The sequence below is a fragment of the uncultured Phycicoccus sp. genome (assembly GCF_947495705.1).
Classification (GTDB): Bacteria; Actinomycetota; Actinomycetes; order Actinomycetales; family Dermatophilaceae; genus Phycicoccus.
Genome location: NZ_CANLZR010000016.1, coordinates 1 through 48,165, shown reverse-complemented (window position 1 = coordinate 48,165; position 48,165 = coordinate 1). Strand labels below are relative to the sequence as shown.

The window sequence follows — 48,165 nt, the reverse complement described above, 5'->3', positions numbered from 1 at the left end:
TCGTCACCACCCGCGACGGCACCTGCCGGATGTGGGGCTGCACCCGAGCCGCCGACCACACCGACCTCGACCACACCAGACCCTGGCCCACCGGCACCACCACACCCAAGAACCTCATGGCGCTCTGCCGGCGACACCACCGGATGAAACAACAGGGCCGCTGGCGCCCCACCCTCACCGACGACGGCACCGTCACCTGGACCAGCCGCACCGGCACCGTCCGCACCACCGAACCCACCCACCGCGAGGTACTGACCGGGCCCGTGTGACGCCACAATGCACCCGGGTCGGCTTGCCCACTCTTCGCTCGTGTGCCCTCATGCCAAGAGCCGGGTGGGCGGCGCGCGACCGAGGCGGGAGGTGAGCGCTCCCGCCGGGGCATCCTCGCAAACGTGGCCCGCTGCGGTGCTGCCGTCGCTAGCATCACCGTTCGTGCTCCCCATGCCGGACCCCGAGCGTCAGCGACGCCTGCAACAGGCGATGACGACGTTTTCGGTCCAAGGCCAGATCACCCCGCTGGGCCCCTACCAGTTTCAACTGCACATCCCCGGATCGCAGGTCCCGCATGTGCTTTACCTGCTGTTGTCGGTCCTCACGCTCGGGCTCTGGCTTCCGGTCTGGCTCTTCCATGTGATGATCGCTAAGGGCGACCGGCTCCACGTCATCGCGGTCGATGAGTATGGCGGGGTCTGGCATGACCGCACCGTGTGGTGGCCGCCTCCAGCCGTCAGGCCCTGAGTGGCCCCGGGGTGTGCAGATACCCCCGCGTCACCGTCTGGCTCGGGGCGTGCAGTCACACCCGCGCGGCCGTCGGGCTCTGAACGCGGTGGGCGCCGTGGCGGCAGGACACGTCGGGGACGAGCGCGGGCACGGGGTGTCGGCGGGCCGGGCCCCGGGGCCCTAACGAGCGCACCGCGTTCCCCCGCCGCGTCGGTCTCTGACGGCTCCCCCACCCGTCAAGGATCCTCTACGCAGCTAAGCGCCCTTGACCGGCTCCCCCGCCGCTCAACGACCGCCGCTATGGGTCGACGCCCACCCCTGCCCGTCCCGGACGAGTTGTGTTGCTAGTTCAAGTGAAGTCGTGCTCATGTCTCGGTGGGCCCTTCCGACCTGGGCAGGTCCGGCAGTTGCGGCAGCGCTACATTGGCAAGTCGGGGAATTTCGTCTTCCGCAAATGGGCGGGCAGAAATGACAAACTCGCGCGGGGTCATCCCCGGGACTCCCTGCGCCCAACCGTACAACTCGAATCCAGCTACGGTCGGGGCCACCATGAGTAAGGTCTCGTACGGACTGTCGTTGACCCCACTCTGCGTCCCGAGAGTCTCTTTCGTGCCGTATGCGTGGTTGTCCTCAAGGAGACCGCTGCGGATCAGCCCAGTGATGCTGTGGTTCAGCGCTTCGGGGAACTCGACCCCATGCCCGAACACAAGCGCTGAGACGAATTCCTGCAGATGCACGAACATCTTGACCTTCCGCCGCTCCGTGTCGAGCCCCAGTTTCAGGTCTGTCCGGCCCTCCAGACGACAGGCCCACTCACGGTACAAGAGAAAGTGGGCCCGGATTTGAAGGCTGCTCATTGTTGCCAGCAAACTAGACCAAACGACAGCACGGTCATCTTTGCCTCCAGGCGTGCTTCCTGCAGCGAGGACCCCGCCCAGGTATTCCACCATCAGTTCATCGTCGCTGTAAGACCCGTCATCCAGAATGCTCCGCGCTACCCGTGGCGGAACGGAACGTCCCTCTTCCCCGCCCCCCTTACTCGCCGCATTCTCAGCGATCTTTTGAACGTTGCCCACCCGATAGGCAGTGAACCTCCGGAGCGCCTCGCCGATTTCGTCCGCCGAAGGCCCAAGCACTCGCGATATGAGGCGCCCTGCTTCCTTGGCCCCTTCTTCACCGCCCGTCGCGATCGCCTTTGCGATGGCTGCCCCGGTGATTGGTTCCACTCCGTCTTCCCCTTCTACGTTCCCCATCGCGCCACGCTAGCAGTGGGGATATTGGGAGTTGGTGGGGTTGCCGGGCTAGGTGCGCTGCGCCCTCAACGCCCGTCGAACAGCACAACGCCGTCACGCAGCGTCAGCAGACACGTCGGCAGCGGCAGGCCACCGCCGAGCACCGGCAGCCCGGACGGCTCCGGCTCGGCCACGGACCAGGCGGCGAACGAGGCCGGGGCCCCGACCCGCAGCACTCCCCCGTCGTCCTCGGCCGCCAGGGACCAGCCGCCGCGGGTGTGCGCGTCGACCGCCGTGGCGGAGTCGAGCCGCTGGGACTCGTCGCGGTGCTCCACGGCCGCGCGGATCGCGGCCCACGGGCCGAACGGCGTGACGGGAGAGTCCGACCCGAAGCCGAGGCGGACCCCGCCGGCGGAGAAGCCCACCAACGGGTTCGTCGCCACGCCGCGGTCGGGCCCGAGCCGTTCGGCGTACATGCCCTCGCGCCCACCCCAGTAGGCGTCGAACGCGGGCTGGACGCTCGCGCCGACACCGAGCCGCGCCATGACCGCGATGCCGGCCGCGTCGACCATCTCGGCGTGCTCCAGCCGTGGCCGCGACGCCCGTACGGCCTCCGCACCGACCAGCTCGGCGGCCTGCGCATACCCCTCGAGCACCAGGTCCATCCCGGCGTCCCCGATGACGTGGAACCCGCTCTGCACCCCCGCGGCGGCGCAGGCGGCCACGTGGTCGCGAACCGCGGCGACATCCCGGTAGGCGGTGCCACGGCTGCCCGGTGCATCCGCGTAGTCCTCACGCAGCAGGCAGGTGTGCGACCCGATGGACCCGTCGATGTTGAGGTCGCCACCGAGGCCGTGGGCGCCGTGCAGCGCCGCGAGCGCCCGTGCCTGCTCGGGGTCGGTGACCTCCTCGGCCCAGTAGCCGACCGTCGCGGGGAGGTCGGGGCGGCGACCGAGGTCGAGCACGTCCGCGAAGTCCTCGGCGGAGGTCAACAGCGGGCCGCCGCACTCGTGGACGGCGACGATGCCGGCGGCGGCCGCGGCCCGCAGCGCGGCCTCGATGTCCGAGCGCCGGTCCGCAGGAGCCCGGGAGGCGTCGAAGGCCGCCCGCGCCGCGTTCTTCGCGGCCCGGACGAGGAACCCCGACGACGACCACCCGTCGAGGTCCGCCGCGCCGGACAGGTCCACGAGGGCCGAGGACACGACGGCCGAGTGGCCGTCGATCCGCGAGGCGTAGACGACCGCGCCGCCGCTCGCGCGATCCAGCTCGACCGAGGTCATCGCCCGTTCGCGGGTCCAGTCCTGCTCCTGCCAGCCGTGGGCGAAGACCGGGCGGCCGGGAGCCACGCGCGCGGCCTCGGCGACGAGGTCGAGCGCCTCGGTGACCGTCCGGGTCCCGGCGAGGTCCACGCTGCGCATCCCGAGCCCGGTGTGCGACAGGTGCGCGTGGGCGTCGACGAAGCCCGGCAGGACCAGGGCGCCGTCGAGGTCGACCACGCCGTCGACCGCGCCGAGGTGCCGGTCCGCGTCGATCTCGGCGCCGAGCCAGGCGATGCGGCCGTCGTCGCCGACGACGAGGGCCGTGGCGCGGGGGTGTTCGGGGGTCCGGACGCGTCCGCGTCGGTAGAGGGTGGTCGGCACGCCGGTCACTCTAGGTCGAGCGGCGTACCGTCGTTGGCATGCCGTTGCCTCGCGCCGTCACGCGGTTCAACAAGGCCGTGCTCAACAAGGGGATGATCCACGTCGCGGGCCATGGCCCCTTCGTCGAGCTCGAGCACGTGGGCCGCCGCACCGGGCGGCACTACCGCGTCCCGCTCAACGCGTTCAGGTCCGGCGACTCGCTGGCGTTCGCGCTGACGTACGGGTCCGGTGTCGACTGGCTCCGCAACGTCCGCGCCGCCGGTGGCTGCCGCGTCCGAATGCGCGGCGAGGTCCTCGAGCTCGGGGCGCCACGGCGGCTGCCGACCGACGTCGGCCTCGCCAGGATGCCGGCACCGGCCCGGGTCGTGCTCCGGCTGGCCCACGTCGAGGACTTCGTCGAGATGCCCGTGCTGCGGTCGCACGGGCGGTAGCCGTCAGCCGTCGGCGAGCCGGGACTCGAAGAGGGCTCGCACGGCGGGGGTCCGGCGTAGCAGGCCCACGGCGTACTCGGCGTGCCCGGGCACGTAGCCGTTGCCGACGAGCATCCGCACGTCGGCGGCCAGGCCCTCGGCCCCCAGCGCCGCCGCGGCGAAGCTCGTCGCCATCGAGAAGTAGATGATCGTGCCGCCCTGTGCCGTCGCGAGGACGGCCGGCTGCTCGCAGCCCGGGACGTCGACGCACACGACGGTGATGTCGGCCGGGCCCCCGGCCGCGGCCACCGCCTCCGAGAGGCCCAGCGGGGACCGGGCGTCGGCGACGACGACCTCGTCGGCCAGCCCGGTGGGCCGCAGCAGCGCGGCCTCGGCCTCCGTAGGGACGACTCCGATCCGTCGACCGGCGCCCGACGCGGCGGCGGCGGCCAGCGACAGAGAGCCCGACTTGCCGGCCGCGCCGAGGACGGCGACGCTGGGCGCACTCCCCCGCTCCAGGTACTCGGTGACGACACGGGCCACGAGCGCGGGGGCACCGCAGACGTCCATGACCATGAGGGCGAGGTCGGCCGACAGGTCCTCCGGCAGCCGGGCGGCGATCGAGCGGCCGAAGAGCACGGCCGTCCCCGCGGCGGGGACCCGCTCGGAGCGCCCGTCCCACCGGGCGAGCGCGTCGGTGATCGTCAGGGGGGTCAGCGACAGCGACACCAGGGTGGCGACCCGGTCCCCCTCCGCGAGACCGAGCGGCGACTCGGGCCCCACCTCGGCCACGGTCCCGACGAGCATCCCACCGGAGCCCGTCACGGGGTTCTGCATCTTCCCGCGGGCGGAGACGATGTCGAGCACCTCCGCGCGGACGGCCGCGCCGTCGCCGTCGTGCTTCTCGATGAGCTGGCGGAAGGACGCCGCGTCGAGGTTGAGGGTCTCGACGTCGATCCGCACCTCGTCCGGCCAGAGCTCGGGCCCCGCGTCCAGGACCCGGGCGGCCTGGGGCAGCGACGCACCGGCCGGGTCCAGCACCCGGTGGATGCCGACAGGTGAGCTGGGGGTCGAGCGCACGAAATCCTCCTTGTCGAGCGACACGCCGCCGCAGGACTTGCGGCCCAAAGGTGTCACGGGCGTCATCCATCCCGTATCCTGCCACGCATGGCACCGAGCATCGAGCAGCCCTATGCCTACCAGCGGCAGGAGCTCGTCGAACCCGACTGGACCAGGATCCCCGGCTGGCGTGACGTCACGTCCGCCCAGTGGGAGAGCGCGCAGTGGCAGCGCGCCCACTGCGTGAAGAACGTGGGACAGCTGCGCGACGTCATGGGCGACCTCCTCGAGGACCGCTTCTACGCCGACCTCGAGCGCGACCAGGCCGAGCGCGCCACGATGTCGATGCTCGTGCCCCCGCAGATGCTCAACACGATGGTGCCGAGCACCGGCACCCCGGCGCCGGCGGCCGGCGCCGCCTACACCGAGGCCTTCTACGCCGACCCGGTACGCCGGTACATGCTCCCGGTCTTCTCCGACCGCCGCACCGACTGGGCCAGCCACCCGTTCGCCACCCGCGACAGCCTGCACGAGCACGACATGTGGGCGGTCGAGGGCCTCACCCACCGCTACCCGACCAAGGTCCTCGCCGAGATGCTCCCGACGTGCCCGCAGTACTGCGGCCACTGCACCCGGATGGACCTCGTCGGCAACTCGACCCCACAGTTCGCCAAGCTCAAGCTGGCCGGCAAGCCGGTCGACCGGTACGCCGCGATGCTCGACTACCTCCAGCGCACCCCGGGCGTGCGCGACGTCGTCGTCTCCGGCGGTGACGTCGCGAACATGCCGTGGAAGAACCTCGAGGGCTTCCTCGACAAGCTCCTCGACGTCGAGACCATCCGCGACATCCGGCTCGCCACCAAGGCGCTCATGGGGCTGCCGCAGCACTGGCTCCAGCCCGACGTCGTCGAGGGCGTCGCGCGGGTCAGCGCCAAGGCCCGCTCGCGGGGGGTGTCGCTGGCCATCCACACCCACGTCAACAGCGCCGGCTCGGTCACCCCGCTCGTCGCGGCGGCCGCTCGGGCGATGCTCGACGCCGGGGTGCGCGACGTGCGCAACCAGGGCGTCCTCATGCGCGGGGTCAACGACTCCTCCAGCCAGCTGCTCGACCTGTGCTTCGCGCTCCAGGACGAGGCGAGCATCACCCCGTACTACTTCTACATGTGCGACATGATCCCGTTCTCGGAGCACTGGCGGCTCTCGCTGGCCGAGGCCCAGGAGCTGCAGCACCACATCATGGGCTACCTGCCCGGGTTCGCGACGCCGCGCATCGTCTGCGACGTCCCCTTCGTCGGCAAGCGCTGGGTGCACCAGGTGCACAGCTACGACACCGAGAAGGGCATGTCGTACTGGCAGAAGAACTACCGGACCTCGATCGAGGGCGACGACGCCGAGGCGCTCTCGCGTGAGTACGTCTACTACGACCCGATCTACACCCTGCCCGAGAGCGGGCAGGAGTGGTGGCGGCGCAACACCGACGTGGAGGGCGCCCACAAGGCGGCCCTGGCCGGTGCGGTCGCCAGCCGCGAGGCCTCCGCGGCCGACCTCGGCTGACCGCCGGTCGTAGGCTCGCGGTCATGGCCCGCCGAGCCCCCTCCGGGACGCCCGCCACCGTGGCCCTCACGGCGGCGGGTGTCGCGTTCACCCAGCACCCGTACGAGCACGACCCCGCCGCGCCCTCCTACGGGCTCGAGGCCGCCGAGGTGCTCGGTCAGCCTCCTGAGCAGGTCTTCAAGACCCTCCTCGTCGACACCGGGGCCGGGCTCGCCGTCGGCATCGTGCCGGTGGCCGGCCAGCTCGACCTCAAGGCGATGGCCGCCGCCCTCGGGGTCAAGAAGGTGACGATGGCGGACCCCGCCGCCGCCGAACGCTCGACCGGCTACGTCGTCGGCGGCATCTCCCCCGTGGGCCAGAAGCGTGCGCTGCCGACGGTGCTCGACGAGACCGCCGCGCTCTTCGACGTGGTCTACGTCTCCGGCGGCCGGCGGGGTCTGGACCTCGGCCTCTCCCCCGCCGACCTGCTCCGGGTCACGGGCGGCACGCTCGCCGACATCGCCCGGTAGCGCGCGGTCAGCGGTGGGTGTCGGCGGCGGCCTGGATGACGGCGACGTAGCCCGCCCAGTACGCGTCGTCGCCCATGTCGGCGCGGTCAGGGCCTGCCTGGCCGTCGATGAGCTCGCGGATGATCTCGGCGTGACCGGCGTGCTGGGCGGTCTCGGCGGTCACCCGCACCACGAGGTGCCCGAACGTCGTCTGCCGGGTCTCCGCCGGCCACCACGCGGGGGCGGCAGGAGCATCGAGCGGGAGCTCGGCGAGGGCCGCATCCGACCGGCGCCAGGCGTCCCGGTACAGGTCGAGGACCCACTCCCGGCTCTCGTCGGCCCGGGCCCACATGTCGCCCCCTTCCCACACCGAGCCGTCCTCGTTCCACGGCAGGGCCGGAGCGGGAAGGCCGACCGACTCGCTGAGGTAGCCGAGCTCGACGCCGGCGAGGTGCTTGACGAGCCCGAGCAGGTTGGTGCCGGTCGGGGTCATCGGCCGGCGGACGTCGTACTCGGACAGGCCGTCGAGCGTCCGCAGCATCGCCTCGCGGGCGTCCTGCAGGTAGCGGTGCAGGTCGGTGGCGAGCCCTGCCGGGATGCTCACTCCCACGGGGTCGACAGGACGACCGTGGTCCGGGTGGAGACGTTGGCGGCGCCACGGATGCGGCCGATGAGCTCCTCGAGGTCGGTGGGGGCGGCGACCCGGACCTTGAGGATGTAGTTCTCGTCCCCGGCCACCGAGTGGCACTCCTCGATCTCGGAGATGTCCTGGAGGCGCTGCGGGATGTCGTCCGGGGCGGCCGGGTCCAGGGGCGTCACCGACATGAACGCGGTGAGCTCGCGCCCCAGCTCGCGGTGGTCGACCTTGGCCGTGTAGCCCTTGACCACCCCGCGCTCCTCGAGGCGCCGAACCCGCTGGTGCACGGCGGACGTCGACATGCCGAGGGCCTTCCCGAGGTCGGTGTAGCTGATCCGTCCGTCCTCCGTCAGAAGGTCGACGATCCGCCGGTCCAGGTCTTCCACGCTCGTGAGCCTAGTGGGTGGCTCCCGTCCGGTCAGCGCCACGCCGGTAGAGGCGGTGCGCCCACTCGGGCGCGACCCGCAGCACCGAGCGGCGCACCTCCACGGGGACGGTGCGGCGGACGAGGTCCCGCAGGTCCCGGGGCCGCCGCGGAGCGTGGGTCGGGGGGAGCGCCACGCGAGGGACCCGGGCGGTCGAGCCGACCACCGGCGTGACCGGACCGGCCGGCTTGCGGCCGAAACCCCACTTCCCCACCTCGTGGCACTGCTCGTAGCCGCCGCCCTGCATGAGCAGCTCGAAGACGAGGCGGACCTGCCCGCTGTCCCGTTCCTCGGGGCTGAGCCGCTTGACCCAGGTCTTCTCGCGCATCGAGTCGCTGCCGCCGAGGGTCCAGTCGAGGTCGTCCAGGACCATCCAGCCGCCGGGCACGAGCAGCCGGTCGGCGAGGTGGAACGCGAAGCCGGTGGTGTCCCAGGTGTGGCCGCCGTCGATGTACACGAGGTCGAACCGTGGCGTGGGGTCCTCCCGGAGCAGCTTCATCATCTCCCAGGTGAAGCTCGTGTGCGCCATGACGGGCGTGATGCGCTCGCTCAGGCCGGTGCGTCGACCGAGCTCCCAGATGTTCGGGTCGCGCCGCTCGGCGTCGGTGCGGTCGATGGTCGTGACGTGGCCGCGCTCGGGGTCGACCTCCTCGACCGCTGCCGCGAGGTAGCAGGACGACTTGCCGTGGGCGAAGCCGAGCTCGAGCACCCGGGCGAGCCGGTGCTCCACGACGAAGTCGTACATGACCCTGGCCTGCGCGCTCGTCATGAAGCGCGTCCCCGTCAGGGCCGAGTCGACGGTGCTGAAGTCCACGTGTTCCTCCCGGTCGTATCGGACCGAGCAAACCACGTCCGCCGGCGTCACGGCGGTTTGCGCGCCGCGAGTCGCCACCGAGCCACGACGGCATAGGCTCACGGCATGCCGCTGGACCCCGGTCGCCCGACGAAGCTGCTGCTCCTGGACTCCGCGTCGCTGTACTTCCGAGCGTTCTACGGGGTGCCGGACCAGCGCAAGAGCCCCGACGAGACGCCGACGAACGCGCTGCGCGGGTTCCTCGACATGATCGCGACGCTCGTCACCGCGCACCGGCCGACGCACCTCGTCGCGTGCTGGGACGACGACTGGCGGCCGCAGTGGCGGGTCGACCTCGTGCCGACGTACAAGACGCACCGGCTGACGACGGGCTCGGCGACCGCCGAGGAGAGCCCCGACGACCTCACCCCCCAGGTGCCCCTGATCCGCGACGCCCTCGCCGCCGTCGGCATCCCCCGCCTGGGCCTGGCGCATCACGAGGCGGACGACGTGATCGGGACGCTCGTCGTGCGCCACCTCGGCGTCATGCCGGTGGACGTCGTCACCGGGGACCGCGACCTCCTCCAGCTCGTCGACGACGCCCACGGCGTCCGCGTCCTATACACGGGCAAGGGCGGGGTCCGCGACCCCGACATCGTCACCCAGGCCTACCTGGCTGAGAAGTACGGCGTGGGCAGCGGGGAGGCCTACCTCGAGATGTCCGTGCTGCGTGGCGACACCAGCGACGGGCTTCCCGGCGTCAAGGGCATCGGCGACAAGACGGCCGCGGCGCTCATCGCCCAGTACGGCTCGATCGCCGGTCTGCGCGCCGCCGTCGACGCGGGAGACCCGGCGATCAAGGGGGCCAGACGCACCAACCTCGAGGCGGCGGCCGCCTACCTCGACGTCGCCCCGCAGGTGGTCCGGGTCGTGCGCGACGCCGGCGTCCCGGACGTCGACCTGGCGCTGCCGGCGGAGGTCGCCGACCGGCTGGCCCTCGACGAGCTCGCCGCACGCCACGGACTGGAGAACCCCGTGGCCCGGCTGCTCACCGCGCTCGGGCTCGGCTGACCCGGAATCGCGCGTCAGTCCCAGAGGCAGGCCGCGGGCTCCCGGCACTCCGAGACGACCAGCCCCCCGTCCTGCGCCACCACGTACACGGTCAGGCGCCGGGCAGGGGCCGCCGAGCCGCGCGTCTCCGGTTGTGGGGGTGACAGCACGGCGGTCAGCGACCCCGGGCCGGAGGCCGTCGCGGCGATGGGCGCGACGAGCCCCTCCTCCCCCGACCACTGGACCGCCGTGTCCGGCGGTACCGCCACCCCGCCGTCGCCGTGCACGGTGAAGACCATCGGGTCGGCCGGCGGTGACGAGGCCCCGGACACCAGGCCGCACAGGACCACGACGACCCGCCCGTCCTCCACCGGCTGACGCCAGTCACGGACGGCGAGGGCGGCCGGCCAGTGGTGCTCCCACTCGACGACGGGGCGCGTCCGCAGGCACTCCGTGGCGTTGGTGGGCGGCCACGTCTCCGGGTGCTGGGGCCGTGGGGGCCCGCCGTGGGTCGCGCAGCCGGACACGGCCACCAGCAGCGCGACGGCTCCGGCGACCCCGGTGCGTGGGGACGACCCGCAGGCCATGGAACAAGTCTCAGCCCGTCCGTCGACAGGGGTCAAGCAGGGGCCCTCAGTCGAGGCGGTCCGCGGCGACGACGCCGCGCATGACCGCCCGGACGGCCTGCCGGGCCGTGCGGCGCAGCTCGGTGTCGGTCGCGGCGTCCCCGATCTGGTCGAGCAGGTCGACGAGCTGCTTGCACCGCCGGACGAAGTCGCCGGCGGCGATGTCCTGGCCGCGCAGCACGTCGTCGAGCCGGCCGCCCGAGGCCCAGCGGTGCACCATCCACGCCATGCCGCCGTCGGGCATCGACGTCGTCGGCAGGTCGTGCTCGGCCTCGAGGTCCTCGATCTCGGACCACAGCCGCTCCATGGTCTTCACCGCATCCGCGACGTCGTCGGTGGGCATCCGCGGGGCGACGTCGGCCTCCTCGTGGCGCGGCTCGTGCACGAGGGAGGACACGGCGGCGGCCAGCCCGGCGGCGTCGAGCCGCTTCCACACGTCGTGTCGCAGGCACTCCGCGGCGAGCAGGTCCTTCTCGGTGTAGAGGCGGCGGAGCCGCTCACCCCGCTCGGTGACGACGGTTCCGCCGTCGGCGAGGTAGCCGAGCCGCTCGAGCGCGTCGCAGATCCGGTCGAAGGTCCGGGCCACCGTGTTGGTGCGGCCCTCGACCCGCCGCTGCAGGCCGGTCGTCTCCCGCTTCAGCCGCCACCAGCGCTCGGCCCAGCGGGCGTGCTCCTCGCGCCGGGGGCACTCGTGGCACGGGTGGTCCTTCAGCTGCCGCCGCAGGTGCTCCACCCGGGCGGTCTCGGCGGCGGTCACGTCGGCCCGGCCCCTGCGCGAGGGGGCATCCTCGATGCCACGTGGCGTCGCGATCCGCAGCGACGTCGCGAGGTCACGCCGGGCCTTCGGTGACTTCGGGTTGAAGTGCGGCGGCACCTTGACCTGGGCCACCGCCTCGACCGGCTCCGGGACGTCGACGAGGGTGAGGCGACGGAACTGCTTGTCCTCGGTCACGACGCCCGGACCCATCGGGGTGCCCTTGGCGGCGCGCGCCGGCTGGACGACGACGGCCCACCCGGCACGGCGGCCTGCCGGGATGCGGATGACGTCGCCGATCCGCAGCCTCTCCATCGAGACCGCCGCCTCGGCGCGCCGGGAGGCGGCCCGCGACTTGCGGCCGTCCTTCTCGGCGTCGGCCAGCTCGCGCCGGATCCGGGCGTACTCGCGGAAGTCGCCGTAGTCGCAGTGCATCGCCTCCGCGTACCCGTCGAGGCCGTCCTCGTTCTTTCGCAGCTGGGTCGCGATCCCGACGACGGCCCGGTCGGCCTGGAACTGGGCGAAGGAGGTCTCCAGCACCTCGCGGGCGACCTCACGCCCCACCTGCCCGACGAGGTTGACGGCCATGTTGTACGTGGGGCGGAAGCTCGAGCGCAGCGGGTAGGTGCGGGTCGAGGCGAGACCGCCGACGGCCATCGGGTCCATCCCGCGGGTCCACTGGACGACCGCGTGCCCTTCGACGTCGATGCCGCGGCGCCCGGCGCGGCCCGTGAGCTGGGTGTACTCCGCCGGGGTGATGTCGACGTGCGCCTCGCCGTTGTACTTGACGAGCTTCTCGAGCACGACGGTGCGGGCCGGCATGTTGATCCCGAGCGCCAGGGTCTCGGTGGCGAACACGGCCCGGATCCGGCCGTCGGTGAACAGCTCCTCGACGATCTCGCGGAACAGCGGCAGCATCCCGGCGTGGTGAGCGGCGAACCCCCGGCTCAGCCCCTCGACGAAGTCCCAGTACCCGAGGATGCCGAGGTCCTCGTCCTCGAGGGACCCGACGCGCTCCTCGACGTGGCGGCGGATGCGGTCGCCGTCGCGCTCCGACACGAGCCGGGTCCCCGCGGCGAGCAGCTGCCCCACGGCGGCCTCGCAGCCGACCCGGCTGAAGATGAAGGTGATGGCGGGCAGCAGCCCCTCGCGCTCGAGGTCCTCGACGACCTCGGCCCGGGTCGCTCCCCCGGCCGGCCGGCTCCCCCGTGCGAAACCTCGCCCACCCGGCCCGCCGCCGGGGCCGCGAGGTGGCGTGCGGTCGCGACGGTTGCGTCCGCCCCGCCCCGCCGCGGCACCGCCGAGCCGGCGCGCGTCGTCGGTGAAGCGGCCCAGCTGTTCGGCGCCCCGGATCGCGTGCAGCAGATCGGGGTTGACCCGGTTGCCGGCGAACAGGTCGAACATCGTCGTGCCCACGAGCATGTGCTGGAAGAGCGGGACCGGACGGTGCTCGGAGACGACGACCTCGTGGTTGCCGCGGACCTCCGCCAGCCACGCGCCGAACTCCTCGGCGTTGCTCACCGTCGCGGACAGCGACACGACCTGCACGGACTCCGGCAGGTGGATGATGACCTCCTCCCAGACGGCTCCCCGGAAGCGGTCGGCGAGGTAGTGGACCTCGTCCATGACGACGAACCCCAGGCCGGTGAGGGTGCGCGAGCCGGCGTACATCATGTTCCGGAGGACCTCGGTCGTCATGACGACCACCGGGGCTTCGCCGTTGACCGAGGAGTCGCCCGTCAGCAGGCCGACGTTCGCGGCGCCGTGGGTGCGGACGAGGTCGTGGTACTTCTGGTTCGACAGGGCCTTGATCGGCGTCGTGTAGAACGCCTTGCGCCCCGTCGCGAGCGCGAGGTGCACGGCGAACTCGCCGACGATCGTCTTGCCGGCGCCGGTGGGCGCCGCGACGAGCACGCCCTTGCCCTCCTCGACCGCCTCGCAGGCCCGGAGCTGGAACTCGTCGAGCGGGAAGTCGAGGGCGGCGGTGAAGCGCCCGAGCTCTGCGCGTTCCCGTGGGTTCCGGGCCGCGGCTGCGGCATACCGCTCAGCGGGACTGGGCATGGGCTCAGGCTACGTCAGGGGTCACGCCAGGACCGACAGCGCGCCCGGGACGACCTCGAGGTCGACCGGGAGCGGCGCGAACCGCTCGCCGTCGGCGTAGGCCACGATGCCGCGCGCCTCGAGCCGGACCGTCCGGGCCCGGACGATCTCGACGGCCGGGTGACCCGTGTGCGCCCCGGTGAAGACCTTCGGGAAGACCCGGAGGAACTCGTGGACCGGGATCCGGTGCAGGACGAGCACGTCGAACAGCCCGTCGTCGAAGGCCGCGTCCGGGGTCACCCGCATGCCGCCGCCGTAGGCGGGCCCGTTGCCGACCGCGACGAGCATCGCGTCGGTGTCCATCCGCTGCCCGTCGAGGGTGAGGACGTACGGGAGGGGACGGAACACCGGCAGCTCGCGCATGATCGCGAGGTTGTAGCGCATCGGCCCCTTCGGCCACCGCCACTGGTTCGCCCGCTCGTTGACGACGGCGTCGAACCCGGCAGCCAGCACCCCGGCGAACCAGCGCTCCTCCCCCGCCGCCGTGACGAGCCGTCCCGCGTCGACGGGGCGGGTCCGGCCGTGCAGGATGCGCTCGACTGCCTTCGCGGCGTCGCGCACCGGCAGCCCCAGCTCACGGGCGATGTCGTTGCCGGTCCCGGCGGCGATCACCCCGAGCGGGACGTCGGTGCCGGCGCACAGGTTCGCCCCCAGGTGGACCATCCCGTCGCCGCCGGCCACGACGATCGCGTCCACCGCCCGGTCGGCGATGGCGGCGCGGCCGTGCTCCAGGGCGCCGCGCGCGTCGGCGGCGGACAGGTCGAGGACCTCGGTGCCCGCCGCCCGGAGCAGCGTCAGCGCCTCCAGTCCGATCCGGCGGCCACTGTTCCTCCCCGACGTCGGGTTGACGATGAGCCCGAGCCGGGTCACAGCTCCGAGGCTTCGGTGTCGTCGACGTCGAGCCACTCGGGACGCTTGGCCGCCTTGCGCTTGTCGAGCCAGCGGCAGAGCAGCCAGGCGCCGAAGTACAGGAGGGTCAGCGGCGCGGCGAAGACGAACATCGTGAACGGGTCGGCGGTCGGGGTCGCGACGGCGGCGAAGACGAAGATGAGGACGACAGCGACGCGCCACCCCTTGATGAGCCGCGCGGCCGGCATCACGCCGATGACGTTGAGGCCGACGAGCACGACGGGGAAGAGGAAGCCGATGCCGAAGACGAGGATGAAGCGGGTGACGAACGCGAAGTACATCGACACCTGCTGGATGTTCGAGGTCCCCGCGGGGCTCAGCCCGTAGAGGATCGACAGGCTCTGCGGCAGGATCGCGTACGCCAGCGCGCACCCGGCGAGGAACAGCGGGATCGTCGCGGCGAGGAAGGCGAGCGAGACCCGCTTCTCCTTGCGGGTCAGGCCCGGGACGATGAACGCCCACACCTGGTAGAGCACGACCGGGCTCGCGACGATGAACCCGACGAAGATCGACAGGCTGATGAGGTTGGACAGCGCGGACGTGGCCTCGCCGAAGTTCAGGCTGATGTCGTTGTCGGGGTTGGCCCGGGCGTACTCGTAGAACGGGTCGGTGAGGAACTCGAAGACCCGGTCGTAGAAGACACCGGCGACGACCGCCGCCACGAAGATCGCGGCCGCCGCGAAGACGAGCCGGCGACGGAACTCACGGAAGTGCTCCGAGAGGGTCATCCTGCCTTCGGGGTCGCGAGGACGACGACGCGGTCGGGCCATGGAGGGGGGTGTCGGTGGAGGCGTCAGGCGACGGGGCCGGACTGGTTGTCCGTCTTCGGCGACTTCTCGTGGACGGCGTTACCGGTCTCGTCCGGAGTGACGACGTCCTCGACGGCGCGGTCCTGGGTGATGGACTCACCACGGACGGTCTCGGTGGACGCGGCCGACTTGTTGGCCTCGTTGTCCTTCTTCATCTCGTCGACCTCGGACTTGAACACCCGGGCGGAGCGGCCCAGGCTGCGAGCCGCGTCGGGCAGGCGCTTCCAGCCGAAGATGAGGATGATCAGCACCGCGATGATGATGATCTCGGTAGGTCCGATGCGGCCCATGGGTGTCCATCTCCTTCAGAGATCGATGTCGGTGGTCAGTCTACGCGGGCCCAGCGCGGCATCCGCGCTGCCCGGCGTGCGGAGCGGGTCGCGACCTGGTCGGCGCGACGTCGCCGATACTCCTCGCGGAGGCTGTGCGGGTCCTGCGTGACGGCTGTGCGCGACTCGGCTGCGTCGCGGAGACGCTCGGCGTGGGTGTCGAGCTCCGCGAGCACAGCCCCGGCCCGGGACACCTCGGCGCCCAGCGCCTTCGCGCTCCGCCAGGCCGTGCGCGCCCGGAGGCCGACGAGCAGCGCGCCCCCGAGGACGAGGACGCCCCACAGGGCCACCCAGCCCCACCACGGCAGCACGCTCAGCGCTCCCCGGTGCGGCCGTAGGTGGCCAGGGCGGCGTGAGCGCCCTCGCGCACTTCGGCGACGACGTCGGCGGGCTCGATGACGTGCCCCCGTCCGCCGAGACGCCAGAGGAGCCGCCGCAGCCACGCGGTGTCGGCGGTCCGCAGGGTGACCACCTGCCCGCCACCGTCGGCGGCAGGCACCTCCTGGACCGAGTCGACCGGGTAGTAGTCGGACACCCACGTGGCGCCGGGCAGGAGCCGCAACGTGACGACGACGTCGTCCGGCGCCGGGCGGAAGGTGCCTTCGGACAGGTCGCGTTCGCTGGCCTCGGGGGGCGGCGTGCCGTCGACGTCGAGGACGGTGAGCTGCTCCACGCGGTCCATCCGGAACAGCCGGGTGTCCTCGGCCCGGTGGCACCAGCCCTCGAGGTACCACTGACCGTCGATCCCCACGACGCGCATCGGGTCGACGTCACGCTCGGTGGCCTCGTCGCGGGCGGGCACGACGTAGCGCAGGTGGATGCGGCGCCGGTCGGCGATGGCCTGCCGGGCCCGGGCGAGCAGCTCCGGGGAGCCGCCCTCGGCGACCTCGGCGCGGACCCGGCTCGCCGGTGCCGCGGCATCGCCGGCCGCGGACTCCAGCTTCGCGAGCGCGCGGTCGACGGCGTCCCGCTCGTCGAGCCCCGGGACCTCGCGCAGGGCCCGCAGCCCGACGATGAGCGTCACGGCCTCGTCGACCCCGAGCCGCAGCGGGCGGGCGATGGAGTCGGCGTTGCCGACGAAGACGCGCCCGCCCTCCCAGTCGGCCTCGATGAGCTCGTCGGGCAGCTGCCCGTACCCGCAGAGGAAGAGCAGCCGGAGGTCGGCCTCGAGCTGGCCCGTCGTGACGCCGAGGTCCTCGGCGGCCTGGGCGAGGTCGATGCCCTGCCGGTTCACGAGCCACGGCACCATCGTGAGCAGCCGGGCGAGCCGCGCGGTGGCGGTCTCCTGGGGGACGGGCGGCATCAGCGCTCCCCTCCCCCGTGGGCCGTGAGGGCACCGCGCAGCCGCCCGAGGACGGCGTCCACGAGCTCGCGCGGCTGCTCGACGACCACGTCCGCGCCGTACCCCGCGACCTCCTCGGCGAACGCGTCGAGGTCGCCGTAGTCGAGGTCGACGAGCGACCAGACGTCGTCGACGTCGCCGACCGTGCGGGCCCGGCGACGCAGTGCGTGGCCGGTGCCCTGGCGGACCCGCAGTACGGCCGGGCTCGGCTGGGCCGCGGGGGCGGCAGCCGTGCGGGTCATGACCTCGGGCTCGTGGTCGGCCGGGACCTCGAAGGCCCCCGGGGCCCCGGCGGTCCGGACCGGGCCGGTGATGCGGGAGAGCCGGAAGACGCGGGGCGCCGCACGGTCCTCGTCGTAGGCGTTGAGGTACCAGTGGCCGTGCCAGGACACGAGCGACCACGGCTCGACGCGCCGTGAGGTGGCCTCGGGCGCCTCCGCCCGCCGGTAGTCGAAGCGGAGCCGCACCCGCCGCAGCACGGCGTCCTTGACGGCGTCGAAGGCCGGCTCGGTGGTGCGCAGCCGGGGCTCGATGCCGATGAGCGCGCCGACGTCCCGCTCGACCCCGGCCGCGCGGAGCTTGCGCAGCGCCTGGGCGGCGGGTCCGGCCAGCGAGGCCTGCGCCCAGGTCCGGCTCGCGAGCCCGAGCACGGCCAGCTCGTCGGGCTCGAACTCGATGTCGGGCAGGGCGTAGTCGCGCTGGTGGATGCGGTAGCCGGGCTCGTCGTCCCACAGCACGTCGATGTCCTCGGTGACGAGCGGGATCCCGAGCTCGCGCAGCTCGTCCTTGTCGCGCTCGAACATCCGCTCGAAGGCTTCGGTGGACGCGTTGGTGCCGTACTGCGGCACGAGCTGCCGGATCTGGGCCTTGGACAGCGGCCGCCGGGTGTACAGCAGGACCAGGACGAGGTTGAGCAGTCGCTCGGTCTTCACCTGGGCCGCGCTCGGCGCACCGCCCCCGGACTCGCTGCTCACCCGCCAGACGGTACACGGGCCGCTACGCTGCCGGGCGTGATGCAGTGGCGCGCCGGGACCGTGGTCGAGCACCGCCGGCAGTGGCCGGGGGCCGCCGAGCTCGTCGTCGCCCTCGCGGGGAGCCCCGAGACGGTGCGCGCCCTCGCCTACACCTCGGTGACCGGCGTCCCCGCGGCGGGCGAACGGGTCCTCCTGAACGCCTCCGCGCTGCTGCGCGGTCTCGGGACGGGCGGCTTGGCCTTCGTCGTCGCCCGGGCCGACGTGCTGCCCGAGGACCCGGCGGCCGGGCCGGGGCACATCGTCAAGGCGCGCTACACCCCGCTCCAGCAGATGCTGCTCGCCGTCGACGAGCAGGACAGCCCGCACCACGCGGCCCTCGCCGACGCCGACGACCTCGAGGCACTGCCCGTCGTCGTCGCCGACCTGCACAGCGCCCTGCCGGCGGTGGTGGCCGGCGTGCGCGCCGTGCGACCTGCGGCGCGGGTGGCCTACGTCATGACCGACGGCGGGGCGCTGCCGGCCGCGTTCTCCCGTGCCGTCGCCGGGCTGCGGGGTGCCGGGTGGCTCGAGGCGTGCCTCACGGTGGGGCAGGCCTTCGGTGGGGACCACGAGGCGGTCACGGTGCACACCGGCCTGCTCGCGGCCCATCACGTGGTCGGTGCCGACGTCGTCGTCGTCGCCCAAGGCCCGGGGAACGTCGGCACCGGCACCCGCTGGGGGTACTCGGGGGTCGCGGCCGCCGACGCGCTGCACGCCGTCGACGTCCTCGGCGGGCGCAGCGTCGCGTCGCTGCGGGTCTCGGGGACCGACCGGCGCGAGCGGCACCACGGGATCAGCCACCACAGCCGCACCGCCTACGGGCGGGCCCTGCTGACGCCCGCCGACGTGCCGGTGACGGCGCTGCCGGACCGCGGCCTCGACGCGCTCGTGCGCCGCCAGCTCGACGACCTCGTCACGGCGGCCCGGGCGTCGCTCACCCCGGTCGACGTGCCCGCGGACGGCCTGCTCGAGGCGCTCCGGGGCAGCCCGGTCGCGTTGTCGACGATGGGTCGGGGGCTCGACGAGGACCCGGCGCCGTTCCTGCTCGCGGCGGCCGCCGGGGCCCACGCGGCCTCGGTCAGCGAACGTCCATGAGGTCGACGACGAAGATCAGCGACTCGCCCGGCTTGATGACGCCACCCGCGCCGCGCTCGCCGTAGGCCTTGTCGGACGGGATGGTCAGCTTGCGGCGCCCGCCGACGCGCATCCCCGTGATGCCCTCGTCCCAGCCGGCGATGACCATGCCGACCCCGAGCCGGAACTCCAGGGGCGCGCCGCGGTTCCACGAGGCGTCGAACTCCTCGCCCGTGGAGTGGGCGACCCCGACGTAGTGCGCCGAGACCGTGCTGCCCGGGGTGGCCTCGGCCCCGTCGCCGACGGTGATGTCCTCGATGACGAGGTCGGTGGGCGGCGCCTCGCCGGGGAAGTCGATCTCGGGCTTGGTGGGCTCGCTCATGGCGTGTCTCCTCGGGGTCGGTGGTGGTCGGGAACGACCGGGGTCAGTACGCGGCGAGGATGTCGACGACGAAGACGAGGGTGTCGTCACCCTTGATCGTGTCACCGCTGCCGGCGTCGCCGTAGCCGTCCTTCGGGGGGATGACGAGCAGCAGCCGGCTGCCGACGGGCTGGCCGAGGATGCCCTCGTCCCAGCCCTTGATGACCTGGCCGCCACCGACGGCGAACTCGAAGTACGGCTGCTCGGGCCGGTTGGCGCTGGAGTCGAAGACCTCGCCGTTGCGGAGCAGCGCGCCGGTGTAGGCGACGCGGACCGTCTGGCCCTTCTCGACCTTGGCGCCCTCACCCTCGATGAGCGGCTGGACGACGGTGTCCTTGGGGGCCTTGGCGTCCTTGGCGACCGTGATGGTCGCCGGCTTGCCCTCGTTCATCTCGACCGTCGGCAGGCCCTTCTTGGGGGCGACCTCCGTGCCGGTCGCCTCGTCGAGCACCGTCGAGGTGCCGACGAGGTCGACGACGAAGATGACCGGGTCGTCCTTGGTGATGCCGAGCTGCTGGTTGCCGGTGTCGCCGTAGGCGTCCGCCGGGGTCGAGGCGATGACCATCCGGCTCCCGACCTTCTTGCCCGGGATCTCGCTCTTGAACGACGCGAAGAGCTCCTCGGCACCGAGATCGAGGCCGACCGGCCCGTTCTCCCAGGTGCTCGTGACGACCTTGCCGTCGGTGGCGTTGAGCAGGACCGCCTGGATCGACACCAGGTCGTCGGCGCTCACCTCGTCGCCGGACCCGTCGGTGACGACCTCGGACTCGGTGCGCTCGACCTCGACGGGAGCCTCGACCGAGACCTCCGGCTCCTTCGTGGGGTCGTCGCCCGAGACGGTGATGGCCTCCAGGGTCGCGGAGGCGGGCTGGCCGGCGGTGTCCTCGCCGCAGCCGGCGAGTACGACGGCGCCGCTCAGGGCAGCGATGGACAGGAGGGTGGAGAGGCGACGGGGCACGGGGTGGACACCTTCGGTCGGGGACGCCGGGTGCGGCGCGAACGGCTGTCCACGATAACCGCGGTCCCTGGGAAGTTCCGCATCGCCGGCTGGGAGAAGCGGTGTCCGCGCAGGTCAGCGGGCAGGTGTCAGGGGGTGGCCATGCCGGCGACCAGACGGTCGACCCGGGGGTCCTCGGCGAGGAACGGGTCCTTGCACAGCACGGTCCGCTGCGCCTGGTCGTTGAGCTTCAGGTGCACCCAGTCGACCGTGAAGTCGCGGCGGTGCTCCTGGGCGGCGCGGATGAAGTCGCCGCGCAGCTTGGCCCGGGTCGTCTGCGGCGGGCGCACCTTCGCCTCGAACACCTCCGGGTCCGAGACGACCCGTGCCACCCGCCCCCGGCGCTGGAGCAGGTAGAACAGGCCACGGCTGCGGTCGATGTCGTGGTACGCCAGGTCGATCTGGGCCAGCCGGGGGTGCTCCAGGTCCAGCCCGTGCCGCGTCGCGTACTCGTCGAGGAGGCGGTACTTGACGACCCAGTCGATCTCGCCGCCGACGAGCCCCAGGTCGTCGGTCTCGACCGCGGTCAGGGTGCGGTCCCACAGGTCGAGCACGCGCTCGTGGAGGGAGTCGGTGGCGCCCTCGCGTGCGACGAACTCTGCGGCCTTCGCGTGGTACTCCCGCTGCAGGTCCAGGGCCGACAGCTCACGGCCGTTCGCGAGCCGCACCGTGCGCCGGCCGGTCATGTCGTGCGAGATCTCGCGGATCGCCCGGATCGGGTTCTCCAGCGTGAGGTCGCGCATCACCACCCCCGCCTCGATCATCCGCAGGACGAGGTCGGCCGAGCCCACCTTGAGCATCGTCGTCGGCTCGGCCATGTTCGAGTCGCCGACGATGACGTGGAGCCGCCGGTAGTGCTCGGCGTCGGCGTGCGGCTCGTCCCGGGTGTTGATGATCGGCCGGCTCCGGGTGGTCGCCGACGACACGCCCTCCCAGATGTGGTCGGCGCGCTGGCTGAGCGCGTACGTGGCGCCCTTGCTCGTCGTGACGAGCTTGCCGGCTCCGCAGGTCAGCTGGCGGCTGATGAGGAACGGCAGCAGCGTCTCGGACAGGGCCTGGAACTCGCCGGACCGGGTGACGAGGTAGTTCTCGTGGCAGCCGTAGGAGTTGCCCGCGGAGTCGGTGTTGTTCTTGAAGACGTAGATGTCGCCCGCGACCCCGTCCTCGTGCAGCCGGGCCTGGGCGTCGGCGACGAGCCCCTCGACGATCCGCTCCCCCGCCCGGTCGTGCGTGACGACCTGGCGGATGGAGTCGCACTCGGCCGTCGCGTACTCGGGGTGCGACCCGACGTCGAGGTACAGCCGCGAGCCGTTGGTGAGGAAGACGTTGCTCGACCGGCCCCACGCGACGACCTTGCGGAACAGGTACCGGGCGACCTCGTCGGGGGTCAGCGTGCGCTGGCCCCCGCTGGAGCAGGTGATGCCGTACTCGTTCTCGATCCCGAAGATCCGTCGGGTGCCGCGCGTGCTCACTCGGCGGCGCCGTCCTGGCCCGGGCGCTGGGTTTGGGGGTTCGTGGCCTCGTGCCGGGGAGCCGCGTCCTCGTCGGTCTCCGGGACGTCGGCCGTGGGGTCGTCGGTGCTGAGGAGCCGGTCGAGGAGCTCACCCTGGACCCGGCGGAAGCGCCGCCGGGGCCGGTGCCGGTCCAGGACCGCCACCTCGAGCTGTTCGGGGGCCAGGCTGCGCGACTCCCCGCCGGCCGGGTCCGCCGCCAGCAGGCGCACCGCGAGGGCGAGGGCCTCGGCGAGGTGCATCCCCGGGCGCCAGGCCTCGGTGAGGCCCGCGTCGATCTGCTCGGCGCCGCCGCCCATCGCGACGAACCCGTGCTCGTCGGCCACCGACCCGTCGTAGGTCAGCCGGTAGATCTGGTCGGTGTCCGGGGTGGCGCCCACCTCGGCCACGACGAGCTCGACCTCGTAGGGCTTGGACTCCTGGGTGAAGACGGTGCCGAGGGTCTGCGCGTACGCGTTCGCCAGGCCCCGCGCGGTGACGTCGGAGCGGTCGTAGGAGTAGCCACGCAGGTCGGCGTAGCGCACCCCGGCCACCCGGAGGTTCTCGAACTCGGGGTACTTGCCGACAGCGGCGAACGCGATCCGGTCGTAGATCTCGGAGATCTTGTGCAGGGCGCGGCTGGGGTTCTCGGCGACGAACGCGATGCCGCCGTCGTACTGGAGCACGACGACCGCACGACCGCGGGCGATGCCCTTGCGCGCGAAGTCGGCCCGGTCCTTCATCAGCTGCTCGGGCGAGACGTAGAACGGCATGCCGGCGGTCATCGGGCACCTCCCGGGTTGTCGACCCGCGCGGCGATGACGGCGTCGACGACGGCGGCGACGTCGTCATCGGGGGTGAAGCGGGTGCCGTCGACGTCGACGACGCCGACGGTGGGCCAGATGCGACGCCCGACGTCGGGGCCGCCGGTGGCGGAGTCGTCGTCGGCGGCGTCGTAGAGGGCCTCGACGGCCACCCGCACGGCGTCCTCGACGCCGTGCCCGCGCCGGTACAGCTTCTTGAGCGAGCCGCGGGCGAACAGCGAGCCGGAGCCGACGCTGTGGTGGTCGAGCTCCTCGTAGCAGCCGCCGGTGACGTCGTAGGAGAAGATCCGGCCGCGGCGCTCCTCGAGGTCGTAGCCGGCGAAGACCGGCACGACCGACAGGCCCTGCATCGCCATCCCGAGGTTGCCCCGGATCATCGAGGCGAGCCGGTTGGCCTTGCCCTCGAGCGACATCAGCGTGCCCTCGATCTTCTCGTAGTGCTCGAGCTCGACCTGGAACAGCCGCACGAGCTCGATCGCCAGCCCGGCGGTGCCCGCGATGCCGACGAGGCTGTACTCGTCGGTGGCGAAGACCTTCTCCATGTCGCGGTTGGCGATGATGTTGCCCATCGTCGCCCGCCGGTCACCGGCCATGACGACGCCCCCGTCGAAGATGACCGCGACGATGGTCGTGCCGTGCGGCGCCTCGAGGGCGGCCCCCGGCGGCAGCGTCCGTCGGGACGGCAGCATCGCGGGTGCGTGCGCCGACAGGAACTCGGCGAAGGAGGACGACCCCGGGACGAGGTAGGCCGCGGGGAGCCGTCCGGAGTCGGCTCCCGAGGTCACTGGCCGCCCTTCTGGACGAACCCGCGCACGAACTCCTCGGCGTTGGACTCCAGGACGCCGTCGATCTCGTCGAGGATGTCGTCGATCTCGCTCACCTGGGCGGCGGGTGCTGCAGCCGCGGCCTCGGGGGCGTCGCCGTCATCCGGACCGTCGTCGCGCCGCTGCGGCCTGACCTGCTCCTGACCGGGCATGTGGACCCCTCCTGAGGTTCGGGACGTGACCCGAGCCTAGTCGGAGGAGCCGTGCCAGGAGCGGGCAGTCCCGACTCGGCGGGTCACGGTGTGGCGCTCGGGTCCTCGCGCGGCGGGTCGGGCTCGGCGCTCGCCGCGAGGGCGCGGAGCAGGGACGCCGCGTCGGGGGCGCTGCGGACGATGTCGCCCACCCCGGCCTCGGTGCCGCGCAGCGGCTCGAGCATCGGGACGCGCTGGAGCATCCGCTGCCCGGCGACGTCGAAGATCACCGAATCCCACGAGGCCGCGACGACGTCGTCGGGGAACCGCGCGAGGCAGGTGCCGCGGAACCAGGCGCGGGTGTCGGCGGGGGGCTCGGTGACGGCGCGCACGACGTCCGCCTCGTCGACGAGGACCTCGAGGCGCCCCGCGGCCGCCAGCCGGTGCGCGATCCCGCGGTCGGCCCGCACGTCGGACCACTGCAGGTCCACGGCCTTGAGCCGGGCGTCGCCCCAGCCGAGCCCGTCCCGCTCCCGGTACCCCTCCAGCACCGCGAGCTTGGCGACCCAGTCGACCTCGCGCCGGGCCTCCATGGGGTCCCGGCCCAGCTTGTCGAGGACGGTCGACCACCAGTGCAGCACCTCGGCCGTGTCGGGGTCCGGTGAGCCGCCGGACCGCTCGTCGACGAAGGCGGCCGCCCGGTCGTGGTACTCCCACAGCAGCTCGACGGCGCTCACCCGCCGGCCGTCGACGAGCTCGAGCTTGGTCTGCAGGGTCGGGTCGTGCGACACCTCGTGCAGCGTCGCGACGGGGCGCCGGACCGAGAGGTCGACGCCGATGGCGTCCGCCTCGATCATCGCGAGGACGAGGGACGTCGTGCCCATCTTGAGGAGGTTGGCGACGTCGGCGTGGTTGCAGTCGCCGAGAATGACGTGGAGCCTGCGGTACTTGTCGGCGACCGCGTGCGGCTCGTCGCGGGTGTTGATGATCGGGCGCTTGAGCGTCGTCTCGAGCCCGACCTCGACCTCGAAGAAGTCGCTGCGCTGGGCGATCTGGTAGCCGGGCGTCCGCGAGTCCACGCCGATCCCGACGCGCCCGCTGCCGCACATGACCTGGCGGGCGACGAAGAACGGGGTGAGGTGCCGGACGATCGAGGCGAACGGGGTGGCCCGCGACATGAGGTAGTTCTCGTGGGTGCCGTAGGAGGCGCCCTTGCCGTCGGTGTTGTTCTTGTAGAGGTTGACGCCCGGCGGGACGGTCGCGAGCCGGGCCACGGCCTCCCGCATGACGAGCTCGCCGGCCCGGTCCCAGGTGACGGCCGCGCGCGGGGTCGTCACCTCGGGCGAGCTGTACTCCGGGTGGGCGTGGTCGACGTACAGCCGCGCCCCGTTGGTGAGGACGACGTTGGCCAGCGTCGGGTCCTCGACGTCGTCGGTCAGCTGGCTCGGGTGCGCCTGCCCGCGGCCCATGTCGAACCCGCGGGCGTCCCGCAGCGGCGCCTCGTCGGCGTAGTCCCAGCTCGCCCTGGCCGGACGGATGCCCCGCGAGGTGGCGTAGGCGGTCACGACGTCCCCCGACGCGACCATCGGGTTGGCCTGCGGGTCGCCGGGCACGACGATGCCGTACTCGGTCTCGATCCCCATGACCCGGCGCACACTCATGCCTCGACGATACTGACGTCGTGCGCTCCTACCGCGGCATGTCCCCGCTGACCACACTCGTCAGCGCCGTCGCCGACCTCACCCGACCCCCCGTGGAGTCGCTCGACATCGACGGGATCCACCGCGAACGGGCCGGGGTCCGCCCCCGCGGCCGCGTCGCCTCGCTCCTCCTCGGCCGCGTGGACCCGACCGTCGGCATCACGTACGGGACGGCGCCCGCCCGCGACGACCACGAGATCCCCCTGCGCATCTACCGGCCCCGGGCCCTGCGGGACGCCCGGACCGACGTGCCGGTCGTTCTGTGGTTCCACGGCGGCGGCTGGGTGTGGGGCAACCTCGTCGACTACGACTCGCTGTGCACCCTCATCGCCGCCCGGGTGGGTGCCGTCGTCGTCTCGGTCGACTACCGGATGGCCCCCGAGCACCGGGCCCCCCGCGCGGCCCTGGACTGCGTCGACGCGACGACCTGGGTGGCGGCCTCCGGCGACGTGCTGCGCGCCGACACCCGGCGGATGGCCGTGGCGGGCGACTCCGCCGGCGGCAACCTGGCCGCGGTCGTGGCGCAGGTGATGCGCGACCACGCGATGACGAACCTGCGGCACCAGGCGCTGATCTACCCGGCCACCGACCTCACGATGGCCTCGCCCTCGCTCGAGGAGCACGCGGACGCACCGGTCCTGACCCGGCGCTCGGTCGACGCCTTCCGCGACCACTACCTGTCGCCGGGGGCGGACCCCCGCGACCCGCTCGTCTCCCCGCTGTGGGGCGACCTGCGCGACCTGCCCCCCGCCCTCGTGCAGACGGCCGACGTCGACCCCATCCGTGACGACGGCATCCGGTACGCCGCCGCGCTCGAGGCCGCCGGCGTGCGGACCCGGCTCACCAACTACCTCGGGGTCCCGCACGGGTTCGCGTCGTTCCCCGGGGCCAGCCCGCTCGGGAGGCAGCAGCGCGCGGAGCTCGTCACCGAGCTCTCCCGTGCCCTCACCGGGCGGCTACCCTGACGACCATGCGCGAGATAGTGGTCTTCTCCGGGTCCGCGCACCGCGATCTCGCCCACCGGATCTGCGACGCCCTGGGGGTGCCGCTCTCGGACTCGGTGACGAGCCGCTTCAGCAACGACTGCCTCCAGGCGCAGCTACTCGCCAACTGCCGGCAGCGCGACGTCTACATCGTCCAGCCGCTCGTCCCGCCGACCCAGGACTCCCTCATGGAGCTCCTCCTCATGGTCGACGCGGCCCGCGGCGCCTCCGCGGCGATGGTGACCGCGGTCATCCCGCACTTCGCCTACGCCCGGTCCGACAAGAAGGACTCCTCGCGCATCTCGCTCGGGGGGCGGCTCGTGGCCGACCTCATCGCGACCGCGGGGGTCGACCGGGTCATCACGATGAACCTGCACGCCCCCCAGGTGCACGGGTTCTTCTCGGTCCCGGTGGACCACCTCACCTCGCTCGGCGAGCTGGCCGCGCACTTCCGCGAGCAGGACCTCACCGACGCCGTCGTCGTCTCCCCCGACCTCGGCAACGCCAAGGACGCCACCCAGTTCTCGCGTCTCCTCGGGCTGCCGGTGGCCGCGGGGTCCAAGCGCCGCCTGGCCGACGACCAGGTCGTCATCGACTCGATCGTCGGCGACGTGTCCGGGCGGCGCGCCATCGTCCTGGACGACGAGATCGCCACCGGCGGCAGCATCGTCGAGCTGCTCGACCGGCTCGCCGACCACGGGGTCACCGAGGCCGCCGTGGCCTGCACCCACGGGCTCTTCGCGGGCAGCGCCGTCCAGCGGCTCAGCACGCACCCGATGATCACCGAGGTGGTCACCACCGACACCGTCCCGGCACCCGCCGGGTGGCCCGCGCTGCAGGTGCGGTCGGTGGCCGGCGTGTTCGCCGAGGCCATCCGGCGGATCCACGCGGGTGAGTCGGTCTCGAGCCTGTTCGACGGCGTCGACCCGATGCATGCCCCGCCGCGGCAGCGGTCCCTCTTCGAGGGCGTCCCCGGGTGAGCCGGCTCGTCCCGGCGGTCCTCGACGTCCTGCTCGTCCTCGTGTTCGCCGCCGTCGGCCGGCGCTCCCACGCCGAGGGGGTCGACGTGGCGGGGGTGGTCCGGACGGCCCTGCCGTTCCTCGTCGGCACTGCCGCCGGCTGGCTGCTGGCGAGCATCGTCCTGGACTCCGGGCCGCGCTCGCTCGCCTACGGCGCCGTCGTCGTGGTGTCGGCCGTCGTTCTCGGCATGGCGCTGCGGGCCGTCGCCGCGCAGGGCGTGGCCCCCGCGTTCGTCGTCGTCGCGACGCTGACGCTCGGCGCCCTGCTGCTGGGCTGGCGCCTGCTCGGCCGCCTCCTCCCCGCCTGACCTGCCGGTCCCTCCCGCCGCCGCGGACCGACCTGTCGAAACTTGGTGAGAAATTTACGTGGGGCGGCTGACCTGCGGAAATGATGGCCGCGCGCCGCGGACGCCTGCCCACCGCTCCCCGCCCGGTGGCAGCACGCCGGCCCCGCCCCTAGCGTCCGACGCGTCCGATCACCGTGACCGACGAGGAGCACCCGCATGTGTGACCAGCACGAGACGACGCCGAGCAGCCCGCCCACCCGCGGGCTCGGGCGACGCACCCTGATCCGAGGTGCGGGCGGCCTGCTCGTCGCCGGCGGTGCCGCCACGGCCACCGCGCAGAGTGCGTTCGCCGCGACCTCGCAGAACGGCTGGCCGGCCGGCACCTCGAGCCAGGTGCCGCTGTCGAGCCTGGCCGTCGGGGCCGCCACCTTCCCGTCGGGAGTACGGACCGGCGACGTGTACACGGTCCTGCGCTACGTCGCGGTGCAGTTCAACTCGACAGTCGAGGCCCTCTACTCCCCCGGGTGCTGGGGGCACAACTACCGGGAGATCTCCGGCAGCACGACGCTGTCCAACCACTCGAGCGGCACGGCCATCGACTGCAACGCCCCGGACCACCCGCTGGGGGCCTCGGGCACCTTCACCTCGGGACAGGTCGCGGCCATCCGCACCATCCTCAACCGGTGCAACGGCGTGGTCCGCTGGGGCGGGGACTACTCGGGCCGCAAGGACGAGATGCACTTCGAGATCAACGTGCCGCCGGGCGACTCGCGGCTGCCCGCCCTCGCCGCCTCGCTCGGCGGTGGAGGCGGAGGCACGCCGCCGCCGTCCTCGTGGTCGGTCGTGCGCAAGGGAGACAGCGGCTACCGGGTGAGCGCGGTCCAGCACCTCCTGCGCCAGCGGGGCTACTCGCTGAGCGCCGACGGGATCTTCGGCTCCGGCACCGAGTCCACGGTCAAGAGCTTCCAGTCCTCCCGCGGCCTGACCGCCGACGGCATCGTCGGGACGAACACCTGGAACGCCCTCATCGTCACCGTCCAGCAGGGCTCGCAGGGCGAGGCGGTGTACGGGGTGCAGAAGTGCCTCACCGGCAAGGGCTTCTCGACGACGGCGGACGGCATCTTCGGCTCGGGCACGGACAGCAAGGTCCGCTCCTTCCAGAGCTCGCGCAGCCTCGTCGTCGACGGCATCGTCGGCTCCGACACCTGGCAGGCCCTCACCGCCTGAGACCCGGCCCAGGGGGCGCGGGTCAGAGGTACTGGCCGGTGTTCGCGACGGTGTTGATGGACTTGCCGGGCTCGGTGCCCTCCTTGGTCTTGATGAGCGTGCGGATGTAGACGATCCGCTCGCCCTTCTTGCCCGAGATGCGCGCCCAGTCGTCGGGGTTCGTCGTGTTCGGCAGGTCCTCGTTCTCGCGGAACTCGTCGGTGCACGACTGCAGCAGGTGCTCGACCCGCAGCCCGCGCTGGCCGGTGTCGAGGAGGTCCTTGATGGCCATCTTCTTCGCGCGGTCGACGATGTTCTGGATCATCGCGCCGGAGTTGAAGTCCTTGAAGTAGAGGATCTCCTTGTCACCGCCGGCGTAGGTGACCTCGAGGAAGCGGTTCTCCTCCTCCTCGGAGTACATCCGCAGGACGACGGCGTCGATCATCGCCGCGACCGTCGCCTCCTCGGAGCCGCCGTTCTGGGCGACGTCGTCGGGGTGCAGCGGCAGCCCGGTGACGAGGTACTTGGCGAAGATGTCGCGGGCGGCCTCGGCGTCGGGGCGCTCGATCTTGATCTTGACGTCGAGGCGACCGGGGCGCAGGATGGCCGGGTCGATCATGTCCTCCCGGTTGGAGGCACCGATGACGATGACGTTCTCGAGCCCCTCGACCCCGTCGATCTCGGAGAGCAGCTGCGGCACGATCGTCGTCTCGACGTCGGAGGAGACCCCGGAGCCGCGGGTGCGGAACAGCGACTCCATCTCGTCGAAGAACACGACGACGGGGTACCCCTCGCTCGACTTCTCGCGGGCCCGCTGGAAGATGAGCCGGATGTGCCGCTCGGTCTCGCCGACGTACTTGTTGAGCAGCTCAGGGCCCTTGATGTTGAGGAAGTAGGACTTGCCGGGCTCCCGGCCCTCCTTCTCGGCCACCTTGCGCGCCAGCGAGGCCGCGACCGCCTTGGCGATCATCGTCTTGCCGCACCCGGGCGGGCCGTACAGCAGCACGCCCTTCGGGGGCTTGAGGTGGTGCTCGAGGTACAGGTCGGCGTGCAGGTAGGGCAGCTCGACGGCGTCCCGGATGGCCTCGATCTGCCCGGTGAGCCCGCCGATGTCCTCGTACCCGATGTCGGGGACCTCCTCGAGCACGAGGTCGGCCACCTCGGCCTTGGGGATCCGCTCGAAGACGAAGCCGGAACGCGGCTCGAGGAGCAGCGCGTCGCCGGCCCGGACGGTGACCCCGGCCAGCGACGCCGCGAGCCGGCAGACCCGCTCCTCGTCGGCCTGGGCGACGACGAGGACGCGGCCGTCCTCGAGCAGCTCCTTGCACAGCACGACCTCGCCGACGGTCTCGAAGCCGTGCGCCGCGACGACGTTCATCGCCTCGTTGAGCATGACCTCGCGGCCGGGCGCCAGGTCGGCGCTCTCGATCGACGGGCTGATGGCGACGTGCATCTTGCGACCACTGGTGAGGACGTCGGCCGTGCCGTCGTCGAACAGCTCGACGAGCGTGCCGTACGCCGCCGGGGGCTGCGCCAGCCGGTCGACCTCGGACTTCAGGGTGAGGATCTGCTCGCGGGCGTCGCGCAGGGTGCGCACGAGCCGCTCGTTCTGCGCGGACATCGTCGCGATCTGCGAGCGCAGGGAGGCGAGGTCGCGCTCCATCGAGCGGAGCTGGGCGGGGCTGGCGTCCCCCCCGGCGCGCAGCGCGGCGAGCTCGGCCTCGAGGGACCGGCGCTCCGCCTCCAGCCGCTCTCGGCTGCCGTGCTCGTCACGGGGCTCGTCGCTGCTCATACTCGACGATAACCCGCGGGGCTCACGGTGACGCGGAGGTTCCGGTGACCGATCGACGCACCTTGCGGACCTTCTTGTCGGACGGGACGCGCTCGCCGATGTTCTCGGGGGTCCAGTCCGCCTCGCCCGCCTCCTCGCTCGTCACGTAGCCGCGACCCGGCCGGCGTTTGCGCAGCGGCGGGGTGACGCCCGGCGCCAGGCGGCGGGTCGTGACGAGGAAGCCGGTGTGCCCGTGCATCCGGTGCTGCGGCCGGACCGCGAGGCCCTCGAGGTGCCAGCCGCGCACGAGCGACTCCCACGCCTGGGGCTCGGTGAAGGTCCCGTGGTCGCGCATCGCCTCGGCGACCTTCGACAGCTGGGTGGCCGTGGCGACGTAACAGATGAGGACCCCGCCGGGGGCCAGCGCGTCGGCGACGACGTCGAGGCACTCCCAGGGGGCGAGCATGTCGAGGACGACGCGGTCCACGGTGCCCGGCTCGGTCGCCCCGGGGAGGGATTCGACGAGGTCACCGACCGTGACCGTCCAGGCCGGGTGGTCCTCGCCGAAGAACTCGCGCGCGTTGCCCCGGGCGATGTCGGCGAAGTCCTCGCGGCGCTCGAAGGAGTGGACCCGTCCGGACTCCCCCACCGCGCGCAACAGCGACATCGAGAGGGCGCCGGAGCCGACCCCGGCCTCGACGACGGTGGCCCCCGGGAAGACGTCGGCCATCATGACGATCTGCCCGGCGTCCTTCGGGTACACGACGGCCGCACCCCTCGGCATCGACATGACCCAGTCGGCGAGCAGCGGGCGCAGCGCCAGGTACTCGACGCCCGCGGTGTTCGTCAGGGTGGAGCCGTCGGGCGCGCCGATGAGGTCGTCGTGGCTCAGGTGGCCCCGGTGGGTGTGGAACTGCTTGCCGGCCGCCAGCGTGATCGTGTGGAGGCGGCCCTTGGGGTCGGTGAGCTGGACGCGGTCGCCCTCGGTGAAGGGCCCGCGCCGACGCTCGGCTCCGGTGGCGGTCATGCGCGAGAGTCTAGGTGCGGGTGCCGGACCGCTGTGCGGCGGCGCCGATGGCCCGGGCGGAGGCCACGCCCCATGCCTGCCCGTCGCGAGTCAGGACGATGACGCCGACGCCGGTCGTGCCCATCGCCTGGATCACCGCGGTCAGGTCGTCGGCCGGCCCGGCCTCGACGAGGTTCTCGTCCGGCACCCGCTGCACGACCGACCCGATGGGGGTCGAGGGGGGCACGTCCTGGCCGGGCAGCGCGGTGAGGAAGAGGGTGGGGCGGCCCCGCTCGTCGAGGCAGACGACGAGGTCGGGGTGGGCCATCGCCACCTCGTAGGGGGTGTCCGTGGGCAGGACCACGACGCGCTGCGCGACGTCGCCGACCCGCACCCGCTCGACGACGCCCTCGATCGGCGCGCGGCGGATCGCCTGGGTGGCGCCGCTCCACAGGACCCAGCCCATGACGAGCACGATGACGACGTTGACGAGGTCCGGGCGGTCACCGCGCGAGAGCGGCAGGAGGAGGAACCAGACGACGAGCCCCAGCGCGACGAGGCGGCCGATCCACCCCGCGACGAGCAGGCCGAGGTCACGGCGCCCGGTGGCTCCCCACACGAGCGACTGCACCGCGGCGCCGCCGTCGAGCGGCAGCCCGGGGAGCAGGTTGAACCCGGCGAGCAGCGCGTTGAGCAGGAAGAAGGAGGAGGCGAAGGTGCCGGCCGCCCCGTCGAGCGTCGCCGCGCCGACGGCGCCGAACGCGGCGAGGGCGGCGTTGACACCGGGGCCGGCGAGCGCCACGAGCGCGGTGCGCCCCGGCGTGGCGCCGGTGCCGTCGTACGCGGTGTGCCCACCCCACAGCGTGGCGACGATGCGGTGCACCCGGAAGCCGAGCAGGCGGGCGACGAGGGCGTGGCCGATCTCGTGGCCGAGGACGGCGACGAAGATGACGACGACGAGCCAGCCGGCGTACGCGAGGGCGAAGCCCTGGCCGTTGACCGCGCCCGTCTGGTAGCCGGTGAACGCGATGAACGCCGCGAGGAAGAGCCAGGTGCGGTCGAGGTAGATCGGCACCCCGGCGACCCCGCCGATCCGCAGGGCGCCGCGGGGGGCCTGCGACGACGTGGACATAGCGCCGACCCTACGTGAGCCGGGCGGCATACTGATCCTCTGCCCGACGACCGTCCCGAGAGGACCCCGAGGACCCCTGTGACCGCTCAGCACCGGCCCGATGCCACCGACGCCCTGACCAGCGCCCTCCGCGAGCGGGTGCTCGTGCTCGACGGCGCGATGGGCACGATGATCCAGGCGCGGCAGCTGTCGGAGGCGGACTACCGCGGTGCCCGGTTCGCCGACCACCCGAGCGACCTGCGCGGCAACAACGACCTCCTGTCGCTCACCCGGCCCGACGTCATCCGCGAGATCCACGAGGCGTACCTCGAGGCCGGGGCCGACCTCGTCGAGACGAACACGTTCAACGCCCAGCGCATCTCGCTGGCCGACTACGGCATGGCGGACCTCGCCTACGAGATGAACGTCGCGGCCGCGGCGCTGGCCCGCGAGGCGTGCGACGCCGTCGGCGAGCGGACCCCCGACCGGCCTCGCTGGGTCCTCGGCACCCTGGGCCCGACGAACCGGACGGCGTCCATCTCTCCGGACGTCAACGACCCCGCCGCCCGCAACGTCACCTTCGACGAGCTCGTCGACGCCTACCTCGAGCAGGCGCGGGGGCTCGTCGACGGCGGGGCCGACGTGCTCCTCGTCGAGACGATCTTCGACACCCTCAACGCCAAGGCCGCCATCTTCGCCCTCGAGACCCTCTTCGAGGAGCACGACCGCCGGTGGCCCGTCATGATCTCGGGGACGATCACCGATGCCTCCGGGCGCACCCTGTCGGGTCAGGTGACCGAGGCGTTCTGGTACTCGGTGCGGCACGCCCGGCCGCTGGCCATCGGGCTCAACTGCGCCCTCGGAGCCGGCGAGCTGCGCCCGTACGTCGCCGAGCTGTCCCGGATCGCCGACTGCTTCGTCTCCGCCCACCCGAACGCCGGGCTCCCCAACGCGTTCGGGGAGTACGACGAGTCGCCCGAGGCGATGGCCGAGGTCGTCGGCGAGTTCGCGTCCGCCGGCCTGGTCAACATCGTCGGCGGCTGCTGCGGCACGACGCCCGAGCACATCGCGGCCATCGCCAAGGCAGCCTCGGCCGGTGCCCCCCGGCAGCGCGCCGAGGTCGCCCCGGCGCTGCGGCTCTGCGGCCTCGAGCCCCTCGTCGTCGACGAGGACAGCCTCTTCGTCAACGTCGGGGAGCGCACCAACATCACCGGGTCCGCCCGGTTCCGCCGGCTCATCCGCGAGGAGGACTACCCGGCCGCGCTGTCGGTCGCCCGCCAGCAGGTCGAGTCCGGCGCCCAGGTCATCGACGTCAACATGGACGAGGGGATGATCGACGGGGTCGCGGCGATGGACCGCTTCCTCAAGCTCGTGGCGTCCGAGCCCGACATCTGCCGGGTCCCGACGATGGTCGACTCGAGCAAGTGGGAGGTCATCGAGGCCGGGCTCAAGGTGACCCAGGGCAAGCCGATCATCAACTCGATCTCGATGAAGGAGGGCGAGCAGCCCTTCCTCGAGCACGCGCGGCTCGCCCGCAAGTACGGCGCCGCGGTCGTCGTCATGGCCTTCGACGAGGACGGCCAGGCCGACAACCTGCAGCGGCGGATCGAGATCTGCGAGCGGGCCTACCGGCTGCTCGTCGACGAGGTCGGCTTCCCGCCCGAGGACATCATCTTCGACCCCAACATCTTCGCGGTGGCCACCGGCATCGACGAGCACGCCGCCTACGGCACCGACTACATCGAGGCCACCCGCTGGATCTCCGAGCACCTGCCGCACGCGCTCGTGTCCGGGGGCGTCTCGAACGTGTCCTTCAGCTTCCGCGGCAACAACGCGGTCCGCGAGGCCATCCACGCCGTGTTCCTCTACCACGCGATCCGCGCCGGCATGGACATGGGCATCGTCAACGCGGGGGCCCTGGTGCCCTACGACACCGTCGACGAGCGGCTGCGCGAGGCCATCGAGGACGTCGTCCTCAACCGCCTCGAGGACCCTGCCGTCGCCACCGAGCGCCTGCTCGAGCTCGCCGAGGAGTTCCGCTCCGACGGCGAGGTGGCCGAGGCCGCCACCGAGGCGTGGCGCGAGCTGCCGCTGCGCGAGCGCATCACGCACGCCCTCGTCAAGGGCATCGACGACCACGTCGTCGACGACACCGAGGCGCTGCGGCTCGAGCTCGCCGACGCGGGTGGCCGCCCACTCGAGGTGATCGAGGGCCCGCTCATGGACGGGATGAACGTCGTCGGCGACCTCTTCGGCTCCGGGAAGATGTTCCTCCCGCAGGTCGTGAAGTCGGCGCGGGTCATGAAGAAGGCCGTGGCCCACCTCGTCCCGTACATCGAGGCCGAGAAGGACGAGGCGGCCCGCCGCAAGCCGAAGGGGAAGGTGGTCACGGCCACCGTCAAGGGCGACGTCCACGACATCGGCAAGAACATCGTCGGCGTGGTCCTCCAGTGCAACAACTACGACGTCGTCGACCTCGGCGTCATGGTGCCGACCCAGAAGATCCTCGACACCGCCAAGGCCGAGGGCGCCGACGCCATCGGGCTCTCCGGGCTCATCACCCCGAGCCTGGACGAGATGGTCCAGGTGGCCTCCGAGATGCAGCGTCAGGGCTTCACCATCCCGCTCCTGCTCGGCGGGGCGACGACGTCGAAGGCGCACACGGCGGTCAAGGTCGACGAGCGCTACTCGGGTCCGGTCGTGTGGGTCAAGGACGCGTCCCGGTCCGTGCCGGTCGTCAGCCAGCTGCTCTCCGCGACCCAGCGGGACCCCTTCGTCGAGGGGGTCGCCTCGGAGTACACCGAGCTCCGGCGGCGGCACGCCGCCAAGACCGGCGACCGTCCCCTCGCCCCCCTCGACGCGGCCCGGGCCAACGCGCCCACCCTCGACTGGGCGTCCTACCGGCCGATGCGCCCGCACCTGCTCGCCCACCAGTCGGGCGACCAGTGGTCGGTGCCGTCGGGCACCCCGTGGCGGCGGGCCGCGACGCAGTTCACCCGGGTCTGGGAGGACTACCCCGTCGCCGACCTGCGCGAGTACATCGACTGGACCCCGTTCTTCCTCGCGTGGGAGATCCGTGGCCGGTACCCGGACGTCCTCAACAACCCGACGACCTCGGAGCAGGCCCGCAGCCTGTTCGACGACGCGCAGCGCATGCTCGACCTCATCGAGCGCGAGCACTGGCTCGCTCCCCGGGGGGTCGCCGGGATCTTCCCCGCGTCCGGGGTCGGCGACGACGTCGAGGTCTACGCCGACGAGGACCGCGGGTCGGTGCTCACGAGGCTCCACGGGCTGCGGCAGCAGGGGCAGCACCGGGAGGGGGTCGCCAACAAGTGCCTCTCGGACTTCGTCGCCCCGAAGGAGTCCGGGCTGCGCGACCACGTCGGCGCGTTCTCGGTCACCACCGGCCTCGGCCTGGAGGACCGGCTCCGGCACTTCAAGGACGACCTCGACGACTACTCGGCGATCATGCTCGAGGCCCTCGCCGACCGGCTCGCCGAGGCGTTCGCCGAGCGGCTCCACCAGCGGGTCCGCACCGACCTGTGGGGCTACGCCGCCGACGAGCGGCTCGACACCCACGCCCTCATCGCCGAGCGGTACCACGGCATCCGGCCCGCGCCCGGGTACCCGGCGTGCCCGGACCACACCGAGAAGGAGACCCTGATGGCGCTCCTCGGCGGCGAGGAGCGCACCGGGGTGAAGCTCACCGAGTCGATGGCGATGTGGCCGGGAGCGTCGGTGTCGGGGTGGTACTTCGCCCACCCCGAGAGCCAGTACTTCGTCGTCGGCCGCCTCGGGCGTGACCAGGTGGAGGACTACGCCGCCCGCAAGGGCTGGGACGTCGCGACCGCCGAGCGCTGGCTGTCGCCCAACCTCGGCTACATCCCCGACGCCGACTGACCCGGGGTGGCCCGGCCGGGGTGGGGGCGCTGCGGTGTCACCGGTCGCGCCTACCGTGTCCTCCATGACCCCAGCCCTGTCGCCGAGCCGCGCCGCGGACTTCAAGCAGTGCCCGCTGCTGTTCCGGTTCCGGACCATCGACAAGCTCGAGGGTCCGCCCTCCCCCGCCGCCGCACGCGGCACGCTGGTCCACGCCGTCCTCGAGCACCTCTTCGACCTCCCGGCCGCCGAGCGCACCCCGGCGGCCGCGACGGCGCTGCTCGAGCCGCGGTGGCGGGCGCTGGTCGACGAGCGCCCCGAGCTCGCGACGATGATCGAGGACGACGACCTGCTCACCGAGGAGGCCTGGTTCGCCGGCGCCCGCACCCTCGTCGAGCAGTGGTTCGACCTCGAGGACCCCACGCGCCTCGAGCCGGCCGCCCGCGAGCTGTACGTCGAGACCGAGATCGAGGGCCTCACCCTGCGCGGCTACGTCGACCGCCTCGACGTCGCCCCGGACGGCGCGATGCGCGTCGTCGACTACAAGACGGGCCGCTCCCCCGGCGAGCTGTTCGAGGCCAAGGCCCTCTTCCAGATGAAGTTCTACGCCCTCGTGCTGTGGCGCCTGCACGGCGAGGTCCCGAAGATGCTCCAGCTCGTCTACCTCGGCAACGGCGAGGTCGTGCGCTACGTCCCCGACGAGCGCGACCTGCTCGCGATCGAGCGGAACGTGCGGGCCATCTGGGACGCCGTCGTCCGCGCCGCGAGCACCGGCGACTGGCGCCCGCGCACGTCCCGCCTGTGCGACTGGTGCGACTTCCGCGAGTTCTGCCCCGAGTTCGGCGGCACCCCGCCGCCGCTGCCCGAGGGCGCCGGGCTCATCGCCCTGGACCCGGCACGCTCAGGTGAGGCGACGCCCTTCGAGGACTGACGCCGCGAGCTCGCCGAGCCGGCCGGGGGTCAGCCCCTCGAGCCCGCTCAGGTGCACGGCTCCGGGCATCTGCGGCACCGGCACCACGTGCGGCACGGCCAGGGTCGGCACCCCGGCGGCGACGGCCGAGCGCACCCCCGTCGGGCTGTCCTCGATGGCCACGCACCACATCGGCTCCACCCCGAGCATCCGGGCCGCCGCGTGGTACGGCTCCGGGTGGGGCTTGCCGTGCTCCACCTCGTCGCCGGTGACGACCACCGTGAACGCCCCGGCCGGCAGCGCCGACACGACGGCGTCGGCCAGCGACCGCCACGACATCGTCACCAGGGCGCTCGGCACCCCCGCGTCACGCAGGGCGTCCAGCAGCTCGCGCGCGCCCGGCCGCCACGGCACGTGCGCCTGCACCTGGGTGATGACCCGAACGAGCAGCTCGTCGATGATCCGCTCGGGCTCCCAGGTGATGGGCGAGTGCTCGCGGATGAAGCGCGCGGAGACCATGAGGTCGTTGCCGACGAGCTGGTGGGCGAACTCCTCGCTCCACGTCCCGCCGTGCTCCTCGACGATGGCGTGCTCGGCCGAGATCCAGTACGGCTCGGTGTCGACGAGGGTGCCGTCCATGTCCCACAGGACCGCGGCGGGGAGGCTCATGGGTCGGCAGCCTATCGAGCCGTAGGGTGGGGCTCTGACCCGCCCTGAGGAGGACGTCCGTGATCGAGCTCGAGGACATCGGCGAGCTGCGCGACCCCGTGCTCATCGCCGCCTTCGAAGGCTGGAACGACGCCGGGGAGGCCGCCAGCGCGGTCATCGAGCACCTCACCGAGATCTGGGACGCGGACGTCGTCGCGGCCCTCGATCCCGAGGACTACTACGACTTCCAGGTCAACCGGCCCCGGGTCGTGGCCGAGGGCGGCAAGCGCCGCATCAGCTGGCGCACGACGCGGGTCCTCGTCGCCCGCGACACCTCGGTCGGGCGCGACGTGATCCTCGTCCAGGGCGTCGAGCCGTCCTTCCGCTGGCGCGCCTTCGCCATCGAGCTGATGGAGCTCGCCGAGGCCGCCGACGTCTCGATGGTCATCACCCTGGGCGCGCTGATGGCCGACGTCGCGCACTCGCGTCCCATCCCCGTCTCGGCGACGTCCGACAGCGAGGACACCCGGCACCGGCACGGCCTCGAGCAGAGCGGCTACGAGGGCCCCACCGGCATCGTCGGGGTCGTCGCCGACGCCGCGACCCAGGTGGGCATCCCCTCGGTGTCGTGCTGGGCCGCGGTCCCGCACTACGCCGGCCACTCCCCGTCGCCGAAGGCCACCGCGGCCCTGCTCGGGCGGCTCGAGGAGCTGCTCGACGGCCCGATCGAGCACGGTGAGCTCGACGAGGACGCTCGCGCCTGGGAGCGCGGCATCGACGAGCTCGCGTCGTCCGACGCCGAGGTCGCCGAGTACGTCGAGAGCCTCGAGGAGGCCCAGGACACCGCCGAGCTGCCCGAGGCGAGCGGGGACGCCATCGCCAAGGAGTTCGAGCGCTACCTGCGCCGGCGCGGCTCGGACGACACCGGGCAGCCGGGCGGCCCGTAGCCGCGGCTCAGAGCCGGATGCCGAGCAGGGCGTCCAGGGTGCGCGCCAGCAGGCCGGGAGCCCCGGGGTCGTCCCCCTCGCCGGCGAGGGTGCGCTCGCACCACGCGTCGACGGCGGCGAGGGCGCGCGGCACGTCGAGGTCGTCTGCGACGGCGGCCCGCACCGCGGCGATGGTGGGCAGCGCGTCGAGGCCGCCGTTGACCGAGAGCGCCTCGCGCCAGCGGTCCAGCCGGGTCTGTGCCGCGTCCAGGAGGTCGCCGGTGTAGTCCCAGTCGCTGCGGTAGTGGTGGGCGAGCAGCACGAGCCGGATCGTCATCGGGTCGACGCCGTCGGCACGCAGGGCGGAGACCAGGACGAGGTTGCCCTTGGACTTGCTCATCTTGTGCCCGTCGTAGCCGACCATCGCCTGGTGGACGTAGAGCCGCGCGAACGTCGGGTCACCGGTGGCGGCCACGGACTGGACGGCGCTCATCTCGTGGTGCGGGAAGATCAGGTCGGTGCCGCCGCCCTGGACGTCGAACGGGTGGGCGAGGTGCTCGAGCGCGATGGCGGTGCACTCGACGTGCCAGCCGGGTCGCCCGGGGCCGAGCTCGTCGTCGGCCCACGAGGGCTCACCCGCGCGGACGGCGCGCCACAGGAGCGGGTCGAAGCGGCCGCGCTTGCCCTCCCGGTCGGGGTCGCCGCCGCGCTCGGCGAACACCGCGTCCATCTGGTCCGCGCTCCAGCCGGAGACCTCGCCGAAGCTGGGGGTCATCCCGAGGTCGAGATAGACGTCGCTGCCGGTCCCCTCCCCGTCGGGCACCGGGAGGCGGTACGCGACGCCGGAGCCCAGCAGCCGGCGCACGACCGCCGCGATCTCGTCCATCGACTCGACGACGCCGCGGTACTCGTCGGGCGGGATGACCGCCAGCGCCGTCATGTCGTCGCGGAAGAGGTCGATCTCGGCCGTCGCGAGCTCGCGCCAGTCACGCCCGTCGCGGGCGGCGCGCTCGAGCAGCGGGTCGTCGATGTCGGTGACGTTCTGGACGTACTCGACGACGTGCCCGGCGTCGCGCAGTGCTCGGCCCACGAGGTCGAATGTCACGTACGTGGCCGCGTGGCCGAGGTGCGTCGCGTCGTAGGGCGTGATGCCGCACACGTACATGCGGGCCACCTCACCGGCATCCACCGGCCGCACCGCGCCCGAGGCGGTGTCGTAGAGGCGGAGCGGGTCGCCGTGACCGGGAACGGCGGGGACGAACGGCGTGGGCCACGACTTCACGGGGTGAGCCTACGTGCCGGGCTCACAGTGCCGGCCACGGGATGGCGGGCCAGCCCCCGCGCGGTCGAGGGTGCACCCGGTGCCGCCGCAGGACGTCGACCCGGTGGGTCAGCGCCTCGATCTCCTCGGCGGTGAGCAGGGGCGCGAGCTCGTCGGCGAGCCCGTCGGTGAGGGCCGCGGCGAGGCGTTCGAGCCGGGCGACGTCCTCCGCGAGCAGGTCCTCGCCCGCCCAGCCCCACAGGACGGTGCGCAGCTTGGGCTCCACGCCCAGGCTCACGCCGTGGTCACAGCCGCGGACGACGGCGCCGTCGCGTAGGACGTGGCTGCCCTTGCGGTCGGAGTTGTTGAGCACGGCGTCGAGGACGGCCACGGTGCGCAGCACCGGCTCGGGGCTGTGGGCGACGACGACGGGCTCACCGAGCGAGGACTCGCCTTCGAGGACGACGAGCCACCCGTCGGGCACCTCGTCGGGGTCGAGCACGTCGACCAGCGGCTCCTGCTCGGGCTCCCCCGACACCGGCCCCACCCACAGCTGGACCGAGCCGGGGCCGAGCGGCCCGTCACGCAGCACCGTCGGTGGGACGACGCCGAACCCGCCGGCCTCGCTGACGAGCCAGGCCGCGCGCTCCCGCGCGACGAGGGTGCCGTCCGGGTAGTCCCACAGGCGGCGCTCGGTGGCCTCCGGCTTGTGGATGACGAGGATCTCGTCGGCGGGGTCGCCCACGAGGCACAGGAGCGCACCGTTGGACGACCCGGCGATGCGGCCGACGGGGGTGAGGGTGCCCCGGGTCAGGAGCTCCTCGAGGTCAGCGCCGGTATCCGTTGGCACGAGGGCAGATGTGGCCGTCGGGATCGAGGGGCTGGCCGCAGAACGGGCAGGCGGGCCGCCCGGCGGCGATCACCTTGCCGCAGCGCCGGGCGAAGGCCCGCGCCGCCTGCGGGCTGAGGACGACGCGCAGGGTGGTCAGGGCGTCCTCCTCGACCTCTTCGGGGTCCTGGTCGTGGCACTCGATGACCAGGACGCTGCGCTCGGGGTCCCAGGCGAGGCTCAGGGTGTCGACCCGGAACTCGTCCTCGATCGGGGTGGCGAGCGGCTCGGTGTCGCCCTCACCGAGCGGCTCGGTGGCCGTGCCCTCGGCGTGGGCGTCGAGCATGTCGTCGACCCGGTCCGCCAGCACGCTGACCTGCACCTTCTCGAGCGACACCGAGACGACCCGCCCGTCGCCGCTGGCCTGGAGGAAGAAGGTCCGGCCGCCGGGCGGGCCGACGGTGCCGGCGACGAAGCGCTCCGGCGGGTCGAAGACGGTGGCAGGCATGGGACCCACCCTAGATCGAGAACCCGACCGGCAGCTCCAGCCGGTGGCGGGCCATGAGGGCCGCATCGCCGAGCACCTCGCGGGTAGGGCCGTCACCGACGACGGTGCCCTCGGACAGCACGACGGAGCGCTCGCAGAGCTCCATCGCGTACGGCAGGTCGTGGGTGACCATGAGGATCGTGACGTCGAGGGTCCGCAGGATGTCGGCGAGCTCCCGGCGCGACGCCGGGTCGAGGTTGGACGACGGCTCGTCGAGGACGAGGATCTGCGGGCGCATCGCGAGGACGGTGGCGATGGCCACCCGGCGCCGCTGACCGAACGACAGGTGGTGCGGCGCCCGGTCGGCGAGGTCGGCGACGCCGACCGCCTCGAGCGCCTCCACGACGCGAGCGTCCAGCTCGGCGCCGCGCAGGCCGAGGTTGGCGGGCCCGAAGGCCACGTCGTCGCGCACCGTCGGCATGAAGAGCTGGTCGTCGGGGTCCTGGAAGACGATGCCCACCCGGCGGCGGATCTCGAGGAGATGCTCGTCGGAGACCGGCAGGCCGGACACCGCGACGGTGCCGTGCCCGGGCGAGAGGACGCCGTTGAGGTGGAGGACGAGGGTGGTCTTGCCGGCGCCGTTGGGCCCGAGGAGGGCCACCCGCTCGCCGGGGTGGACGTGCAGGTCGACCCCGAACAGGGCCTGGTGGCCGCCGGGGTAGGCGTAGGCGACGCCGCGCAGCTCGAGGACGGGGGTGGTCACGGCACCATCCTCGCGCCCACGGACGCGGCGACCGCGGCCAGGGCCGGCCCGAGGACGACGAGCCACTCGGTGGGGCGTGCCGCGAGCGGCGAGGTGACGGGCAGCCGCCCGGACCAGCCGCGGCTCACCATGGCGAGGTGCACCCGTTCCCCGCGCTCGTAGCTGCGGATGAACAGCGCCCCCATCCCGGCGGCGAGCACCGGCCACGACCGCACCGACCGGGCGTCGAAGCCCCGGGAGGCCCGGGCCACCCGCATCCGCCGCAGCTGGCCGCCGATGACGTCGACGTAGCGGACCATGAACGACGCGATGAGCACGAGCGGGTCGGGTACGCGCAGGTGCTGAAGGGCCCGGACGAGGTCGCGCGGGCGGGTCGTCACGGCGAAGGCGACGGCCGCGACGACGCCCGTCGTCCCCTTGAGGAGCAGCGCCACGGCGGCGGTCAGCCCCGCCTCGGACACGCTGACCGGCCCCAGCTGGACGCGGGGCCCGACGGCGACGAACGGGAGGACGACGGCGAACACCGCGAACGGGGTCTCGACGGCGAGCCGGGGCAGCAGGTGCCGAGCCGCGACCCGGGTGGAGAGCAGGACCGCGACCGCGACGGCGAGGAGGGCGGCGAGCACGAGCGCTGCCTCGTTGGGGACGCTGACCACCGCGAGGACGAACAGGAGCAGCCCGACGAGCTTCGCGTGCGCCGGGACGGTGTGGAGCCTCGAGGTGCCCTCGACGTGCAGGTGGGCACCGGGGCCGGAGCCCACCGCTCAGCCCCGCCCGCGGCCGAGGCGCCGTAGCAGGAGCACGAGCCCGGCCATGACGACGGCCGTGGCGAGCACGCCGAGGACCCCGGCGAGGCCACCGGACAGGGCACCGTTCGAGATCCCGCCGACGCCGTAATCGGCCAGGGGCGACCCCGCGGCGGCGGAGTCCCGGGCCGTGTCGGCGAAGCCCAGGGTGCCGGCGACGTGCTCGAGCCCGTCGGGGCTCGCCGACGCGAAGACCGACAGGACGCCGGCGACGAGGAGCGACACGAGCCCCCCGACGACGACGAGGCGCCGGGTGCTGGGGCGGGTCCGCGTGCTCACGCGACCGGCTCCGGCGTGCGCAGCTCGAGCACCGGCAGGCGCCCGCGGGCCGCGTGGACGAGGTCGGGCCGGGCGGCGATGATGCTCGACACGGCGAGGAAGGTGATGGCCGCCTCACCGACGCCGATGACGACGTGCCAGGCGCCCATCGCCGTGACGAGCGCCCCGAGCGGGATGGGGGCCGCGCCGCCGAGGGCGTAGAGCCCGACGAAGGCCAGCGCGGCCGCCGGCACGCTCACGAGCGCCCCGGCTGCAGCCGCGAAGGGCACGCTCCCCGGGCGCCGCGGCAGGACCGCTAGGAACACCCGGGTGACGCCGTAGCCGACCCAGACCGCGAGGACGCTCATGAGCAGCAGGTTGGTCCCGAGCGCCGTCACTCCCCCGTCGGCGAACAGGAACGCCTGGACGGCGAGCACGACCGTGAGGCACAGCGTGGCCGTCGCCGGTCCGACGAGGGCCGCGGCCAGCGCGGCGCCGATGAGGTGCCCCGAGGTGCCGGCCCCGACCGGGAAGTTGACCATCTGGGCGGCGAACACGAAGACGGCGACGAGGCCCGCCAGCGGCGCCGTCCGGTCGTCGAGCTCGCGCCGTGAGGCCCGGACCAGCGCGAACGCCACGCCCCCACCGGCGACGACAGCGGTCCCCAGGGACGTCGGGGCGTCGAGGAAGCCGTCGGGGACGTGCATGGAACCTCCGTGTGGCGAGCTGCGGTCGTGGGTGCGTGCCGTGCTGCGGCGGACGCACCGTCCACTCTATTGCACATTGCTCGCAACAGTGGGGCGGTTGGTGCAGGAACCGTCAGTCCGCTGCTCCGCCGACGGTCGAGTCGCCCGCGTCGTGGTGGACGGGCAGGGCCACGAGGGACGCGAGGTCCCCCTCGGCGGTGTTGCTCGCGAGCAGCACCATCCGGCGGGCCGTCACGTGGACGGCCGTCACGGTGCCCGGGTCCACCCGCACCCGCTGGAGCCCGGCGACACCCGCCCCGACGGCCTCGGCGACGACCGCCTTGATCGGGTCCCCGTGGCTGACGGCGACCCAGACGGCGCCCCGGCCGTGCTCGGCCTCGACCTCGGCGTCGAGCGCGCGGACCCCGCCGACGACCCGCTGGGCCATCTCGCCGAGCGACTCGGCGCGGAACTGCTCCGACGCCGGGAAGGTGGCCAGCGCCGGGTCGTCCTGGATGGTGCGCCACAGGGGGTCCTTGGCGGCCTCGACGAGGTGCCGGCCGGTCCAGGCCCCGTAGTGGCACTCCCCCAGCCGGTCGTCGGCGGTGGCCGTCAGCGTCGGCAGCGCGGCCTCCACGGTCTCGCGGCACCGCTGCAGCGGGCTGGTGACGGCGCGGACGACTGGGAGCGTGGCAAGGCGGGCGGCGAGCCGCTCGGCCTGGCCCCGGCCGGTGTCGGTGAGGCCCACCCCGTCGGTCCAGCCGGCGAGGATCCCGGCGGCGTTCGCGGTGGAGTGCCCGTGTCGCAGGAGCAGGACGATGGCCACGATGCACCACTCTAGGCGGGTCGTCACCCACAATGGCGTGCGTGATCGTCGACCGCGCCGTCTACGAGGACGGGCACCGCCGCGACTGCGGCGACCTGTCCGAGGAGCTCGAACGCCTCCGGGCCTCGGGCGACCCCAGCTGCTTCCTGTGGATCGGGGTCAAGGACCCGAGCGAGGACGAGTTCGACGAGGTCGAGACCGAGATGGGCCTGCACCAGCTCGCCGTCGAGGACGTCGTCCACGGCCGTCAGCGCCCCAAGGTCGAGCTGTACGACGACACCGTGTTCGTCGTCCTCAAGCCGCTGCGGTACATCGACCGGACCTCCGACATCGAGACCGGTGAGGTCATGGTCATCGTCGGTGACCACTTCGTCGTCACGGTCCGCCGGGGCGAGCTGACGCCGCTCGCGAGTATCCGCGCCGACATCGAGGCCGATCCCGAGGCCCTGCGTCTCGGGCCGCTGGCGGTCCTCCACCGGGTCCTCGACCGGGTCGTGGACGACTACCTCGTCATCGACGCGGAGGTGGCGACCGACCTCGAGGAGATCGAGTCGCAGGTCTTCTCGGGTGACCGGATGGACACCGGGGTCATCTACCGCCTCAAGCGCGAGGTGCTCGAGTTCCGGCGCGCGGTCGTCCCGCTGGCCGAGCCGCTGCGGATGCTGCACACCTCACCGCGCAGCCCGATCCCCGAGGGCGAGCTGCGTCTCCTGCTGCGTGACGTGGCGGACCACCTGCACACCGTCCTGGACCACGTCGAGTCCTACGACCGCCTGCTGTCCGACATCCTCGGGGCGCACCTCGCGCAGATCTCGGTCCGGCAGAACGCCGACATGCGCAAGATCTCGGCCTGGGTGGCCATGGCCGCCGTCCCGACGATGGTCGCCGGGATCTACGGGATGAACTTCGACCGGATGCCCGAGCTGCACTGGCAGTACGGCTATCCGCTCGTGCTGATCCTCATGGGTGCCGCCTGCCTCACGCTGTTCCGCATGTTCAAGCGGGCCGGCTGGCTCTGAACGCCGGCCCGGCAGGCCGCCGGCTCAGGTGGCTGCGATCAGCCCGGTGACCAGCGCGCCGGCCAGGACGAGCCCGAGCGCCACCCGGTAGTAGACGAACGGCCGCAGCGAGTTGGTCGCGACGAACCGCAGGAGCCAGGCGATCGACGCGTAGGCCGTGACGAAGGCGACCGCGATGCCCACGAGCATCTGCCCGGCGCCCAGGATCTTCAGGTCGTCCCACGTGTCGACGAGCTCGAACAGGCCGGCGGCGGTCAGGGCCGGGATCGCCATGAAGAACGACAGCTCGGTCGCCGTCACCCGGTTGATGCCACGCACGAGGCCGGCCGAGATCGTCGCGCCCGACCGGGACACCCCGGGGATCAGCGAGAAGCACTGGACGACCCCGATGACCAGACCGTCCATCAGGGTGATGCTGTCCTCGCCGCGCTGGTCGCCCCGACGCTCGAGGGCGTCGTGGCGCGCCTCGGCGAACCAGATGACCGCGCTCCAGAGGACGAGGGCCCCGGCGACGACCCACAGGCTCCGCAGCGGCCCGGCGATGACGCCCTTGAGCGCGAAGCCGACGATCCCGACCGGGATCGACCCGACGATGACGGCCCAGGCGAGCCGGTAGTCGTGGTCGGCCCGGGCGGCCTCGGAGCGCAGGCCCCGGACCCAGGCCATGAACAGGCGGGCGATCTTCCTCGCGAAGTAGATGAACGTGGCGACGATGGCGCCGATCTGGATGATCGCCGTGTAGGCCGTGACGGCCGGGGCGTCGACCGGCAGGCCGAGCAGGTGCTCGGCGATCGTGAGGTGGCCGGTGGACGAGATCGGGAGGAACTCGGTGAGCCCCTCCACGATCCCGAGGATGACGGCTTGGACGTACGAGAGCTCGACGGGCACCAGCAGAGCCTAGGGCGACGAGCCCTGCCGTGACGCGGCGGCCCTGGGTGTGTTCGGTCCCGGCGGGGCGGCGGGGGTCAGCCGGGGACGACCTCGGCCATGAGCCGCAGCGTCGCCAGCCGGTCCGGCGTCGTCCGGGCGTACGGGGCCACCGACAGGGTCGTGACGCCGGCGTCGGCGTAGCGGCCGACCCGTTCGGCGATCCGCTCGGGCGGCCCGAGCAGGGCGGTCGCGTCGGCCAGCTCCATCGGCACGGCGGCCGCGGCGTCCCGTGGCCGCCCGGCCAGGTACAGGTCCTGGATGGTGTCGGCCGCCTCGTCGAAGCCCATCGAGCGGGCGAGCCGGTTGTAGAAGTTCTGCTCCCGGCTGCCCATCCCCCCGATGTACAGGGCCGTGTAGGGCGCGACGGCGGCCCGGGCCGCCTCGAGGTCGTCGGTGACGACGACGGGGACCGTGGCGACCACGTCGAAGCCGTCCATCGGGTCGGTCCCGGCGCCCCGTCCGGCGGCGGCCCGGGCGTCGCGGACTGCCGCGAGCTGGTCCCCCGAGTGCTCGGGGGACAGGAAGATCGCCAGCCACCCGTCGGCGACCTCGCCCGCGAGGGCCAGGTTCTTCGGGCCCACCGCCGCGAGGTAGATCGGCAGGTCGGGGCGGGGCGGGTGGATGGTCAGGCGCAGGCTCTTGCCGGGGCCGTCGGGCAGCGGCAGCTGGAAGTGGGCGCCGTCGTACTCCACGGGCCGCCGGGCCAGCGCCATCCGCACGATGTCGACGTACTCGCGGGTGCGCCCGAGCGGCTGCGCGAACCGGACGCCGTGCCACCCCTCGCTCACCTGGGGGCCGGACACGCCGAGCCCGAGCAGGAACCGGCCGTGCGAGAGGGTGTCGAGGGTCGCGGCGGTCATCGCCGTCATCGCCGGGGTGCGGGCCGGGATCTGCATGACGCCCGCGCCGAGGCCGATGCGCTCGGTCTGGGCCGCGAGCCACGCGAGGACCGTGGGGCTGTCCGAGCCGTACGCCTCGGCGACCCAGACCGACGCGTAGCCGAGCCGGTCGGCCTCCTGCACCAGCTCGAGGAGGTCCTCCCCCATCCCCATCCCTGCGTAGCCGCCTGCCAGTCCGAGCCTCATGGCCCCGAGGCTAGCCGGGGCCCCGCCCGACCCGGACCCGTTGTCGGTGGTCGTCGGTAGGTTCGAGGCATCGGAAGGGGGCGGTGATGGCGACGGCAGCGGGTCCGCAGGATGTGCT

Annotated in this window: 50 protein-coding genes; 15 read left to right on the top strand and 35 right to left on the bottom strand. The window is 72.9% G+C overall.

Going from position 1 to position 48,165, the window contains the following annotated elements; all coding sequences use genetic code 11:
• Positions 1–269, top strand: a 269-nt coding sequence (locus Q0963_RS16335) for an HNH endonuclease signature motif containing protein (protein WP_299448112.1), incomplete at its 5' end; no start/stop codon positions are given.
• Between the two features lie 163 nt (positions 270–432).
• The gene (locus Q0963_RS16330) at positions 433–738 is read left to right on the top strand and encodes a hypothetical protein (protein ID WP_299448110.1); all 306 of its coding nucleotides are present in this window, start codon (positions 433–435) and stop codon (positions 736–738) included.
• A gap of 347 nt (positions 739–1,085) precedes the next feature.
• Here Q0963_RS16330 and Q0963_RS16325 read toward each other — a convergent pair whose 3' ends face one another.
• Both Q0963_RS16325 and Q0963_RS16320 read right to left on the bottom strand, forming a co-directional pair.
• Positions 1,086–1,946 (bottom strand): hypothetical protein, encoded by an 861-nt coding sequence (locus Q0963_RS16325; RefSeq protein ID WP_299448108.1) that lies wholly within the window; start codon positions 1,944–1,946, stop codon positions 1,086–1,088.
• A gap of 92 nt (positions 1,947–2,038) precedes the next feature.
• Complete coding sequence (locus Q0963_RS16320) at positions 2,039–3,592, bottom strand: amidohydrolase (protein ID WP_299448106.1); 1,554 nt, start codon at positions 3,590–3,592, stop codon at positions 2,039–2,041.
• A gap of 38 nt (positions 3,593–3,630) precedes the next feature.
• Here Q0963_RS16320 and Q0963_RS16315 point away from each other — a divergent pair, with 38 nt between their 5' ends.
• On the top strand, positions 3,631–4,023 hold the full coding sequence (locus Q0963_RS16315) for a nitroreductase family deazaflavin-dependent oxidoreductase (RefSeq protein WP_299448103.1): 393 nt from the start codon (positions 3,631–3,633) through the stop codon (positions 4,021–4,023).
• Between the two features lie 3 nt (positions 4,024–4,026).
• Here Q0963_RS16315 and Q0963_RS16310 read toward each other — a convergent pair whose 3' ends face one another.
• Entirely contained in the window at positions 4,027–5,148 is a 1,122-nt protein-coding gene (locus Q0963_RS16310; protein WP_299448102.1) for an L-erythro-3,5-diaminohexanoate dehydrogenase, read from the bottom strand.
• A gap of 21 nt (positions 5,149–5,169) precedes the next feature.
• Here Q0963_RS16310 and Q0963_RS16305 point away from each other — a divergent pair, with 21 nt between their 5' ends.
• Together Q0963_RS16305 and ybaK are read left to right on the top strand one after the other, a co-directional pair.
• Positions 5,170–6,615 (top strand): KamA family radical SAM protein, encoded by a 1,446-nt coding sequence (locus tag Q0963_RS16305; protein WP_299448101.1) that lies wholly within the window; start codon positions 5,170–5,172, stop codon positions 6,613–6,615.
• Between the two features lie 23 nt (positions 6,616–6,638).
• Complete coding sequence (gene ybaK / locus Q0963_RS16300; protein ID WP_299448100.1) at positions 6,639–7,124, top strand: Cys-tRNA(Pro) deacylase; 486 nt, start codon at positions 6,639–6,641, stop codon at positions 7,122–7,124.
• A 7-nt stretch (positions 7,125–7,131) separates the two neighbouring features.
• Here ybaK and Q0963_RS16295 read toward each other — a convergent pair whose 3' ends face one another.
• Genes Q0963_RS16295 through Q0963_RS16285 form a run of 3 tightly spaced genes read right to left on the bottom strand, consistent with a single transcriptional unit; the run spans position 7,132 to position 8,979 of the window.
• Positions 7,132–7,707 carry a DinB family protein gene (locus tag Q0963_RS16295; RefSeq protein ID WP_299448099.1) on the bottom strand — a complete coding sequence of 192 codons (576 nt, stop codon included), beginning with the start codon at positions 7,705–7,707 and terminating at the stop codon, positions 7,132–7,134.
• Positions 7,704–8,126, bottom strand: a complete 423-nt coding sequence (locus Q0963_RS16290; RefSeq protein ID WP_299448098.1) for an Lrp/AsnC family transcriptional regulator — start codon at positions 8,124–8,126, stop codon at positions 7,704–7,706. The genes Q0963_RS16295 and Q0963_RS16290 overlap by 4 nt, the downstream gene beginning before the upstream one ends.
• A gap of 10 nt (positions 8,127–8,136) precedes the next feature.
• Positions 8,137–8,979, bottom strand: coding sequence for a class I SAM-dependent methyltransferase (locus Q0963_RS16285; RefSeq protein WP_299448097.1), 843 nt, complete (start codon positions 8,977–8,979; stop codon positions 8,137–8,139).
• A 105-nt stretch (positions 8,980–9,084) separates the two neighbouring features.
• On the opposite strand from Q0963_RS16285, the gene Q0963_RS16280 reads away from it, so the two are divergent.
• Positions 9,085–10,029, top strand: coding sequence for a 5'-3' exonuclease (locus Q0963_RS16280; RefSeq protein WP_299448096.1), 945 nt, complete (start codon positions 9,085–9,087; stop codon positions 10,027–10,029).
• Positions 10,030–10,043: 14 nt separating this feature from the next.
• On the opposite strand, the gene Q0963_RS16275 is transcribed toward Q0963_RS16280, so the two are convergent.
• From Q0963_RS16275 to Q0963_RS16240, 8 genes are all read right to left on the bottom strand, one after another.
• The gene (locus Q0963_RS16275) at positions 10,044–10,595 is read right to left on the bottom strand and encodes a hypothetical protein (protein ID WP_299448095.1); all 552 of its coding nucleotides are present in this window, start codon (positions 10,593–10,595) and stop codon (positions 10,044–10,046) included.
• A gap of 46 nt (positions 10,596–10,641) precedes the next feature.
• Entirely contained in the window at positions 10,642–13,449 is a 2,808-nt protein-coding gene (locus Q0963_RS16270; protein ID WP_299448094.1) for an RNA helicase, read from the bottom strand.
• 21 nt (positions 13,450–13,470) lie between these two features.
• Complete coding sequence (locus tag Q0963_RS16265; protein ID WP_299448093.1) at positions 13,471–14,358, bottom strand: YegS/Rv2252/BmrU family lipid kinase; 888 nt, start codon at positions 14,356–14,358, stop codon at positions 13,471–13,473.
• On the bottom strand, positions 14,355–15,125 hold the full coding sequence (tatC, locus tag Q0963_RS16260) for a twin-arginine translocase subunit TatC (RefSeq protein ID WP_299448092.1): 771 nt from the start codon (positions 15,123–15,125) through the stop codon (positions 14,355–14,357). Before tatC ends, Q0963_RS16265 begins: the two co-directional genes overlap by 4 nt.
• A 65-nt stretch (positions 15,126–15,190) precedes the next feature.
• Positions 15,191–15,496: a Sec-independent protein translocase subunit TatA gene (gene tatA / locus Q0963_RS16255; protein ID WP_299448091.1), complete on the bottom strand. Its 306-nt coding sequence runs from the start codon at positions 15,494–15,496 to the stop codon at positions 15,191–15,193.
• Between the two features lie 35 nt (positions 15,497–15,531).
• Entirely contained in the window at positions 15,532–15,846 is a 315-nt protein-coding gene (locus Q0963_RS16250) for a hypothetical protein (RefSeq protein ID WP_299448089.1), read from the bottom strand.
• A 2-nt stretch (positions 15,847–15,848) separates the two neighbouring features.
• Entirely contained in the window at positions 15,849–16,838 is a 990-nt protein-coding gene (locus tag Q0963_RS16245) for a YafY family protein (protein ID WP_299448087.1), read from the bottom strand.
• The gene (locus Q0963_RS16240; protein WP_299448085.1) at positions 16,838–17,851 is read right to left on the bottom strand and encodes a YafY family protein; all 1,014 of its coding nucleotides are present in this window, start codon (positions 17,849–17,851) and stop codon (positions 16,838–16,840) included. Before Q0963_RS16240 ends, Q0963_RS16245 begins: the two co-directional genes overlap by 1 nt.
• Before the next feature lie 36 nt (positions 17,852–17,887).
• Between Q0963_RS16240 and Q0963_RS16235 the strand changes: the two genes are divergently transcribed.
• Positions 17,888–18,985 carry a DUF3866 family protein gene (locus Q0963_RS16235; protein ID WP_299448083.1) on the top strand — a complete coding sequence of 366 codons (1,098 nt, stop codon included), beginning with the start codon at positions 17,888–17,890 and terminating at the stop codon, positions 18,983–18,985.
• Here the strand turns inward: Q0963_RS16235 and Q0963_RS16230 are convergent.
• The 7 genes from Q0963_RS16230 to dop form a co-directional block, all read right to left on the bottom strand.
• Entirely contained in the window at positions 18,969–19,346 is a 378-nt protein-coding gene (locus Q0963_RS16230) for an FKBP-type peptidyl-prolyl cis-trans isomerase (protein ID WP_299448081.1), read from the bottom strand. The two genes, Q0963_RS16235 and Q0963_RS16230, sit on opposite strands and share 17 nt — an antisense overlap.
• Before the next feature lie 43 nt (positions 19,347–19,389).
• A complete protein-coding gene (locus Q0963_RS16225) occupies positions 19,390–20,343 on the bottom strand; it encodes an FKBP-type peptidyl-prolyl cis-trans isomerase (protein WP_299448079.1) in 954 nt (317 codons plus the stop codon).
• 128 nt (positions 20,344–20,471) lie between these two features.
• Positions 20,472–21,854 carry a Pup--protein ligase gene (pafA, locus tag Q0963_RS16220; RefSeq protein WP_299448078.1) on the bottom strand — a complete coding sequence of 461 codons (1,383 nt, stop codon included), beginning with the start codon at positions 21,852–21,854 and terminating at the stop codon, positions 20,472–20,474.
• Positions 21,851–22,657 (bottom strand): proteasome subunit alpha, encoded by an 807-nt coding sequence (prcA, locus tag Q0963_RS16215; RefSeq protein WP_299448076.1) that lies wholly within the window; start codon positions 22,655–22,657, stop codon positions 21,851–21,853. The genes pafA and prcA overlap by 4 nt, the downstream gene beginning before the upstream one ends.
• The gene (prcB, locus tag Q0963_RS16210) at positions 22,654–23,481 is read right to left on the bottom strand and encodes a proteasome subunit beta (RefSeq protein ID WP_299448074.1); all 828 of its coding nucleotides are present in this window, start codon (positions 23,479–23,481) and stop codon (positions 22,654–22,656) included. The genes prcA and prcB overlap by 4 nt, the downstream gene beginning before the upstream one ends.
• On the bottom strand, positions 23,478–23,672 hold the full coding sequence (locus Q0963_RS16205; RefSeq protein WP_299448072.1) for a ubiquitin-like protein Pup: 195 nt from the start codon (positions 23,670–23,672) through the stop codon (positions 23,478–23,480). Before Q0963_RS16205 ends, prcB begins: the two co-directional genes overlap by 4 nt.
• A gap of 83 nt (positions 23,673–23,755) precedes the next feature.
• Positions 23,756–25,312: a depupylase/deamidase Dop gene (dop, locus tag Q0963_RS16200; protein WP_299448070.1), complete on the bottom strand. Its 1,557-nt coding sequence runs from the start codon at positions 25,310–25,312 to the stop codon at positions 23,756–23,758.
• A 20-nt stretch (positions 25,313–25,332) separates the two neighbouring features.
• On the opposite strand from dop, the gene Q0963_RS16195 reads away from it, so the two are divergent.
• The 4 genes from Q0963_RS16195 to Q0963_RS16180 all read left to right on the top strand — a co-directional run bounded on the left by Q0963_RS16195 (position 25,333) and on the right by Q0963_RS16180 (position 28,867).
• Positions 25,333–26,316: an alpha/beta hydrolase gene (locus Q0963_RS16195; RefSeq protein ID WP_299448068.1), complete on the top strand. Its 984-nt coding sequence runs from the start codon at positions 25,333–25,335 to the stop codon at positions 26,314–26,316.
• A 5-nt stretch (positions 26,317–26,321) separates the two neighbouring features.
• Positions 26,322–27,314 carry a ribose-phosphate pyrophosphokinase gene (locus Q0963_RS16190; RefSeq protein ID WP_299448066.1) on the top strand — a complete coding sequence of 331 codons (993 nt, stop codon included), beginning with the start codon at positions 26,322–26,324 and terminating at the stop codon, positions 27,312–27,314.
• The gene (locus tag Q0963_RS16185; protein WP_299448064.1) at positions 27,311–27,661 is read left to right on the top strand and encodes a DUF3054 domain-containing protein; all 351 of its coding nucleotides are present in this window, start codon (positions 27,311–27,313) and stop codon (positions 27,659–27,661) included. Before Q0963_RS16190 ends, Q0963_RS16185 begins: the two co-directional genes overlap by 4 nt.
• A gap of 195 nt (positions 27,662–27,856) precedes the next feature.
• Complete coding sequence (locus Q0963_RS16180) at positions 27,857–28,867, top strand: peptidoglycan-binding protein (RefSeq protein WP_299448062.1); 1,011 nt, start codon at positions 27,857–27,859, stop codon at positions 28,865–28,867.
• 22 nt (positions 28,868–28,889) lie between these two features.
• Here Q0963_RS16180 and arc read toward each other — a convergent pair whose 3' ends face one another.
• The 3 genes from arc to Q0963_RS16165 form a co-directional block, all read right to left on the bottom strand.
• Positions 28,890–30,509 carry a proteasome ATPase gene (gene arc / locus Q0963_RS16175; protein ID WP_299448114.1) on the bottom strand — a complete coding sequence of 540 codons (1,620 nt, stop codon included), beginning with the start codon at positions 30,507–30,509 and terminating at the stop codon, positions 28,890–28,892.
• A 151-nt stretch (positions 30,510–30,660) separates the two neighbouring features.
• A complete protein-coding gene (locus Q0963_RS16170) occupies positions 30,661–31,644 on the bottom strand; it encodes a tRNA (adenine-N1)-methyltransferase (RefSeq protein ID WP_299448060.1) in 984 nt (327 codons plus the stop codon).
• A gap of 10 nt (positions 31,645–31,654) precedes the next feature.
• Positions 31,655–32,755, bottom strand: a complete 1,101-nt coding sequence (locus Q0963_RS16165; RefSeq protein WP_299448058.1) for a site-2 protease family protein — start codon at positions 32,753–32,755, stop codon at positions 31,655–31,657.
• Positions 32,756–32,833: 78 nt separating this feature from the next.
• On the opposite strand from Q0963_RS16165, the gene metH reads away from it, so the two are divergent.
• Complete coding sequence (gene metH, locus Q0963_RS16160; RefSeq protein WP_299448056.1) at positions 32,834–36,634, top strand: methionine synthase; 3,801 nt, start codon at positions 32,834–32,836, stop codon at positions 36,632–36,634.
• A gap of 64 nt (positions 36,635–36,698) precedes the next feature.
• On the top strand, positions 36,699–37,544 hold the full coding sequence (locus Q0963_RS16155; protein WP_299448054.1) for a PD-(D/E)XK nuclease family protein: 846 nt from the start codon (positions 36,699–36,701) through the stop codon (positions 37,542–37,544).
• Here Q0963_RS16155 and Q0963_RS16150 read toward each other — a convergent pair.
• Positions 37,515–38,192 carry an HAD family phosphatase gene (locus tag Q0963_RS16150; RefSeq protein ID WP_299448052.1) on the bottom strand — a complete coding sequence of 226 codons (678 nt, stop codon included), beginning with the start codon at positions 38,190–38,192 and terminating at the stop codon, positions 37,515–37,517. The genes Q0963_RS16155 and Q0963_RS16150 overlap by 30 nt on opposite strands.
• 59 nt (positions 38,193–38,251) lie before the next feature.
• Between Q0963_RS16150 and Q0963_RS16145 the strand changes: the two genes are divergently transcribed.
• Positions 38,252–39,118: a PAC2 family protein gene (locus tag Q0963_RS16145; RefSeq protein WP_299448050.1), complete on the top strand. Its 867-nt coding sequence runs from the start codon at positions 38,252–38,254 to the stop codon at positions 39,116–39,118.
• A gap of 7 nt (positions 39,119–39,125) precedes the next feature.
• On the opposite strand, the gene mshC is transcribed toward Q0963_RS16145, so the two are convergent.
• The 8 genes from mshC to Q0963_RS16105 all read right to left on the bottom strand — a co-directional run bounded on the left by mshC (position 39,126) and on the right by Q0963_RS16105 (position 45,013).
• Positions 39,126–40,379, bottom strand: coding sequence for a cysteine--1-D-myo-inosityl 2-amino-2-deoxy-alpha-D-glucopyranoside ligase (mshC, locus tag Q0963_RS16140; RefSeq protein WP_299448048.1), 1,254 nt, complete (start codon positions 40,377–40,379; stop codon positions 39,126–39,128).
• 22 nt (positions 40,380–40,401) lie between these two features.
• Positions 40,402–41,208 (bottom strand): SCO1664 family protein, encoded by an 807-nt coding sequence (locus tag Q0963_RS16135; protein ID WP_299448046.1) that lies wholly within the window; start codon positions 41,206–41,208, stop codon positions 40,402–40,404.
• Positions 41,186–41,695 (bottom strand): DUF3090 domain-containing protein, encoded by a 510-nt coding sequence (locus Q0963_RS16130; protein WP_299448044.1) that lies wholly within the window; start codon positions 41,693–41,695, stop codon positions 41,186–41,188. The genes Q0963_RS16135 and Q0963_RS16130 overlap by 23 nt, the downstream gene beginning before the upstream one ends.
• Before the next feature lie 10 nt (positions 41,696–41,705).
• Entirely contained in the window at positions 41,706–42,437 is a 732-nt protein-coding gene (locus Q0963_RS16125) for an energy-coupling factor ABC transporter ATP-binding protein (protein ID WP_299448042.1), read from the bottom strand.
• Positions 42,434–43,198 carry a cobalt ECF transporter T component CbiQ gene (cbiQ, locus tag Q0963_RS16120; protein WP_299448041.1) on the bottom strand — a complete coding sequence of 255 codons (765 nt, stop codon included), beginning with the start codon at positions 43,196–43,198 and terminating at the stop codon, positions 42,434–42,436. The genes Q0963_RS16125 and cbiQ overlap by 4 nt, the downstream gene beginning before the upstream one ends.
• Before the next feature lie 3 nt (positions 43,199–43,201).
• A complete protein-coding gene (locus Q0963_RS16115) occupies positions 43,202–43,522 on the bottom strand; it encodes a PDGLE domain-containing protein (RefSeq protein ID WP_299448039.1) in 321 nt (106 codons plus the stop codon).
• Positions 43,519–44,208 carry an energy-coupling factor ABC transporter permease gene (locus tag Q0963_RS16110; protein ID WP_299448037.1) on the bottom strand — a complete coding sequence of 230 codons (690 nt, stop codon included), beginning with the start codon at positions 44,206–44,208 and terminating at the stop codon, positions 43,519–43,521. The genes Q0963_RS16115 and Q0963_RS16110 overlap by 4 nt, the downstream gene beginning before the upstream one ends.
• Positions 44,209–44,320: 112 nt before the next feature.
• Complete coding sequence (locus Q0963_RS16105; protein ID WP_299448035.1) at positions 44,321–45,013, bottom strand: MSMEG_4193 family putative phosphomutase; 693 nt, start codon at positions 45,011–45,013, stop codon at positions 44,321–44,323.
• Between the two features lie 32 nt (positions 45,014–45,045).
• Between Q0963_RS16105 and corA the strand changes: the two genes are divergently transcribed.
• A complete protein-coding gene (gene corA / locus Q0963_RS16100) occupies positions 45,046–46,032 on the top strand; it encodes a magnesium/cobalt transporter CorA (protein WP_367180077.1) in 987 nt (328 codons plus the stop codon).
• A gap of 24 nt (positions 46,033–46,056) precedes the next feature.
• Here corA and Q0963_RS16095 read toward each other — a convergent pair whose 3' ends face one another.
• On the bottom strand, positions 46,057–46,920 hold the full coding sequence (locus tag Q0963_RS16095) for an undecaprenyl-diphosphate phosphatase (RefSeq protein ID WP_299448031.1): 864 nt from the start codon (positions 46,918–46,920) through the stop codon (positions 46,057–46,059).
• 77 nt (positions 46,921–46,997) lie between these two features.
• Positions 46,998–48,047 (bottom strand): LLM class F420-dependent oxidoreductase, encoded by a 1,050-nt coding sequence (locus tag Q0963_RS16090; protein ID WP_299448029.1) that lies wholly within the window; start codon positions 48,045–48,047, stop codon positions 46,998–47,000.
• Between the last annotated feature and the right edge of the window lie 118 nt (positions 48,048–48,165).

Excerpts from the sequence above, each read along its gene's own strand:
- Q0963_RS16315 (WP_299448103.1), top strand. The coding sequence starts at position 3,631 with ATGCCGTTGCCTCGCGCCGTCACGCGGTTCAACAAGGCCGTGCTCAAC.
- Q0963_RS16310 (WP_299448102.1), bottom strand. The coding sequence starts at position 5,148 with ATGACGCCCGTGACACCTTTGGGCCGCAAGTCCTGCGGCGGCGTGTCG.
- Q0963_RS16305 (WP_299448101.1), top strand. The coding sequence starts at position 5,170 with ATGGCACCGAGCATCGAGCAGCCCTATGCCTACCAGCGGCAGGAGCTC.
- ybaK (WP_299448100.1), top strand. The coding sequence starts at position 6,639 with ATGGCCCGCCGAGCCCCCTCCGGGACGCCCGCCACCGTGGCCCTCACG.
- Q0963_RS16280 (WP_299448096.1), top strand. The coding sequence starts at position 9,085 with ATGCCGCTGGACCCCGGTCGCCCGACGAAGCTGCTGCTCCTGGACTCC.
- Q0963_RS16275 (WP_299448095.1), bottom strand. The coding sequence starts at position 10,595 with ATGGCCTGCGGGTCGTCCCCACGCACCGGGGTCGCCGGAGCCGTCGCG.
- Q0963_RS16270 (WP_299448094.1), bottom strand. The coding sequence starts at position 13,449 with ATGCCCAGTCCCGCTGAGCGGTATGCCGCAGCCGCGGCCCGGAACCCA.
- tatC (WP_299448092.1), bottom strand. The coding sequence starts at position 15,125 with ATGACCCTCTCGGAGCACTTCCGTGAGTTCCGTCGCCGGCTCGTCTTC.
- tatA (WP_299448091.1), bottom strand. The coding sequence starts at position 15,496 with ATGGGCCGCATCGGACCTACCGAGATCATCATCATCGCGGTGCTGATC.
- Q0963_RS16245 (WP_299448087.1), bottom strand. The coding sequence starts at position 16,838 with ATGCCGCCCGTCCCCCAGGAGACCGCCACCGCGCGGCTCGCCCGGCTG.
- Q0963_RS16230 (WP_299448081.1), bottom strand. The coding sequence starts at position 19,346 with ATGAGCGAGCCCACCAAGCCCGAGATCGACTTCCCCGGCGAGGCGCCG.
- prcA (WP_299448076.1), bottom strand. The coding sequence starts at position 22,657 with ATGACCGCCGGCATGCCGTTCTACGTCTCGCCCGAGCAGCTGATGAAG.
- Q0963_RS16205 (WP_299448072.1), bottom strand. The coding sequence starts at position 23,672 with ATGCCCGGTCAGGAGCAGGTCAGGCCGCAGCGGCGCGACGACGGTCCG.
- dop (WP_299448070.1), bottom strand. The coding sequence starts at position 25,312 with ATGAGTGTGCGCCGGGTCATGGGGATCGAGACCGAGTACGGCATCGTC.
- Q0963_RS16190 (WP_299448066.1), top strand. The coding sequence starts at position 26,322 with ATGCGCGAGATAGTGGTCTTCTCCGGGTCCGCGCACCGCGATCTCGCC.
- Q0963_RS16180 (WP_299448062.1), top strand. The coding sequence starts at position 27,857 with ATGTGTGACCAGCACGAGACGACGCCGAGCAGCCCGCCCACCCGCGGG.
- arc (WP_299448114.1), bottom strand. The coding sequence starts at position 30,509 with ATGGAGCGCGACCTCGCCTCCCTGCGCTCGCAGATCGCGACGATGTCC.
- Q0963_RS16170 (WP_299448060.1), bottom strand. The coding sequence starts at position 31,644 with ATGACCGCCACCGGAGCCGAGCGTCGGCGCGGGCCCTTCACCGAGGGC.
- Q0963_RS16165 (WP_299448058.1), bottom strand. The coding sequence starts at position 32,755 with ATGTCCACGTCGTCGCAGGCCCCCCGCGGCGCCCTGCGGATCGGCGGG.
- Q0963_RS16155 (WP_299448054.1), top strand. The coding sequence starts at position 36,699 with ATGACCCCAGCCCTGTCGCCGAGCCGCGCCGCGGACTTCAAGCAGTGC.
- Q0963_RS16150 (WP_299448052.1), bottom strand. The coding sequence starts at position 38,192 with ATGAGCCTCCCCGCCGCGGTCCTGTGGGACATGGACGGCACCCTCGTC.
- Q0963_RS16130 (WP_299448044.1), bottom strand. The coding sequence starts at position 41,695 with ATGCCTGCCACCGTCTTCGACCCGCCGGAGCGCTTCGTCGCCGGCACC.
- Q0963_RS16110 (WP_299448037.1), bottom strand. The coding sequence starts at position 44,208 with ATGCACGTCCCCGACGGCTTCCTCGACGCCCCGACGTCCCTGGGGACC.
- corA (WP_367180077.1), top strand. The coding sequence starts at position 45,046 with ATGGCGTGCGTGATCGTCGACCGCGCCGTCTACGAGGACGGGCACCGC.
- Q0963_RS16090 (WP_299448029.1), bottom strand. The coding sequence starts at position 48,047 with ATGAGGCTCGGACTGGCAGGCGGCTACGCAGGGATGGGGATGGGGGAG.